The following is a 54634-nucleotide window of genomic DNA, read 5'->3' on the forward strand; positions in this document are numbered from 1 at the left end:
CGGTTGGGCAGTAGTCCTAGCCAAGGGATCGTGTTGCAACAAGTCTATTCTTTAAGAGAAGCATCTATGTGTAGGGCAGGTCAGGTGCCAAGCGTTAAGATACTGTGACATCCTTGCACCAACTTTAGCGTGAAAAGAATGGTGCTTTACCTGCCCCTTGCACCAAGACCCCAAAAAGAGCGAAACGAGGACCGTACTCAGACATGTGCCATTTGGTGCTTGTTTGAGAGAAATCTAAACCCGAGGGAAAAAGATTATGAAAAAGATTCTCTTCGCTTCTACTGCGCTGGTTGCAACCGCAGGCATGGCAGCAGCTGACATCAACTTCGGCGGTTACGGCCGTTTTGGTATTTCGTACAGCGAAAACGCTGGTACCGCAGGTACAGCTACTACTAACGGTACTTCCGACACCATCATCGTAAGCCGTTTCCGTATGAACATCGACGGCGATGCAACCACCGACGGCGGCGTACGCTTCTCGGCTCGTGTTCGTCTGCAGGCTGACGAAGTTTCCGGCGGTACAACTCGCGGCGAAGCCGGCGCAGCTGGCCTGAACGGCGCTCGTTTCTCGGTTGAGTACGAAGGTCTGCGTGTTGACGTAGGTAACGTTGCTGGTGCGATCGACAACCTGCCTAACTACTACGGTGAAGAGCCAGGCCTGGAATACTTCGTAGGTCAGTACGCTGCTGTAGACTATAGCTTCCTGGGCTACTCGTCCGGTGGCGCAGGCTCGAACGGCGTTTACGCTCGTTACGCTGCTGGTGACTTCGCAGTTGCTGCTTCCTACGACCAAGCTGCTGGTGGCACCGCCACTGCAACTACTGGCGACCGTTGGGACATCCACGCTGCTTACACATTCGGCAACATCACAGCTGCTCTGGCATATGGTGAAACTGACACCACAGTTAAAACAGACATGACTGTTCTGACACTGGGCGGTTCCTGGGGTGCATTCACTGGTACTCTGATGGTTGGTGACGAAACTACTGGTTCCGTTGCAACTGGCGACACTTTCTACGGTGTTTCGGGTGCTTACGACGTATCTTCGGCTACAACCATTGGCTTCACCTACGGTGACGGCTCCGGTACAGGCGATGCACAGCAGTACGGCATCGGTGTTAACCACGACCTGGGCGGCGGTGTCTCCCTGCGTGGCGGTATCGGCAACACAAAAGTTGGTGGTGTATCCACAACACGTGCCGACTTCGGTGCTCGCTTCAACTTCTAAGTTGAGCTGAACCACACGGTTCTTTGGGCGGTCTCTTCTGAGGCCGCCCTTTTCTTTTGTGCATAAACAGTGTTTGTCTGCCCCAAACAGATATGAGGGCCGAAATGTCACTGGATGAAATCAAATCCCGCATTGCCAAAGCCGAAGCTGAAGCCGGACGTGAGCCGGGCTCGGTAACACTGATCGCGGTGTCCAAGGTGCAGCCAAACGAGCGGGTCGCGGCGGTACTAGAGCAGGGCTATCGGTGTTTTGGTGAAAACCGGGTGCAAGAGGCGGCGGGCAAGTGGCCTGACTTTATGCAGCAATATGATGGTGTTGATCTGCATCTGATCGGCCCGCTGCAAACCAACAAGGCGCGCCAGGCGATGGAACTGTGTCACGCCATTCACGCGGTTGACCGTCCCAAACTGGCGAAAAATCTGGCACGGCTGGCGCAGGAACTGGGGCATTGCCCGGATCTGTTCATTCAGGTGAATACAGGCGAGGAAGAGCAAAAAGCCGGGATCATGCCAGCCGAGGCCGATGACTTTATCACGGAATGCAGGGCTTTGGATCTGCCGATCAAAGGTTTGATGTGCATCCCGCCGGTTGATGAGGAGGCCGCACTGCATTTTGCCCTGCTTGCCAAGATTGCCAAGCGCAACGGGCTAGAAGGCCTGTCGATGGGAATGAGCAGTGATTTCGAAAAGGCGATTGCGCTGGGAGCGACCCATGTGCGGGTTGGGTCCGCTATTTTTGGGGCACGAGGCTACTAACCTAATTCCGGGACAATAACCCTTGTTCCGGGCTGAACCTGGGTTGCCAGCCAATGCAGGTCTGATCGGCTAAAAGCGATGCAGCCCTCGGTTGGATAACCGGGGCGTCGCCATTGGTGAATGAATATGGCGGATCCCTGGCCCGGCTGCGCGTTGGGCCAGTTCCAATCCAATATCAGAACCAGATCATACAGCGGATCACTACGGCGCAGTTTCTCGTGGCTGAACCCGTAAGGCGCTCGGACATGTTGGTTATAGGCGATGTCTTTTACATCATCCGACCACAGATCACCGGGGCCAATGGGCTCGGCCCAGTCTGCCGGGCAAGGGAGACGGTCGGGGCGATACAGCATCCCGACGATATGATGGATGCCCACAGGCGTGGCCCCGTCACCTTCGCATTTGGCTGCTGAGATCCCACATTTGCCAATCGAACAGGGCAAAAAGCGTCCAGCAAACCGTATCCCACGTGGGGTTAGAACCAGATCAGCTGGGCTCACAGCATGTGCCCCGATTTACGTGCCTTGGTCGCCAGATAGTCACGGTTAAAGGTGTTTTCTCCAACTTGCAGCGGCACCCGCTCAGTTACCTTGATACCTGTATGTTCCATCATGGCGATCTTTTTTGGGTTGTTGGTCAGCAGCCTGACTTGGCCAAAACCCAGTTTGCTCAGGATTTCGGAACCAATGCGAAAATCGCGTTCATCGTCCTCAAAGCCCAGTCGATGATTGGCCTCAACTGTGTCAAACCCTTGATCTTGTAGTGAATAAGCGCGCATTTTATTGGCTAGGCCGATACCGCGACCTTCTTGGTTCAGATAGAGCAACACGCCCGAACCCTCGGCACCCATTTGGGCCAAAGCGCCACGCAGTTGTGGGCCGCAGTCACATTTCAAAGATCCCAGGACATCGCCGGTGAAACAGGCCGAATGCAGCCGCGCAAGCACTGGTGCATTACGGTCAGGGCGGCCAATTTCGATTGCATAATGCTCTTCGTTGCCGTCTTCGGGTCGGAAGATATGCAACCGGCCGATGCCTGCGGCCTCCACTGGCAGGCGCGCAGCCGCAACGGGATGCAATGGTGAACTCTGGTCCAACAAAGGTTCAGCGGCAGTTCGGTCGATCAGGGTCAGACCATGGTCACCAGCGAAAAGCTTTGCCTTATCGATTGAAACCAATAGGGCAGCGGGCAGCAGGCGGGCAGATTTCACCAGTGCAATTGCAAGTCGGTGAAGCTCGGTATCTCCATCGCGTAAACAGTTAAATGGCCCCTTCATGGGGGAATTTAGATCATCCGCTGGATCTGCAAGCGCCTGAACCCATTCAAGGTCTGCACTGCTGGGTAAGGAAATGCGCGCGATGTCACCGTCATAAACCCGAGCTTTGAGCGTTTCAGCTCTGCGAGCGGTTAGCGCCAGTGACACCGCTCCTAAGCCTCGCAGATCTGCCAGCCGCTGAGGGGTCAGGCATTCGGCTGCTATCGCTAGGACGGCACCGCCATCGCCGGTCAGCACCACCGGCAATCCCATACGCAGATCAACTCGGGCTCGGGCCAGCAGCTCGATCATTGAGGGCATCAGACTCATCAGCGTTTCTCGACCTGTGGTGAAACATAAACAGGCTTTACCTATGCCCAATTACAAGGAAAGTGAAACAATTCCCGCGCAGGGTACACGTGCGCGTGAGAGGGTTGCAGCATATCTTGCTGTTTCGGTTTGCGGCACTCATGTGTGAGACAACAGGACAGGAGGGTTTCCCGATGGCACAACTTAAGAAAATACTGCTGGTCGACGATGACGAAGACCTGCGCGAGGCGCTAAGCGAGCAGCTGGTGATGACCGAAGACTTTGACGTGTTCGAGGCGGACAACGGCCAAGGCGCGATGGAGCGTGCCAAGGAAGCGCTGTATGATCTGATCATTCTGGACGTTGGCCTACCGGATACCGATGGCCGTGAGTTGTGCCGCCTGATGCGTAAACAGGGCGTTAAAGCCCCAATTCTGATGCTCACTGGCCATGACAGCGACGCCGATACCATTCTTGGTCTCGACGCTGGTGCCAATGACTATGTCTCTAAGCCGTTCAAGTTCCCAGTTCTGTTAGCCCGGATCCGCGCCCAGTTGCGTCAGCATGAACAGTCGGAAGATGCGGTTTTTGCGCTTGGCCCGTATACTTTCAAACCGGCGATGAAAGTTTTGATGACCGAGGACGATCGCAAGATTCGTCTGACCGAGAAAGAGACCAACATACTCAAGTTCCTGTACCGCTCGAACGATGGTGTGGTGGCGCGCGAGGTGCTGCTGCACGAGGTTTGGGGCTACAACGCGGGTGTCACAACCCACACGCTGGAAACACATATCTATCGTTTGCGGCAGAAAATTGAGCCAGATCCATCAAATGCACGGCTATTGGTAACAGAATCCGGCGGATATCGGCTGGTTGCCTGACAATTTTCGTGTCGAGGTGTTTAAAAAGGCAAATGTAGACATACTTATTAATTAACAGACCCCGCGCATATCCGGGTTACGATATGCACCTCCCTGTTGGACTTGGCCGGGCCTAGTGCCCGGCCTTTTTTTGTTTTGACCTTAGCGATTTAGAACGCGCAGGCGGCTTTCAAACTCACCACGATCTACGTAGCATCCATGCAGGTGACGAAACCCTGTTTGCGGATCAAAGGCCTCGCGCCCGTGCAGAACCCGACGGTTGTCAAAGACTACCATTTCACCAGCTTTGAGCTTGAGTGTCACCAAATAGGCAGGATCACGGGTCATGATCATGAATTGGCGATAGGCACGGTAGTAGCGCACCATTAAAGTTGGCTCCAAATCCAGCACATCAGCAATATGCGCGTTAAAGCAAACTTCGATGACTTGACCATCTTCGTCCAGATTGATCACCTTTTTACGGCTTCGGATGTCGGTATCTTCATCATGAAACCGGAATGGAACTGAGATCGTAGAGAGCAGTTCAAATGCTTCTGGATCCGTCTCTCGCAGGTCATGCGCAATGGCATAGCCGTCACAGAACAGCGAGCCGCCGCCCTGCGCTTCGTTGGCTAGGCAATGTAGAAACTGGAAACCGGGCGGTAATTCCTGATTGGTCAGATCGGTGTGCAGTGGCAGTGCAACCGAGGTATAGGCCAGATTGTTAGGGTTGGGTTTTGACTGCACCTCAAATGTGCGGCCAAAATTGGTTTCGCGCAGGAACCCGATGCGACGTGCGACATCCATGCCTGCCTCTGTGCTGTCAGCGAGACCTTCGACAATGGAAAACCCAATTCTTTGGGTGTCCACCAGCCAATCACGCAGGGCTGCATCCGATTGCAGGACGTCGCTGGCCTCGGCCCGAGGAACTCCAGAAGCTCCAAGTGGGCTACGCCAGATTTCAAAACCGGTATAAGCCGAGTCATGTGCCCGTTGACCGGGGCTGCGCGTGCGTAACCAGTCCATATCGAAGGCGCTGATGGTATCGTCACCAGCCCACAAGATTGTCAGGGTTTTGTCATCAGCTTCGATTTTGACTGGGGCAACATCAAGGGTAAGGGCGGTCAGATCGCCAGTCCGTTCCTGAGTTTGCGGGTGAAAGGCTGCCGGATCGTTGTCGCGCAGCCAGATGTAAGGGAAATCGGCACTGGTGCCGTCCTGCCAGTCAATGTGGACCATAGCAGTATCGTGACGCAAAGATGCGTTGCTCATTTGGATATCTCCAAAGTGGAATGTGTTTAGGGAATCACGGTCAGGGCCTCAGCCCTGCGGTGCGGACTGCGGCGGAGGCCACCAATCAAAGGCCTTTTTATAAGGGTGTCCGGGGCGGCGCCCCAACACAACAGGCATGTGTGAATTCCGATTCTTCTCACCTTGAGACAGGGCCACTTGAGCAGGAATTTGAAAAATCGCAAGAAATTTTCACAGGGTTCGCAAAATACGTCGCCAGACCATTTGAGGCTGGTATCGCGCAGTTCGAATGGGCAGGGTGCACTTGGCAACAAAAGGAAGCGCGATGCTACAGAAATTCTATCAAGTGATTTGGTCCGGTTTGTTGTGCTTCGGCCTGGTCTCGCCAGCGGTGGCTCAGTCCCAGGCCGAGATGGCAGCATACCAATTGGCAGAGCAGAAAATTTCAGAAAATGCGGCCTCGGGGTATCCAAAACTGGACCTAGGGCGAGTAAAAGACCTGCAGTATTTGCCGCCGTCGCTGGCTAACTCAAAGCACCTGCGGGAAATTGTATTGGGATCGCAATATTGTACACCCGGTAGAATTTTTTGCGATCGTGAAGGGCCTGCGCTCAACGATATTTCTGTTCTGGCTCAGTTGCCAAATCTGAAAGTGCTGGACCTGGGATCTGTTGCCGTTCTGGACAAAGAGCTGATTGCAAGCCTGACAGGGCTGCGTGTTCTGTCACTGGCTAATACCTCGGTCAAAGACCTGTCCTTCTTGTCTGAAATGACGCAACTACAAGAGCTGAACCTGTGGTTTAATCCGGTTTCGGACCTGTCACCACTTGCCGGACTGACGGGTCTACGCAAGCTTGGGCTCAATAACACCCAAGTATCTGACATATCACCGCTTTCTGAAATGAAGGGGTTAAAGAAACTCAGTCTTGATGACACCATGGTATCGGATTTGTCACCGCTGGCCGATATGACGGAGCTGCAAACCCTTACTCTGAGTAACACACCGGTCAGCGATATTTCGGCCGTTGCTGGGATGACGCAGTTGCAAAAGCTTGGGTTGGCAGGCACTCAGGTACAAAATGTGGAACCGATTTCAGAACTCCCCAACTTACAAACGCTTTATCTTGGCGGCACACGGGTTACACGAGTTCGTTCGCTTATCCATCTCGATAGTTTAGTCACTCTGGATATCGGCAACACTGCCATCGATTCGATCCTAGCTTTCAAGAACAATACCTCTCTGAATTACTTGGGGTTGCAAAATACGAATGTTTCCTGGTTGAAGCCGGTTGAGTATTTCACCTCTCTTACCGAGTTGCATATTTCTGGTAGCAAGGTGACAGAGATCCCGTGGTTCAGTTCTCTTGTTAGTTTGAAGCGCCTGTATATGGACGGTACGAGCGTGACCGACTTGACGCCGCTTGTGGGTCTGTCCACGCTGGGAATGGTAAGTGCCAGCAATGGGCATAAACCCCTGCAACCCGGTCCAGTTGCCAAATTACGTGAGCAAGGCGTGCGGGTCATAGATGACTAGTTGCAGTTAGGCTGGTTGGCATCGGCGCCAGTCACCAGATAATCAATGCTGGGTGTTCCTGTTTTGTGCAAATCGGGATAGGAACAAAGTCAGCATCATCGCGCAGCCCGGCTGCTTAAGAATTTAGAACAGGAAAGACGCATATGTCCTTTAGCCTAGCCACTTGGAACATCAACTCGGTCCGCCTGCGGGAACCTTTGGTGCTGAAACTCTTGGCTGAACAAGGGCCGGATGTTTTGTGCCTGCAGGAATGCAAAAGCCCAGTGGACAAGATCCCGTTGGATGGTTTTGCTGAGCTGGGTTACCGCCACATGGTTGCCCGTGGTCAAAAGGGCTACAACGGCGTTGCGATTCTGTCGCGACTACCGATCGAGGACGCAGGAAGCCAGCAGTTCGCGGGCTTAGATCATGCCCGTCACGTTGCCGGGCGGCTAGAAAACGGCGTGACCATTCATAATTTCTATGTGCCTGCGGGTGGTGACAAACCTGATCGCGAGATCAACGAGAAGTTTGGCCAGAAGCTCGATTACCTGACCGATATGCGAGATTGGTTCCACAAGGAAACACCGGAAAAGGCCATTCTCGTGGGTGATCTGAACATTGCCCCGCGTGCCGATGACGTCTGGGACCATAAGAAGATGCTCAAGATCGTTAGCCACACGCCGGTTGAGATCGAACACTTGGCGCAGGTGCAGGACGCCGGGAATTGGGTAGATGTGACTCGTCAGGATATTCCGGAGGGATTGCTGTACAGCTGGTGGTCTTACCGCGCCAAGGATTGGGACGCAGCCGACAAAGGCCGCCGCCTTGACCACGTTTGGGCCACATCTGACATCTCGTCGGCCGGCAATTCCAGCCGCGTTCTGCGCGATGCACGCGGTTGGGAAAAACCCAGTGACCACGCCCCGGTTTTCGCCAGCTTCGATCTGTAAAGAGCTTTAACCGGGGGGGCGCCCGCCCGGCGCCGCGCTTTGCGCGGCGCCGGTCCCAAGGCTGCCAAGGTCACTCGGCGTAGCCGAAAGACCTGCAGGCGCGGGAGCGTTTGGGGAGCAGTCCTAGACGTTAACGATGTGTGGTTACAGGTCCGTTCAGCGTTGCCAGTTGCTATAGGCCTGATCGGTGTCTTTCATGTCCTGGTACAACCAAACCATCCGGTCGACAAACCACAGCTTGCCTCCGATCATCAGAGATAGGCCAAAAAACACCACTCCGTAATCGAGCGCCCAGAGCCCATAGATCCACGGAATAGCGCCAACACCAGATACGACCCCTAGGGCGACGGCCCATCGTGTATGATGATCTGGGATCGGGATGTTCTTTCGGTTCAAGAATACCCTTTCCCCAAATGTCCCGTGTGCAGACCAGCTGTCGGTTGTTTTGGGCGGTCCAAAGGCGCGTGGGTTCCACCAGGTCCAGAGAATGACCAGGGCAACTGGTACAAGTGCATACCATCCCAGCCAGATCCGGCTGATCACGGCTAGTGACATCAGCGGCAGGATCGACATGCGGCTGTAAACGCTCAGCGGATTGGCATGCCGGGCCCATGTGGCCTCGTCCATTGCCATCATCCGCTCGGAAAGCGCGAAAATATCCATCCTGGTTCGGGTCAATTGGTCAACTCCTCTCTTGGTTTCTGGTGCTGCAGCTTTCATATAGGGGGCAAGTTCCAAGTGGAGAACAAGGTTATGATGGATATTATTGGTGGCGCCGAAGCTCCGGCAGCAGATTTGATAAAGGACGTTTCAGAAGCGACCTTTATGCAGGATGTGGTTGAGGCATCACAGAATGCCCCGGTGATTGTGGATTTCTGGGCGCCCTGGTGTGGCCCGTGCAAAACACTGGGCCCGGCGCTTGAGGCTGCGGTAACCCGTGCAAAGGGTGCGGTAACGATGGCCAAGGTCAACGTCGATGAAAATCAGATGATTGCCCAGCAGATGCGGGTTCAGTCGATCCCAGCGGTTTTTGCGTTTTATCAGGGACAGCCGATTGACGGATTCCAGGGCGCGCTACCTCCTTCTGAGATTGACGCTTTTGTTGCAAAGGTTGTTGAAGCCGGTGGCGGTTCCGCTGACGGAGGCCTGGGCGAGGCGCTGGAGGCTGCTGAAACCATGTTGGCCGAGGGTGAGGCCGAAGATGCTGCGCAGATTTTTGCGGCGGTTATCGGTGAAGATGACAAAAACGCAGCGGCTTATGCGGGGTTGGCACGTGCGCATCTGGCACAGGATGATGCTGATCAAGCCGAGGCGGTGTTGAATGGTGCCCCGGCTGAGATTGCTGATACCCCAGAAATCGAAGCGGTCAGAGCGCAGATTGAATTGGCACGTCAGGCTGAAAATGCGGGTCCGGTAGCTGAACTGCGCAACGCGGTTGATGCGGACCCGGCCAATCATCAAGCTCGGTTTGACCTAGCCCAGGCGCTCCATGCTGCCGGGGAAGCCGAGGCTGCTGTTGCTGAATTGCTGGAGCTGTTCCGCCGCGACCGTGAATGGAATGACGGTGCAGCCAAAGCTCAGCTGTTTACGGTTTTTGATGCGCTTAAGCCAGAAGATCCGATTGTGCTTAACGGTCGCCGTAAATTGAGTTCGATGATATTTGCCTAATGCTGGCGAAGGGCTAATCTCAATCCAATGATCTTAGCCGCTGACCTACCGGACACGGTCCCCGTGTTCCCACTCCCCGGGGCGCTTTTGTTGCCCCGGTCCAGGCTTCCTTTGCATGTTTTTGAGCCGCGTTATCTGCAGATGCTCGAGGACACGTTGAAAACGCCGCAGCGTTTGATTGGCATGGTGCAGCCTTGCCCGGGGCAAAACAGCGACGAAGAGCTTCACGATGTTGGCTGTGCCGGGCGCGTCACTCAGTTTTCAGAAACTGAGGATGGGCGATATCTGATCACGCTTTCAGGTGTTTCGCGTTTTCGGATTGAACAGGAAACAAACGGTTTCACGCCATATCGCAAATGCGAAGTGTGCTGGGATGGGTTTGACCGAGATCTGGGGAAGGTCGAGGCAGATAACCGATTTGATCGGCCAGAGTTCCTTGATCTGCTTGAGCGATTTTTTATGTCGCGTAGTCTTTCGACCGATTGGGAGGCGTTGAAGGATGCCGATGATGAATTGCTGATCAATTCACTGTCGATGATGCTGGATTTTGAGCCTGAGGACAAACAAGCCTTGCTCGAGGCGCCGGGTCTTGCGACAAGACGCCAAACCCTGACGACCCTGATCGAATTTGCCCTGCTTGGCGGTTCAACCGAGGAAATGCTGCAATGAACGAGCCACAGAAACCTGTTTTTGATCGCCACATGCTCGAGGCGTTGGTTTGCCCACAGACCCAAATGGTTCTGGAATACCACGCGGATGAGCAGGAGCTTGTTTCAAAGGCAGCTGGGCTGGCTTTCCCGATCCGCAATGGTATTCCGGTTATGTTGGTTGATGAAGCCCGCGTACTGGACTGAGCACGCCTGCCGCTGATCGAATTTTAGATTCGCTTGCCCTGTAACAGCTTGGGTAGGTCTCCGGTCAGCCCGGCAGCCTCGCGTACAAACCCGCGTCGCAGGCCGGGCAATGCTCCGACAATTCCCATGCCGATATCCCGTCCCAAACGCAGCACTGGGTTGTCGTTTGAGAACAGTCGATTGAACACATCCGTTGCTGCTGCCAGCGTCGCCGTGTCGAAACGGCGCCATTCCTGATAGCGCCGCAGTACAAGAGACGAGGTGAAATCCTCACCCCGGCGGTTTGCTTCGGTCAGTACCTCTGCTAGCGCGCCCACATCACGCAGTCCGGCGTTCAGACCTTGCCCAGCGATGGGGTGCATTCCGTGTGCAGCATCGCCAACCAGCGCCAAGTGGTCGCCAATGAATGAATTGGCGATGGTCAGGTTTAGCGGATAGGTGAACCGTTTTCCGGCCAGCTTGATATCACCCAGAAAGTCGCCAAACCGGGGGCGTAAAGCTTTGATGTAATCCACATCATCCAGTGCATGGATCGCGGCAGCTGTGTCAGTGCGCTCGCTCCAGACGATGGATGACCGGTTTCCTGGCAGCGGCAGGATCGCTAGTGGTCCGTGTGGCATAAAGAATTGATGTGCGATGCCGTGATGCGGCTTTTCGTGTTCGATTGCGCAGACCAGCGCGGTTTGGCCGTATTCCCAACCACTTCGCTTGATGCCAGCGCGTTGGGCTGTGCCGCTTTTGCGACCATCCGAACCAACCAGCAAACGACCGCGCAGTGTATCGCCGCCGTCCAGAGTCACGGTGACGCCGCTAACATCCACATCCTGTGCTTCGACCCGGCGCTGGTTGATCATGGTGATCTTGGGTTCAGCTCCCATTGCGGTAATCAGGGCGCGGCGCAGATAGCGATCTTCGACCATATATCCCATGGGGCCGTCTTCGATTTCGGCATGGTCAAAATGCATAAAGAACGGGGATGGTCCCTGCCCGGCGTGACCGTCGGTGACCTTGATTTCCAGCATCGGCTGGGCGTTTTCTTCGCCGACATGCTGCCAGACACCAACCTGTTGCAGCAGCCGCTGTGATGCCAGCGCCAATGCATAGCCGCGACCGTCGAATTCTTCGTCCTGCAACTGAGCCTGTGGCAGCGCGTCAATCACGGTGACCGAGAAGCCGGTTTGTGCCAGCGCCAGCGCCAGTGTTGGGCCGTTCAACCCACCGCCAACGATCAGAATATCGGATGTATTTTTCATGCGGTGCACTATGCGCTTGTGTTCGGGATTGTCCATGGGCAGCGGTGTCGCTACCGTCGCTTTAACATCAAGGGGAGCGCATTTGGAATGTCGGATTGGTTGGAAATGAGCGCGGCGGATTTGGGCCGTGGGATTGGTGCGGGTGAGATTGACCCGCTGGAACTGACCAGCACCTATCTGGATGCTATTGATGCCCATCCGATGCGCGATCGAATCTATGCGCGCGTCACCCATGATCGGGCCTTGGCCGAGGCTACGGCGGCGTCTGAGCGCGCCCGCGCTGGCCAACGCCGTTCGTTGTTGGATGGGGTACCAATCAGTTGGAAAGATCTGTTCGACACTGCTGGGACCGGCACCGAGTCGGGGTCGGATCTATTGCTGAATCGGGTGCCAGGTCAGGACGCGCTTGTGCTACGCAATGCCACCGCTATGGGCACCGTTTGTCTGGGCAAAACTCACATGAGCGAACTGGCATTCTCGGGGCTGGGGCTGAACCCTGTGAAAGAGACCCCACCCTGCATCAACGATGCCGAAGCTGTGCCCGGTGGTTCATCATCTGGCGCAGCCACGTCGGTTGCCTTTGGCCTTGCTGCCTGCGGTATTGGGTCAGACACCGGCGGCTCGGTCCGCATTCCGTCGGCCTGGAATGATCTGGTCGGGCTGAAAACCACCTCTGGCCGCGTCAGCCTCGAAGGTGTGGTGCCGTTGTGCTTGAAATTCGACACTGTAGGCCCCCTTGCCCGAACTGTCGAAGATGCAGCTCTATTCCTTGGGGTACTCGAAGGCGATCCAGCCGCAGATCTGCGTGGCGCCAACCTCAAAGGACGCCGGTTTGCGGACCTTCAAACCATTGTTCAGGATGATCTGGATGACACCGTGCGCGCGGCACATGATTCGGCGCTGAATCGTCTGCGAGATGCCGGAGCCGAGATTGTCCCGCTCGAAGTTCTCGAACTAGCCGAGGCGATGGCGCTAAGCGGCGTACTGTTCACGGCCGAGGCCTATGGGCTGTGGAAGGAAGTGATCGAAGCCTCGCCTGATTTGATGTTCCCAGCCATTCTGGAGCGTTTCCGTGCTGGTGGATCAGTGCTGGGCACCGACTACGTGGCGGCATGGGCCAAGCTGGAACAGACCCGGATGATTTGGGATCATGCAACGTCTGGCTTTGATGCGGTACTGTCCCCGACGTCACCTATTCTACCGCCGAACATGCAGCGGTTGCTGACGGACGATGACTATTACGTTCACGCCAATCTGATGGCCCTGCGCAACACACGGGTTGGCAACTTGATGGGGCTGTGCGGATTGTCGCTGCCAACGGGCACGCCAAGCTGCGGATTGCAGGTTTTGGGCCAGCCAGACCGCGAAGAGGCCCTGTTGCGTATCGGTTCAGCAATCGAAAGGGCCTTGGCCTGAAAGCCACATTTATCAACAGCCTGCACGCCAGCGGCTAGACCTATTACCACTGCCCCTGTATCTTTTGGATAACCGGGGCGAAAACGATCCCGAACTTTGAGGCATAGAAGATGAATTTTCCCGAGCGGTTTTCGAACCTTCCGGCTTATGCGTTTCCGCGTTTGCGGGCGCTATTGGACCACCACACGCCAGGCGGCGACGTGGTTCAGCTCACTATTGGTGAGCCAAAACACAAGTTTCCTCAGTGGGTTACGGAAATTATCTCTGAAAATGCCGCTGGATTTAACGTCTATCCACCCAACGAAGGTTCGGACGATCTGCGCGCTGCAATCAGCGATTGGATCCAGCGTCGTTATGGCGTGGCGATGGACAAAGACACGCAAGTGATGAACCTGAACGGCACCCGCGAAGGCCTGTACAACGCGGCCATGGCGCTGTGCCCCGAGCAGAAGAACGGCCAGAAACCCGTCGTTTTGGTCCCTAACCCGTTTTATCAGGTCTACATGGTTGCGGCGATTTCGGTTGCGGCTGAAACTGTTTTTGTTCCGGCAACGGATGAAACTGGCCACCTGCCGGACTATGCCAGCCTGTCTGAGGACGTGCTGAACCGTACCACCGTTGCTTATGTCTGTTCGCCTGCCAACCCTCAGGGCGCGGTCGCAAGCCGTGACTATTGGGTGCAGCTGATCCAGTTGGCCGAGCGCTATGACTTCAAGATTTTCGCCGATGAGTGTTACTCGGAAATCTACCGTGGCGAAGCTCCGGTTGGCGCGCTGACTGTGGCCCAAGAACTTGGTGCTGACCCCGAGCGCGTGGTTCTGTTCAACTCGCTGTCCAAGCGATCGAACCTGCCAGGTCTGCGGTCTGGACTGATCGCTACGGGCCCCAAAAACATGGAGCAGCTCAAGTTGTTGCGCAGCTATTCTGGTGCACCTTTGCCACTGCCCCTGCAGGCCGCTGCCGCCCGCGTTTGGTCGGACGAGGCACATGTGGTAGAAAATCGTGCACTATACATAGAAAAATACGAAGTTGCCGATCAGGTTTTTGCCGGAATGCCGGGCTACAACTCTCCCGAAGCTGGCTTTTTCCTGTGGTTGCCCGTTGACGACGGCGAAGAGGCCACGATGAAGCTGTGGAAGCAAACTGGTGTCCGGGTTCTGCCCGGGGCCTATCTGGCCAATGGCGTTGGCGACCAGAACCCGGGCAAAGGATATATCCGGGTCGCGCTGGTCGCATCCAAAGATGAAACACTGACAGCGCTGACCCAATTGCGCGACTGTCTGTACTAAACAACAGCAAAGCGGCTGCGCAGGCATTTGCAGCCGCTTCGCCAGAACAAAAGACCGGGCACAAGATCTGCACCAATAGCAGGCAACGGCCCAAATGAGGAACCGAGGTAGTCATGGCATTTCAAACACGCAATCGCGATCCGCTGTTAGACAGCAATATGCAGGCAGCTATCGAAAAACGGGGCAAGGAGCTGATTGGCATTTTGCTGATCATTTTTGGTCTGATGACAGCTGCAATGATCGGTTCTTATACGCCGGAAGACCCAAATTGGTGGGTGTCTACTGACGCGCCCGTGCAAAACTGGATGGGACTGTCTGGCGCGACAATAGCTGCTGTTCTGGACACTGTGCTAGGTAAAGCCGCTTGGTGCGTTCCGGCCTTTACGTTGGTATGGGGCATTCGGTTTGCGTTCCATTTGGGTGAAGATCGTGTGTTCTGGCCTTTGCTAATGTTTGTACCTTGGTTGCTGTTGAACTCGCTTCACTTGGAAACTCTAAACGCCACCGCTGAATGGCAGGCAAACCATGTTTCTGGCTATGGAGGCATGGTTGGTTATACCTTCCTTGGTGGACTGCTAACCTTGATGACTGTGGCTCCTGTAGGTTTACAGTTTGCGGTCAAATTGCTGTCCCTTACCACTGCTATAGGACTATTGGCCTTGGGCAGTTTTGCTTTGGGGTTTTCTCGAGAGCAGATGAGAAATGTGCTTCGCTGGGTTTTCGTTGCCATAATAATGACCTATGGCGCGCTTGCTACCCTACTTGGGCGTGGGGCAACCGGCGGTTTGCACGCGGCGATGAACTATCGCGCCCAACGCGCCGAACGTATGGCTGCTTTGCCCGAAGCAGGTGAAGAATCGCAGGTCATCGAAAGCATGGACGGTTACGGCAAGGTTCCAGCCTCTGCGCCCGAAGTAGAGGTGGTTGAAGAGCCCGCCCCCGAACGTGGTGGGTTGCTGTCGCGGATGCCCGCCCTGATCCGTCGTTCCGAGCCTCTGCCGGAACCCGAGCTGGTTGAGCAGCACTCGACTGTGGAGCTGGATGATTTGCCGGGCGATGATCGGATCTCGGCCAAGATTGCCGACGCTGTGCGTGAACGCCGTGCCGCTGACCTTTCCCCTGAACAGGACCCCAACCTTCCTCTGACCAAAGGACGTGGCCGTCGCCCTGATCCGCTGGTGTTTAATCCGCAATCGCCGTTGGACGGGTTGCCTCCTGAACCACCTATGACAGCGCAATCACCTATGGCTGCACCGCAGGCGCCAATGATGGAGCCCTCGCCTGCTGCTATGAAGACTGACGCACCTCAGCCACAGAGCACCATGCCAAGTGCGCCAATGGATCTGCCAATTGCAGAGCCCCGCAAGTCTGTGGTCGAACAGCCGGTTCTAAAACCTGTAATACCGTCGACCCGTGCCATTGCCGAAGCCCAACCAGGGCTGGCTTTTGAAGATAGAGATAATGGGTTCGAACTGCCGCCTCTGAACTTGTTGGCCAGTGCGGATAGCATCGAGCGCCATCACCTGAGCGACGAAGCGCTGGAAGAAAACGCCCGCATGCTGGAGCATGTTCTGGATGACTATGGCGTCAAAGGAGAGATCCTGTCGGTTCGTCCCGGTCCTGTTGTTACCATGTACGAACTGGAGCCCGCGCCGGGTTTGAAAGCCAGCCGCGTGATTGGTCTGGCCGATGACATTGCCCGTTCCATGTCGGCCTTGTCTGCCCGTGTTTCGACCGTGCCCGGTCGTTCGGTCATTGGTATCGAACTGCCAAATGAAAAGCGCGAAAAAGTTGTTCTGCGCGAAATTCTTGCCTCGCGTGATTTCGGCGATAGCACGATGAGCCTGCCTCTGGCGTTGGGTAAGGACATTGGCGGTGACTCGGTTGTGGCCAACTTGGCCAAGATGCCTCACCTGCTGATTGCGGGTACTACCGGTTCCGGTAAATCGGTTGCGATCAACACCATGATCCTGTCGCTGCTGTATAAGCTAACACCGGCCGAATGCCGGATGATCATGATCGACCCCAAAATGCTGGAATTGTCGGTTTACGATGGCATTCCGCATTTGCTGTCGCCCGTTGTGACCGACCCCAAAAAGGCGGTTGTTGCGCTGAAGTGGACCGTCGGAGAGATGGAAGAGCGCTATCGTAAGATGTCCAAGATGGGTGTGCGCAACATCGAAGGCTACAATGGCCGTGTACGCGAAGCTTTGGACAAAGGCGAAATGTTCAGTCGCACCGTGCAAACCGGGTTTGACGATGACACCGGCGAACCAGTGTTCGAAACTGAAGAGTTCGCACCCGAGCTTTTGCCCTATATCGTTGTGATCGTTGACGAGATGGCCGACCTGATGATGGTGGCGGGCAAAGAGATCGAAGCCTGTATTCAACGTTTGGCACAGATGGCGCGGGCCTCTGGGATCCACCTGATCATGGCCACACAGCGTCCATCGGTTGACGTGATCACCGGTACCATCAAGGCCAACTTCCCAACCCGGATTTCGTTCCAGGTGACCTCGAAAATCGATAGCCGCACCATTCTGGGTGAAATGGGTGCTGAACAGCTGCTGGGTATGGGTGACATGCTTTATATGGCGGGTGGTGCCAAGATTACCCGTTGTCATGGTCCGTTCTGTTCAGATGAAGAAGTCGAAGAAGTGGTAAACCACCTCAAGGCCTTTGGTCCGCCGGAATACATGAGCAACGTTCTGGAAGGCCCGGACGAGGATAAAGCAAGCAATATCGACGCTGTGCTTGGCCTGACCGGCGGCAACACCAACGGCGAAGACGCGCTGTATGACTCAGCCGTGCAAGTTGTCATTCAGGATCGCAAGTGTTCGACCTCGTACATCCAGCGGAAACTCGCCATCGGCTATAACAAAGCCGCGAGATTGGTCGAGCAGATGGAAGACGAAGGCCTTGTTTCGCCTGCAAACCATGTTGGTAAAAGGGAAATTCTGATACCAGAGCAGCAATAACACGCCCCTTCACATTCAGCGCACAGGGCTTATGTAGGTTGTATGAAACAAATTGCATTTGCCTTAGCGCTGACTGTATGCGCCCCCGGCGCATGGGCCGCCGAGAAGCTGAGCCTGAACGAAGTTTCGGGTTATTTGAATGGCATTAAAACAGCCAAGGCCAGATTTAGCCAGATCAATGACGATGACAGCGTGTCCACGGGCAATCTGTACATTCACCGACCCGGAAGAATGCGGTTCGAGTATAATCCCCCGGATCAAGGAACTGTTGTTGCAGGTGCCGGGTCAGTGGTGATTTTCGATCCCAAATCAAATCAACCACCCGAGACCTACCCTCTTAAGCGCACGCCCCTGTCGGTGATCCTAGCCAGGAAAGTCGATTTGACTCAGGCCAATATGGTGGTCGGGCACAAGTTTGATGGGACCACAACCATCATCCAGACCCAGGATCCGGAAAACCCCGAGTATGGCAGTATCGAGCTGATGTTCACCAGCGATCCGGTACAGCTCCGAAAATGGGTTGTGCACGATGACGCTGGAGGTCGTACCACGGTAATTCTTGGGGCAATGGAGACCGGTATGAAGCTGCCGTCCAAATTATTCAGCACGTCAGTCAACAACCAATAGCGTCAGATTTGATAGATGCCGATAAGTTAAAGGCCACCAGACCATTGAAAAGGTCAGGCGGCCTTCAGTTTATGAGCAAGCTCAGTTGAACTTGCGGCAGTTGGCCAGTTGGCGCTGGTACATAGCTGCGCGCGCGTCGACTTCGCCAGCTACGCGCACCAACCATGATTTGGAGCGATAGCTACCACGGGAGTACCCGGTGTGACCTTCGTGATAAGCGAGGTACTGGTTGCGGGCATCCGTTAGAGCAATACCATTTCGCTCTTTGGTCTTGTTCATATACCAGCCGATGAAATCACTGGCATGGTTGATCCGGTTGCGCTTAGAGCTGCGACGTCCGGCCTCGCGCTGGTATTCGTCCCAGGTTCCATCCAGTGCTTGGGAATAGCCATAGGCGCTGGAGACACGACCCATTGGAATGATGCCCAAGGCATACTTATGCGGCGTACGTGCGTCTGCCTTGTAGCGGCTTTCCTGATAGATGGTAGCCATCTGCACATGGACCGGCACACCCCAGCGTCGTTCGGCTGCACGAAATGCTTTTAGGTACTCGGGTTTCTGATTGATGATGCTGCATGCATTATCCAAATTGCGCGGGGGGGATTTATGGCCACCGCCACAGGATGCCATGATCAACAACGCGATCAGGGCGCTAACGATTCTGCTCATTTGCCTCTGCCTTCTTATTTTTTGGCAAACTGTACCAGAAATTACTCTGTGGATAAATTCACTTTTACAACAAGACCGCCAACAATAGCGGCAAGGACACCACGGATATCAGGGTTGAGACCATGACCAATCCGGCCACCGCCTCGGAATCGGTTTTGAACTTTTCTGCCAGCAGATAGGAGGAGACCCCTACGGGAGTTGCCAACTGGAGCACCAAGACGCCAAAGGCCACATGGCCTAATCCCCAAAAGATGCCAAGTCCCACTGCAATTGCGGCGCAAGCCAACAGTTTCAGCAGCGACAACACCAGGGCGCGCGCTAATTTGCCCGGAGACATGCGCGCGACAGCAACCCCAAGTGTGATCAACATCAGCGGGATTGCCATCTGACCAACAAGATCCAGCGCATTGGTCAGAAATCGTGGGGTTTGCCAATCTTGCCACAGGAACAGGGCGCCCAGCAGGCTTGCCCAGACAAGCGGTTCCTTGATGACCTTGCTGCCAGCCCCCTTACCGGCGACCAAGTAGATCCCTACGGTAAACGACAAGACAGAAGTCACCGCCAAGACAATGACGGCATAGCCCAGACCGGTCTCGCCAAAGGCAAACAGGGCCAGCGGTAACCCCAGGTTTCCGGTGTTGCCAAAGATGAGCGGAGCCAAATAGGTGCGCTGGTCCAGTCCAGAAAATCGTATCAACAGGAGGCCAGCCAGAGCGATCAGAGCATAGCCGACCACGCTTGCGAGCAGGAATACACCTAATGTGCTTTTGTCCAGATCGGTCTTCATTAGAGCGGTAAAGACCAAGCAGGGAACGGCGAGCGTTATGCCAAGGCGGGTGACAAACTGGAGCCGATATTCAAATCCGAGTTTGACCCAAATAAAGCCAAGGGCCGCAAGCATGAACACCGGTGCTACGATTTCGAGCACTGTCGTAAAAAGGTCCACAGACTGTTTCCCTGAAATTCCTGCCATTCGTTGGACAAAGTCCTACGTTATTGGGTACAAATAAGACATAGGGGCAGCAATACTATGTTACGAACACGCGCGAAATATCATCTGGGACAAGTGGTCCGCCACAAGAAGCATCCGTTTCGAGGTGTGGTGTTCGACGTTGATCCAGAATTCACCAATACAGATGAATGGTATCAGGCCATTCCTGAGGAAAGCCGGCCCTCGAAAGAGCAGCCGTTTTATCACCTGTTGGCTGAGAACGACAAAAGCTACTATGTGGCCTATGTGTCTGAGCAGAATCTGGTAGCTGATTATTCAGGCGAGCCGGTTGACCATCCGGATATTCCAGACATGTTCGGCCCGTTTTCGGACGGAACCTACCCGCTGCATTTTCAACTGAACTGATCCATCACCGCCGCGCGAATGGTGCGTGCAAGCACGCACCCTACACTGCTATCTGGCGTTAGTATCCCAAGGCACAGCCATCCTTGCGCGGATCGCTGGCACCTTCCAAAACACCGTCTTCCCGGATGCGAATAGCTTGTGACCCGCCGATGGCTGTTGGTGGGATTTCGACAGTATGGCCCCAATCGGCAAGCTGCTGACGCACCTCGTTTGAATAGCCGCGTTCGATCTTCAGCACACCATTGTCGCTAAAGGCGCGCGGCGTGTTCATCGCAGTCTGCAGTTCCATGTCAAAATCGGTCAGGTTGGACAGAAAACGCGCATGGCCATTGGGCTGATAAGCCCCGCCCATGACGCCAAAAGGCATCATCACCCGACCGTTCTGACGTAGCATGCCGGGAATGATGGTATGCATTGGACGTTTGCTGCCACCCAACTCATTCGGGTGCCCCTGCTCTAGAGTAAATCCGGATCCGCGGTTTTGCAGCAGAATGCCAAATTTTTCCGACCCGATGCCCGATCCGAAGCCGCGGAAAATGGAATAAATCAGCGACACTGCCATCCGGTTTTTGTCGACGACGGTGATGTAAACCGTGTCCTTGTGCACCGACTCGCTAATTGGCGCTGCGGCTGCCATAGCCCGCGCTGGATCAATCAGCGCTGCCAGTTTGGCAGCGGTTTCTGGTGCCAACATATGTTCAAGCCGTGCCATGTGGTTGGGGTCGGCAATAAAGCGATTACGTGCGTCATATGCCAGCTTGGCGGCCTCGGCCTCGATATGGGCACGCTCTGCACCGACCGGATCCATGGCTGCAATATCGAAATGTTTCAGGATGTTTAGCATCAAAATAGCGGTGGCACCCTGACCGTTTGGTGGATGCTCGACCAGCTCGATACCTTGATAATCGCCGCTGACAGGGGTGGTTGCCAGGCCACAGGTTTGAACAAAATCGTCAGCCGTGTGTAGGCCGCCCCGCGACGTCAACGCGCCCAGCATATCCTCGGCCACTTCTCCGGTGTAAAAGGCATCGCGACCATCGCGCGCAATGCGACGCAAGACCTCGGCTTGACTCGGTGACCGGAACATCTGACCAACTTGTGGGGGGCGGCCATCGAATAAATAGTCACGTCTGGCAGACCCTTGCAGGTGGCTGTCGTCATTGGCCCAATCAAATGCCACACGCGGAGCAACTGGAACCCCGGCATCGGCATAATGAATCGCGGGGGCCAAAATAGCATCCAGACCCAATTTTCCCTCGGTTTCGGACAGGTGGCAGAAGGCATCAATCGCGCCGGGAATAGTCACCGCATGTGGACTTTCTTCAGGAACGGATTGAAGCCCTTGCTCACGCAACACTGCGGCATTTGCAGCCGCTGGCGCGCGGCCTGAACCGTTATAAGCCTGGATCTCGTTGCTGCCAGCACGCGAGTACAGCACAAAGCAGTCACCGCCGATACCGGTCATCTGAGGTTCGCAAATCCCAAGCAGAACTGCCCCGGCAATGGCTGCATCCATTGCATTTCCACCACGTTTCAAAATGTCGATGGCGGCTCCGGCTGCGAGCGGGTGCGAGGTCGCGCAAATACCATTTTCTGCATAAACCGCCGAGCGGCCAGGAATTTGAAAGTCTCGCATACGTCTCTCCAGCTTATGATTGGCCGAAGACTAGAAGCTGAGCAGGGGAAGGCAATCCATAAACCACGCAGTTGCACGTCTTGCGGCAAAACATTTGGTTTAGGGGAGATATCCCCGGCGTCGCGAAAAGGGTGGGGGCTGTTTAACGCGGCGCCGAGGGAAGCTTTGAGCAGCTACATGTAAACATATTGCACAGGCTTTGGGCGTCGGTTGGTCATTTTTGGGGCGGTTTTGTGGCGCCCGAGGAGGTTAAGCAATACCGCCTTCAATTTCAAAACAAAGTGACAGTTGGTTGTTGCCACGTCGGCGTTCGTACTGAATGTCGCTTGTCAGTTCCCGGATAAGAAACCAGCCAAAGCCACCTTCGGGGAGATCCTCGGTAGGGACAGACAGATTGGCGGGCTTGCCTGCGGGCAATCGCTCATCTGGTAATGGCAGCCCGGCGTCATGGATGTTGACCCGCAGCTGGGTGTTGTTCAGGTCGCAGCGTATATGCACATCCCCAGGGGACACGCCAGCATAGGCATGTTCCACCACGTTGTTCACAGCTTCGGAGAGGGCAATCTGAACTTCGTTGGTGCGGGCTTCGGGGAGCCCCATGGTCCGCAACCGCTCCACAACAGAACCGATACCACTGCGGGCATCTAGTTCCGTAGCTAGGAACGTGCAGGCAAAGGAATCGACCATCTGGAACTTACTCCGCGCAACAAGCGCCTACAAATGTATCTATCAAGAGTTATTGGCAGTGGTGGCTTCGTGTAGCGAACCATAAAGGTCAAAAACAGTATCCATGCGGGTCAGGCGAAACACCTTGTCGACCATTGGCGATAGCCCAGCAAGATCCAGCTTACGGCTGTTTCCCAGTTGCTTCATTGCGGCGACGATTGCACCCAGTCCGCTGGAATCGATGAACTTCACTTCTGACAGATCTAAAATCACACGATCCGCGCCGCTTTCGGTTTCGCTGCGCATGTCTTCTTTGAACTGAATTGCAATGGCCGCATCAATGCGTTCGGCGTTAACCGTCACAATCTGTGCACTGTCGGTCATGGTGCTGGTCAGACTCATGGTATTTCCCCGAGTGGTTTTGTTTCACTGCAGACTAGACCGCAATCGTTACCATTTAGTATGCAAGACTTTAACAAGGGAGTGTTAAAGATGAAAAATGTTGTGATTGCAGGCGCGGCGCGGACACCTATGGGCGGTTTCCAGGGCATGTTTGATGGTGTTGCAGCCGTTGAACTAGGCGGTGTTGCGATCCGCGCAGCGCTTGATGGAGCAGGGGCATCGACCGTTGATGAGGTTCTGATGGGCTGTGTGCTGCCAGCCGGGCAGGGACAGGCACCAGCGCGACAGGCCGGGTTTGCGGCGGGCCTGGGCGAGGAGGTTCCTGCTACCACGCTCAACAAAATGTGTGGGTCCGGTATGAAGGCGGCGATGATGGCTTTTGACCAGATCGCGCTGGGCCACGCCGATACGATGATCGCCGGCGGGATGGAGAGCATGACCAATGCCCCCTATCTGTTGCCCAAAATGCGCTGCGGCGCGCGAATCGGCCATAATCAGGTGATCGACCACATGTTCCTCGATGGGCTCGAAGATGCCTATGACAAAGGGCGCCTGATGGGCACCTTTGCTGAAGACTGCGCCGAGACATACCAGTTTACCCGCGAAGAACAGGACGAATTTGCCCTGCGCTCTCTGTCGAATGCGCTTGAAGCACAAGAGAGCAACGCCTTTGACGGTGAAATCGCTGCAGTTACAGTGAAGGCCCGCAAGGGTGATGTTGTGTCCGATTCCGACGAACAGCCAAAGTCGGCCCGTCCAGACAAAATCCCAACCCTCAAACCTGCCTTTCGCAAAGACGGCACAGTGACCGCCGCCAATGCATCGTCGATTTCTGATGGTGCAGCGGCTCTGGTTCTGGCTTCAGCCGAGGCTGCAGAACAGCAAGGTCTTACCGTCCGCGCGCGGGTCCTAGGCCATGCGAGCCACGCTCAGGCACCCGGCTTGTTTACAACCGCTCCGGTTCCGGCGGCAAAAAAACTGCTTGATCAGATCGGCTGGTCCAAGGACGATGTGGACCTGTGGGAAGTGAACGAAGCCTTTGCGGTGGTGCCGATGGCGTTTATGCGGGAAATGGGACTGTCTCGGGATATCGTCAACGTCAACGGCGGTGCCTGTGCGCTGGGTCACCCCATTGGTGCCTCGGGGGCGCGCATCATGGTCACGTTGTTGAACGCATTGGAGAAACGCGGTCTGAAACGCGGGGTTGCTGCCATCTGCATCGGCGGCGGCGAAGGCACCGCAATTGCAATCGAACGGGTCTGATCTTCATCTGGCCAAAAACATCCCGGGGGTGAAGTGGCCCCTGGGCCAAGAGGGGGCTGGCCCCCTTCGTCCCTCCTAAGGTGTTATTATGACTATCGACTACCCAACACTCGCTAAAACCATCTCTTCTCTGACCGAGGGCGAGCACGATACTGTTGCGCTGATGGCCACAGTCGCCTGCGAAGTACATCATTCAGACGATCGTTTCGACTGGACTGGATTCTACCGTGTCACGGAGCCGGAGTTGCTGAAGATTGGTCCTTATCAAGGCGGGCACGGCTGCTTACAAATTCCATTCTCTCGTGGGGTCTGTGGCGCGGCGGCGCGGACCAGAGATGCGCAGCGAGTTGCCGATGTTGATGCCTTCCCTGGCCATATCGCCTGCGCCAGCTCAACCCGCTCGGAACTGGTGCTGCCGGTGTTTGATGGCTCGGGCGAAGTGATTGGAGTGTTCGACATCGACAGCAACTTGCCGGATGCCTTTACTCAGGAAGATGTTGACGCTTTGACAACAATCCTGTCATCCGTATTCGCCAGATAAAACCAACCAGGCAGCCCCTGCCATGACCAGTAGCTGCAAGACAGCAACCCCGTGAAGCAGCTTTGAAAAGGGTTGCTTTCGGGTCTTGTGCCGAAACCTTTTGCGCGCCCAATAGGCTCCCGGGGTGCCGCCGAACAGGGCCGAGAGCAGGAGTGTTTTCTCAGGAATGCGCCATAATTGGGCTTTGGCCCGGTGTTTGTCGAGTGCAAAGAGAAGTACAGACAAGACGTTGATCAAAAGCAGGTAGATAACGGCAATCTGCCATGGGGAACCAAACATCACTATACACTCCTGACTTTGGGTTGGCCCCTAATAGGGTTGAAGCAATTGCTTAGACCATAGCATCTTTTACCCACCTATTCCGCCGGGTTGCGAGAGCGGGCCCCGCCTGTTGTTGTGTGACGGGCCTTGCGGATTTCATCAATGTTGTTCTAGGACTTGCTTCATGACCAGCCCCTCAGATGTCGGCGCAACGCCAGACAACATACAGATCCAGTTCGATATCATCGTGTCAGATGGCTTTGTCCTGCTTGAGGTTGCGGCCATTGTCGACGCCCTGCGCATTGCCAACCGGATTGCGGCCCAGCCACCATTTGCCTGGACCTACCGATCCACCAAGGGCGGTATGATCGAGAGCCGTTGCGAGGCCTTTGTCAACTCCGAGCCCTTTGTGGACAAGCCTACGGCCAATTATGCGTTTGTGATTGGCAACAGCGATCCCGACACCCCGGCACTTTCGCTGCCGGGGCTAATCTCGGCTTATACCTATCGCGGGGCGCAGGTGTTGCTCTTGGCCGAGGCCGCCAGCCGTTACATCCAGGATCGAGGGGACAAGGCGATGCACCTGTCCACCCATTGGGAAAATTCGGCCCTGCTGCGTGAGCGGGGAGGGGTGTTTGAGGCAGGCACTGCACTGGCTAGCGAGGATGGCCAAGTGGTAACCTGTGCGGGGATGGGCGCAACCGTGGACGTGGTGCTGGCGCTGATGGGGCGGCATATCTCAGCTGCGTCGCTGGTGACGGTGGCCAACGTGCTGTTGCATGACAACATCCGCGACTTTTCAACCCGTCAGCCGTTTGGAGGTGCGCGCGGAGCAGCCACGGGTGACCGTGATCTCGACCTGTGCATCCGGCTGATGCAAGAGAACGTCGAAGATCCGCTGCCAATTTCCGATCTGGTGGCGCAGGTTGGCATTTCCGCCCGCTCGCTGGAACGCAAGTTCAAGACCAGTTTTGCTACAACGCCCAATGGGTTCTATCGTGAAATGCGACTGAGCAAGGCCAACAACCTGCTGCTAAACACCAGTCTGAGCGTGCAGGAAATTGGGCTGGCTTGCGGCTTTCCCAGCGGTTTTTCTGGGCAGTACAAAGCGCAGTTTGGCATGACACCGCTGACCGTGCGCAAACGCCGGCGAACTGCGGAAAACGCAAGCGGAGAATAATCGTCAAAATCTGGCGGAAATGATACATTTTCTGTCACGCAGGCATGTCAGGCTGAGGCAAAATTCAGTGTCTGGAGTGACGAAATGAGCGATCTTCCCACCAAGGCCCGTGCGGTCATTGTCGGCGGCGGTGTCATTGGCTGTTCGGTAGCCTATCACCTGGCCAAGTTGGGCTGGAAGGATGTGGTGCTGCTGGAGCGCAAACAACTGACCTCGGGCACCACTTGGCATGCGGCCGGGCTAATTGGCCAGTTGCGCGCCAGTTCCAACATGACCAAGCTGGCCCGCTATTCGGCTGAGTTGTATCTGGGGTTGGAAGAGGAAACCGGTGTGGCCACTGGCTTGCGTCAGGTTGGCTCGGTCTCGGTTGCATTAACCGACGAACGGCACGAGGAGCTGTGCCGCAGCGCCGCCATGGCGCGGGCCTTTGGCGTTCCAGCCGAGGAGCTATCGCCATCTGAGGTCAAACAACGGTACGAGCATCTAAATATCGACGGCGTGACCGGTGGCATCTGGTTGCCAACAGACGGGCAGGCGGACCCTGCTAACATCGCGCTGGCACTAGCCAAGGGCGCGCGCCAAAACGGCGCGCTGATCAAAGAACGGATCAAAGTCACCGGTATGGCCAAACAGGGCCGCCGGGTGACGGGTGTGGACTGGGTCAGCGATGATGGTCAGCAGCAGGGGCATATCGAGGCGGATATGGTGGTGAACTGCGCTGGCATGTGGGGTCACGAGGTTGGCAAGATGGCGGGCACCAATGTGCCGCTACATGCTTGTGAACACTTTTATATCGTGACCGAAGGCATTCAAGGCTTAAGCCAGATGCCGGTGCTGCGGGTGCCGGATGAATGCGCCTATTACAAGGAGGACGCTGGCAAGATCTTGCTGGGTGCATTCGAACCCCATGCCAAGCCTTGGGGTATGGAGGGCATCTCTGACCGGTTTGAGTTTGATCAACTGCCCGAAGACTTTGACCACTTTGAACCGATCCTAGAAGCCGCCTGTGAGCGGATGCCGATGCTGGCCGAGGCCGGGATCCACACCTTTTTTAACGGGCCCGAGAGCTTTACGCCGGATGACGCTTATCATCTGGGTCAAGCTCCCGAGATGGATAATGTTTGGGTCGCGGCCGGGTTCAACTCGATTGGGATCCAGTCGGCTGGTGGCGCAGGTATGGCGCTGGCGCAATGGATGGATGACGGGCAGAAACCGTTTGATTTGGGTGACGTGGATATTTCACGGATGCATCCATTCCAAGGCAACAAGCACTATCTGTTTGAACGCTCCAAAGAGACCCTGGGGTTGCTGTACGCCGATCACTTCCCGTACCGGCAAAAGGCCACCGCGCGTGGCGTGCGTCGCACACCGTTCCATCACCACCTGAAAGAGCAGGGCGCGGTGATGGGCGAGATTGGCGGCTGGGAACGGGCCAATTGGTTTGCCAACGAAGGCCAGGAACGCGAATACAAGTACAGCTGGAAACGCCAGAACTGGTTTGAAAACTCAGCTGCAGAGCACCGGGCCGTGCGCGAAAATGTGGGCATGTATGACATGTCCTCGTTCGGCAAGATCCGGGTCGAAGGGCCCGATGCCGAGGCGTTTCTAAACTATGTCTGCGGCGCCAACATGTCGGTGCCGGTGGGCAAAATCGTCTATACCCAGTTCCTGAACCCGCGTGGCGGGATTGAGGCCGATGTCACCGTGACCCGGTTGTCCGAGACGGCTTATCTGGTGGTAACCCCGGCGATTACCCGTCAGGCCGACCAGACCTGGATGCGGCGACACCAGGGAGACCACCGCGTGGTTCTTACCGATGTGACGGCGGGCGAGGGTGTGTTGGCAGTGATGGGGCCACGGTCGCGAGAACTGCTGCAAAAGGTCTCGCCGAATGATTTCTCAAATGCGGTGAACCCTTTTGGCACGGCACAAAATATCGAGCTGGGTATGGGAATTGCCCGTGTCCACCGTGTCACCTATGTGGGTGAGCTTGGCTGGGAGATTTATGTGGGTGCCGATATGGCGGGCCATGCCTTTGAAACACTGATCGAGGCGGGGCAAGACATGGATCTGAAGCTGTGCGGCATGCACATGATGGACAGCTGTCGGATTGAAAAGGGCTTCCGCCACTTTGGACATGACATCACCTGCGAAGATCACGTGATCGATGCTGGGCTCGGTTTTGCAGTCAAAACGGACAAACCGGATTTCATCGGTCGCGAGTCGGTGTTGAAGCGCAAGGAAACCGGACCTGAAAATCGCATGGTTCAGTTCAAGCTAACCGACCCCGAGCCGCTGCTGTATCACAACGAACCGTTGATCCGTGATGGTGAGATTATCGGCTATCTCAGCTCGGGGAGCTATGGTCATACCTTGGGCGGCGCTATGGGGCTGGGTTACGTTCCGTGCAAAGGTGAGAGTGCTGCCGACGTGTTGGGTTCCACTTATGAAATCGACGTGATGGGCACCCGTGTCCGGGCCGAGGCCTCGTTGAGGCCGATGTATGATCCAAAATCGGAACGGGTGAAGGTCTGATAACTGAACAACTCGTCCGGCGGAAACGCCGGGCAACACCTACGGGCGACCGCTGCCCTCTGACAGTTTGGGTTTCTTGTTGCCTAAGCCGCTGTTTGGTGACAGCCATGCGGCAGTTTAGTCAAACGGGAAACCCAGCCTTATGATGCCCTTCAGCGCCATCCTTGTCGCCGTCCTGCTGCTGCTGATCTCTGCCGTGCACCTGCTTTGGGTCATGGGGAGTACCTGGCCTGCTGTGGACGAGCAAACCCTAGCTAAAACCGTAGTGGGCAGCAAAGACATCGAGCGCATGCCATCTCGTTTGGCCAGCCTGATAGTTGCCATGGTTCTGGCGGCGGCTGCGTATGTGGTTTTGGTTTCGGCCCATTTGATGCCCGGTATTTTGCTGCCGCGCATGTATGAAATCATTTTGGTTGCCATGATCCTGATCTTTTTAGCACGTGGTTTTGCCGCCTATGTGCCAGCCTGGCGGGCGATGGTGCCCGAGCAGCCCTTTGCCAGCTATGATCAAAAATTCTATGCCCCACTGTGCATTGTGATCGCAACACTGCTGTTGGATGTGGCGCTGAGCTAAAGGCTCTGGTTGGTCTCGTGGGGTTTCCTTCGCGCGAAGACCTGCCATAACTGCGCGCAAAGGAGTGTGTTATGAGTTCGTCAAACCCAGACAATACTGACAGCCCGCGCGGGTTGGCCTTTGCCATCTCAGCCTATGTGATGTGGGGGTTGTTGCCATTCTACATGAAGGCCGTGGCGCATATCCCTGCGGCTGAAGTGGTGGCGCACCGGGTGATCTGGGCGGTGCCGATTGCGGGCATCTTGCTGGTGGTTCTGCGCCGCACTGATGATCTGATGGCAGCGCTGCGCAATCCCAGAACCCTGATCATGGGTTGTGTCACGGCGGCGCTGATCTCGGTCAACTGGGGCATCTATGTCTGGTCGATTGCCACCGGCCACGCGCTGGACGCAGCTCTGGGCTATTACATCAATCCGCTGTTCAGCATCTTTTTGGGTGCGGTCCTGTTGGGCGAGCGGCCCACCCGTATGCAGATAGTTGCCATCGCATTGGCCGCTGCCGCGGTAGTGGTACTGACTGTTGCCGCAGGCAAGCTCCCGCTGGTGGCGGTTGGATTGACCCTAAGTTGGGGTTTTTACGCCTTTTTCAAAAAGTCTCTACCTGTGGGACCCAATCAGGGCTTCATGCTCGAGGTTCTGATCCTGCTGCCCGTCGCACTGGGATATGTTGTCTATCTGTCAGCTACTGGAACCGGGCATATCGGTGGAACGGGTATGGATACTGCGCTTTTGTTGGGCTGTGGTCTGGTGACTGCTGTGCCGCTGATCACCTATGCAAACGGGGCCAAGCTGCTGCGACTGTCGACGATCGGTATCCTGCAATACATCGCGCCAACGATGATCTTTGTCATCGCGGTTTTTGTCTTTGGTGAAGAGTTTGACGGAGCACGGATGATTGCCTTTCCGATGATCTGGGCTGCGTTGGTTATCTATTCGATGTCACTGGTCAAACAGATGCGCGCTAAACCAGCCTAGGCGCCCCGAACACCGGGACGCCTGACGTGGTTCAAGCTCGGGGCACGTCAGCCGCAAACCGACTGGCGTTTTCCTTCAGGAAAGTCTCGGCATCTGCGTCCCCCCAGAATGCGGGTACGGATTTGGGGATTTTCAACGCGCGTTGTACTGCCGGGCGAGCATCGATCCGGTCAAACCAGGCCTGAAGATGGTCTAGCCCATCAACCGATACCTTGGCCCAGGGGTAGGCGCGAGCCCAGGGGTAGGTGGCAAAGTCCGCTACCGTAATCTGGTCACCAACCAGATAGTCCCGCCCCTGTAGTCGGGTATCCAGCACTTCAAATAAGCGTCGGGTTTCATCCACATACCGCTTGATGGCAAAGGGGTTGTCTTGACCGTTGGGCGCGGCGATACGCTGGAAATACATTGCCTGCCCCATCATGGGCCCCACGCCACCCATCTGGAACATCAGCCATTGCAAGGTCTCGGACCGCAACTTGGGGTCTTCGGGCAGGAACATCCCGTATTTCTCGGCCAGGTACCACAGGATTGCGCCGCTTTCGAAAACGGCAAAATCATCGTTTGACCGGTCCACGATTGTTGGGATGCGGCCATTGGGGTTTAGCTCCAGATAGGCGGGCACCTTTTGCTCCTTTTTTGAAAAGTCGATGAAAGTCAGGTCATAAGGAATGCCTGCCTCTTCCAGAAACAGCACTGGCTTGTAGCCGTTCATCGTAGCTGCCGTGTACAGATGGATATCTGGCTGGCTCATTCTGCGGGCTCCAGACGCTTGGTAAAGACGTCAGTCAAGTGGCGGTTGTGGCGTGCAAAGTCCGCCTCGATCTGTGGGTTCTTCATCACGTCATAGGAAACAAAGGTCGGCAGCTGCTTTAGCCCAAAGAACTTGGCGTTCTGGTGGGTGGGGTAGAGCAATGTATCAACCGAGGCGCCGGCGAAGAAAGGCTGCGCCGGATCTTCAAAAGACTCTCTTGGCGCGTTGAACGTTACTGACAGCATATAGGTTTTGCCCTGCAGAGCACCGCCCATGCCATAGCCGGCTTTGGGCTCCTCGGCGGTGCGGCCATCACCCAATGTCAGGCGGCCATCCATGCCAGCGGTATAGACTTCGTCTTGGTATTTCTTCAGATTCCACGGGGTTGCCATCCAGTTGACCGGGAATTGCAAGATGATGCTATCTGCCCACTGGTGACTGGCGATTTCGGCCTCAACGTCATAGCCGTCGGCCACAGTTGTTACACGCACCTGATCGCCCCGAGATTCAAAAAACGCCTTGGCGCGGTCAGCAAAGGCGGTGTTCAACCCACCTGGAGCAAATTCGTAAGGCTGATAGCCGTTGATGATGAGAACATTGGACATGCTGGTTTTCCCAAGAAACTAGAGGTTTGTCTTTTCACATCACAGGAGATGGGATATTGGGTTTACTAAAGCAACTAGTATACTTTTGGTAACCTGGTTGGTTGATGGAGATCCGAGATGGACGCACGAGTTATCGAAGACGAACAAGGACGCAGGCGGGCGACTGCGGCCTGTGGCGAGCCTTGCCCGATCGAAGACGGGATGCGGATACTTGGCGGCAAATGGACGGGGTCGATCCTGTGGCACCTGCAGTTCGGCCCGGTTCGGTTCAACGACCTGTCCCGCATGGTGGCTGCAGCCAGCAAGAAGATGATCACCGAGCGTTTGCGCCATCTTGAAGGGAAGGGCTTGGTTGTGCGCGAGGTTGTCGATACGGCTCCGGTTTCGGTGGAATACAGCCTGACCAAGCAGGGAGAGGACGCGCTGGGGTTTCTGGATGAACTTCGCAAATGGGCCGAGGCACTGGAGCCTGAGCAGGTAAGCTAAAACCGGCTTGTTATTTGTGCCGCCAGATTTCCTGCCCAAATCGCATAGGCCTTGGGGCTGGGGTGGAACCCGTCCGATGCGGCCATGTCAGGATGTTGTGGTAGGATCAAGGGCAGGTGGGTGACACCCGTGGTTTGCCTTGCCAGTTCTGCCAGCCCGGCGTCCAGCCGAGCGGCGTGGCGTCCTAAAGTCCAAGCCAGAGGTTGGGGCAACAGTGGGAAGTTCTGCAGTGGTGGCACACCGGTACACAGGATTTGTCGCACTTGGAAACGGGATTTCAACAGGTCGAACAGGGCTGACTGTTGGGCAACAAACCGCGCGTTGGATGTAGCACGGGTGACGTCGTTGACGCCGAGAGCAATAACGGCGCAGTCAAAGGACTCGGGCCGCAGGCTTGTTAGGCGCCGGATGCAGTCTGGCGTTGTGTTGCCGGTTCGAGCCTCTAACCGCCAAGTCACTTGATACCGCTCGGCCAGCCGCGACAGCAATTGCCCACTTAGGGCCTGTTCTTGGTGCTTGGCCCCTATTCCAGCGCCTGAGCTATCCCCGATGATCAGCAGGCGCAGGGTTAGCCCATTCCCGATAGTGCCGGAACGCGGCCCCGGAGGCTCGGGCAATAGCTCTGCCCGCCGCCGCACCCATAATGCTTGCGCCAGTAGCAAGGGCATCAAAGGCAGGCGCAGGATCTGGTCGCTGCCAATCAACTGAGTGCGTCGCGATATTTCAAGAACCGGGGATCCGTCATCACCCGCGCATTCATTGCCTCACGCAGCGCGCCGACGCTTTTATAGGGGCGCATTGCCACCTCGAACTGTTGGATCAAACCGTTATCGTCCAGGGTGATCAGATCAACTCCAACCGCATCCAGTTCCCCGATCTTGCATTCAAATTCCAGCGCCCAGTCGTTGCCGTCCCCCATTAACCGACGATAGCGGAAATCGCTAAAGACCTGACCTACGTGACCCAGTACCGCCGCCACCGGCTCGCGGCCGGTCCAGGTTTTCCAATAGGTCGGCGGCAAAAAGCGAACATCTTCTGCCAGTAGCCCGGCGATCAGGCAGTCGTCGCCTTTGGCCACCACGTCCATCATGTTGCTGATTGTTGGATGCATTTCGTGTCCTCCCGTTTTGCCAATCCTGCGTTGGGTGGGCATTGGCAGCAAGCGCGACGTTGCGGGAGCTTGCCCCCGCAGCCAGCAGGCGTTAGGGCCTGTGCCATGGCCGTATCAAGCGAATATACCCCGCCGCAGGACCCGCTGGAGTTCCTGCATTCCGACGCACAGATTGTGGCGGTGAACAAGCCTGCCGGGTTATTATCGGTTCCGGGCAGGGGAGAGCATCTGGCCGATTGCCTGCTGACACGGGTGCAACTTGCGTTTCCCGAAGCGCTGCTGGTGCATCGGCTGGACCGGGATACATCCGGGGTGATGGTGTTTGGCCTAACTCCGCATGCGCAGCGCAATCTTTCGATGCAGTTTGAACAGCGCACCACGCGTAAGGTTTATGTCGCCCGCGTCGTGGGGCGGGTCGAGCCGCGTTCGGGGACTGTGGATCTGCCGTTGATTGTGGATTGGCCCAACCGGCCACGGCAGATGGTTTGTCACGACACCGGTAAGGCGTCAGTCACAGACTGGAATGTGGTTAAGTACGGCGCGGATGAAACCCGTGTGCGGCTGACACCTAAGACTGGACGAACACATCAGTTGCGGGTGCATATGATGGCGCTGGGGCACCCCATATTGGGCGATCCGCTCTATGCCACCGGCGCCGCAATAGAGCACGACCGGATGATGTTGCATTCGCAAGAGCTGCGGATAAAACACCCCGAAACCAGCCAGTCGATCAAGTTCCGGGCCAAGGCCGATTTCTGACTGCGAATTTCACATAATATGTTTCGCGCGCGAAACATCTTAAGGTTGAGTTAATCGCTGTGTTCAGGTGCGATCTTCATCCAGCCTTCAGGTAGGATGTCCGGATTGCTGAGCTTGGGGTCGCCAAACCAACTGGCTGGCCCGACAATGCGCTTGTCTGGGTTCCGGTTCAGCCAAGCCCCCCACCAAGAAAACGAGCTGTTGCCGATGATGTTGTGGTCACACAGGCTCATCAGCCTCAGGTCCTCAAAGTCGGTCTCGGACCCGTTGAAATCCACCACAACTTTTTCGACGGGCAGGGGCAAGTTGTCCTTGGCCCATTGCGGATCATCGGAAAAGACATAGACCGTTGGGGTCCCGTCCAGCCCCTCCAGCACCCGCGCCAGCGCGGTGTCGTAATAAGCCTGATCACAAAGCACATGAGCCGCAAAGGTCAGGTAGTCCCCGCGACGCACATGCAGGGAGATCGCGGTGCCGCTGGCGATCCGGTCAGCCATCTCGGCATTCTGGGTGTTTGTGTAATCTGGGAAGGTAAAGGCCGCGCAGACTTGGTCCTCAATGTGCGAGAAATAGCGCTCTGACTGCCAGTATCCATGCAGATAACTGCCATCTCCCCAAGTCTCGATCTCGGTATTATATCCCAAGCTCTTTTCGCGACGAAATTTCGGAGCCAGACCTGTGCTGCGCCATAACGCGTAACGTACCGGGCTTTCTTTCTTGAGAGGGGGCAGCGCCGACGGGGCGGTCAGATCCAGATCAAAGACCCGAGTGGGCACACCTTCACCGCGTTGTTCAACCAACCGGGTATCCAGGGCTACGGGAACACCGTGGCGTGCCGCGAGGCCGGCGGCGGCGGCATATTGAAACATCTGGTTTCCCAGTCGGCCATGCAGGCGGGCAGTGATCACGGTGCGGTCCTTTGGCGAAATCGTTCAGCCCTTACTAGGACGTTCAATCCTGCAAGGCTAGCAGCAGGCCGGTTTTCGTATTTCTGTTTATGCGTGCTGTGCAATCCACTGTGAATATGGGCCTACACCAAATTCGGCGTCCGGCGTGTCATCAAGCAGGGAAAGGAATTCCAACGAATGACCGTCGGGGTCCTTCAAATAGATAGAAATCGCAGGCATCCAGCCAATCACCACCGGTTCGCTTACGGGTTCACCGCCAAAGCCAAGCGGTTGCACGCCTGCCTGTTTCAGCTTGTCGGGTAGCTGCCGAACACCTTCTAGATCTGAGCGAAAGGCAAAATGCAGGTGCATTCCCACGGGCGCGGAACCGCTGCCCCATAACCCAAGCATGGCTTGGCTGGGGCCACCGACCCAGAAAAAGGCCACGTTGCGTTCGGGGATTATCCTCGCCAGTCGAAGGCCAAGAGATTCGCGGTAAAAAGCGACGGAACGATCAAGGTCGCGAACGGGAATATGTGTTTCATACAGCCCGTTGATATGCTGACCAATTGGATGTGTGTTATCTTGGTTGTCCATTAAGTGCTCCAAAAATATGAACTTTCGCCCAGTCTGCAAGCTCAACCCTGGTTTAGGTCAAGCATGATTTTTCAGCCCTCTTGACCTGCGGCATTGCTGTTCTTATTTAGCCCTCAGGTTCAGGTCCCTGCCGCTCGCAGCCATTTGGCTATGGTGAAACCTGCTTGATCTACATCTTACGCCCAATCTCATGGTGCGCCGGATGGTAATGCGAGCCCCGTCACTAATTGCGCGCCCGTTTGATAAGACGAGGCAAAGATGATGAATACTCCGAATCTGGCTCCGGTGGTGGAGCTCAAGGCGCAGGCAAAACGTTTGCGCGAGAAATTGCGATCCAGTGGTCATGACATCGGTCACAGCAAGTCGCTTGAACTGCTGGCCCAACAGCACGGCATGCGTGACTGGAATACGCTGACTGCGATGGCTGGCAACAAGCTGCACCTGCGGGTTGGTGATCGTGTCCAGGGACGTTACCTGGGACAACGGTTCACGGCCACGCTGCGTAGTTTGACCCTGCTAGGGGATGGTGAACAACGCCGTGTCACCCTGCATTTCGACGATCCAGTGGATGTGGTGAAGTTCGACAGCTTCTCGGCCCTGCGCCAGCGGGTCAGTGGGACCATCGGATGGGATGGTCGATCGACCAATAAAACCTCGGACGGGGTGCCGCAGTTGATCGTTGAAACGGCGATGCCCTAATAACAGTGGCTGATCCGTTTCTTGCGCTTTGTTTTGCCCTTGGGCCAAGAGCGCAGGAAACGGGTCGCTGCGCATCCTGCGCAATGTTGATGTGCCTCTGTGTCAAAAACATGGAGAACATATTATGGAACTCAAAGACAAAACCATCATCATCACTGGCGCCAGCAGCGGGATTGGTGCTGCTGCGGCACTGTTGTTTGCATCAGAAGGTGCCAATCTGGTGCTGGGCGCTCGCCGCTCTGCTGAGCTAGAGAAAATCTGTGGCCAGATCACCCAGAGTAACGGCTCAGCCATGGCCTTGGCCGGAGATGTCACCGATAGCATCTATGCTCAGGCGCTGGTGGATCTGGCGGTTGAAAGTTATGGAGGTCTGGACGGTGCTTTTAACAACGCTGGCATGATGGGTGACATGGAGCCGGTTTGTGACATGGCAGACCAGAACTGGAACGCGGTAATCGAAACAAACCTGACCAGCGCTTTTTACGCCGCCAAAGCACAGATCCCAGAGATGGTGAACCGCGGCGGTGGTTCGATCTTATTCACCTCGTCTTTTGTTGGATATTCGAATGGTGGAATGCCGGGGATGGCGGCTTATGCTGCGTCCAAGGCAGGTTTGATTGGGTTGGCGCAATCGCTGGCTTCGGATCACGGGGCCGAAGGGGTGCGGGTGAACACATTGCTCCCCGGGGGTACCCTGACCGCCATGGCGGGAGAAGATCCTGATACCCATGAATTCATTTCAAACCTGCACCCGCTGAAACGGATGGCGCAGCCATCAGAGATCGCCCAAGTGGCTTTGTTTCTATTGTCTGACCGGGCTGGTTTTGTCACGGGCAGCCCGGTGACGGCAGATGGTGGTGTATCGGTGCGTTTGGTTTGAACTTTCGCGCACCCTAAGAACGACATTGCCCGGCAAGAAGCCGGGCAATGTTTTTGTTTCGCTGAGTTGTTCCTATTCGGCAGCCCAGCCGCCGACGGCTTTAACCTCCAGGAAGTCCTCGATCCCCCAACTGCCGCCTTCGCGGCCGTTGCCGGACTGCTTCATGCCGCCAAAAGGCGACCCGGCAGAGCGGGACTTGCCGTTCATTTCAACCATACCGGAACGCAGCTGTCGCGCCATTCGGTTGGCACGGGCCATATCTTGGGTCTGGACGTAGTTGGTTAGTCCATAGGGGGTGTCGTTGGCGATTGCTATGGCTTCCTCTTCGGTGTCAAAGGGGATCATCGCCAGAACTGGGCCAAAAATCTCTTCGCGGGCGACAACCATCTGGTTGTTCACATCGACAAAGACAGTGGGTTTGACATAGAAGCCCTTGTCCAGGTCTTCGGGACGACCCGTACCACCGGCAACCAGTTTAGCGCCTTCGTCGATTCCGGCCTGGATCAGGCCCTGGATTTTAGTCCACTGAAGCTCGTTGACGACCGGGCCAATGTGGCGGCCTTCTTCAGAAGCCGGGCCAACGCTGATCTTGTTAGCAACCTCGGCTGCGGTAGCAACCGCTTGATCATAAACACCACGCTGCACCAGCATCCGGCTGGGGGCGTTACAGCTTTGGCCGGTGTTGTTCATCATATGCAGAACGCCACGTTTGACGGCCTTTTCGTCCGCGTCGTCAAAGATCACGTTGGCGCCCTTTCCGCCCAGCTCAAGATGGACCTTTTTCAGAGTGTCAGCTGCGGATTTGGAGATCGCGGTGCCGGCGCGGGTGGAGCCAGTGAACGAGACCATATCAACATCGGGATGCGCTGACAGGGTTGATCCAACACCCACACCGTCGCCATTGACCAGGTTGAAAACGCCAGCCGGGAAGCCTGCTTCGTCCATCATCTCGGCAAAGATCATCGCGTTCAGCGGGCTTTGCTCGGACGGCTTCAGAACCATGGTGCAACCAGCAACCGCTGCGGCGCCAACCTTGAGGGTGATCTGGTTCATCGGCCAGTTCCATGGGGTGATCAGGGCAGCAACGCCCACGGCCTCGTGGATGATACGGTCTTCTGGGGCATGATCGCCCAGCGGTTTTTCAAACTCAAACTTCTTAGCCGCGCGCAGGAAGTTTTGTAGGTGCCAAATACCGGCACCTGCCTGTTGGGTGCGGGCCATGTCGATGGGGGCACCCATTTCGGTGGACATAGCTTGGGCCAAGTCTTCTGTACGGGTTTTGTAAATCTCGACCAGTTTTTCGACCATGGCGATACGTTCCGCCGGTGGGGTGGCGATCCAACCGGGCAGGGCGGCCTTGGCAGCGGCAACAGCGGCGTTTGTATCAGCCTCGGCCCCCAGTGAAATCACGGCACAGGGTTGCTCGGTTGATGGGTCGATGACGTCAAAGTCATTGGCTTGCGACGGGGCGACCCACTGGCCGTTGATGTAAAAATCGCGTTTCTCGATCATGTCCGGTTCTCCCAAAGCAGACTGTGTTCCCGACCGGGCGGTCGGGGAATTGTCGCCACATTGTCACTGTGGTTCTGACTCGGCAAGGGGCCACGATCAATAATTTGATCAAATTATTGAGCTTGAGAGTCGGAAACCGTCTTAGCCCCTTTATTTGTAACGAATGCTTGATGCGTGGATTTCTGCTGGCGTCCCTACCAAGGGGGTGTAACGTTGCGGAACAAGGATTACTTGGGTGTGCATACAACACGCATTTTTTACATAAGAGGAGATCACCATGGGCCTGCGCATTAACGATGTGGTTCCGAATTTCACTGCCGAGACAGATCAGGGAACAGTGACGTTCCATGACTGGATTGGCGATAGCTGGGCAATTCTGTTTTCCCACCCCAAAGATTTCACTCCGGTCTGCACGACCGAGTTTTCAGCCGTGGCGCAGTTGGCAGATGATTGGGCTGCCCGTAATACCAAAGTGATGGGTGTTTCGGTTGATGGTGTCGAAGACCACAAAAAGTGGAAATTGGACATTGAAAAATACGGTGATGCAGCAGCGGGCTTCCCGATCATTGCGGATGACGGTCTGGCTGTGTCCAAGGCTTTTGATATGCTGCCTGCTGAAGCCTATATGCCGGATGGGCGCACCCCTGCTGATAGTGCAACAGTGCGGTCGGTGTTCATTATTGGCCCCGACAAGCAATTGAAGCTGTCGATGACCTATCCAATGACGGTTGGCCGGAATTTTGCCGAGATCCTGCGGGCGCTGGATGGTTTGCAGATGTCATCCAAGGGTGTGGCCACACCAGCGAACTGGACACCGGGAGAGGACGTGATCATTCCACCGGCCGTTTCCAACGAAGATGCCAAGGCCAAGTTTGGTGAGTTTGAGACCATCTTCCCCTATCTGCGCAAAACCAAAGCGCCGCAGTAAGAGATAACGAAGGGGGCAACTTGCCCCCTTCGCATATCAGTTCGCCGTTCGTAATGTTTGGCGAGGTGGCTTGGCTTGTCGGCTTGCTCTGGTGGTTCCGAGATAGACCGAGCCAATGATGATCAGCAGAGCCAGAATTCTCTGAGCAGTCATCGCCTCGCCCAATATTACAACTCCGATGAAGGCCCCACCAACGGGAACCGCAAAGTTGATCTGAGACATCCGTGTTGCGCCAAGACGTGGGACGAGATGAAAGTAGATCAGGTTGGCGCAGGCGGTTGAGAGGAGGCCGAGGTAGAGGATTGCCCCGAGTGAAGAACCGGTGAACGCAAGGCTGCCAAAATCAGCCTGTGTCGTCAGAACAATTGCTCCAACGAATAGTGTACCCACAATCATAGAGCCCGCTGCCATTTCAAGCGGTGGGCGTGTCACGAACCGACGGACATAGACTGTTGATGCGGCGTAACAGAGCGTCGCTGCAATAATCGCGGCTTGTCCCCCTAGCTGCGCGCCCAGTCCTGACAGGGCAGTTGGGCCGACGAGAAGGGCAACACCCCAAAAACCACCCAATGCTCCGATAGCGGTGCGCGGCGTTAGCCGTTCACTGGGGATGGTGACCGAGGCCAGCAGGATGGTTGCAACTGGGGCTATTCCCATAAGGATGGATGCAAGCGCGCTATCTACGGATTGTTCGCCATAGGTGATCAGAAGGAATGGCAGCGCGCTGCCTAGCAGACCTGTTGCTGTGTATGATATCCAGTCGGTTGCTTTGCGTGACAGGGATAGCCTGCGCAATTTTAGCACCACATAGATTATGAGGCTGCCGATCAGCAGGCGACCAAAGACCAGGACCGCGGGGTCGGTGGTCGCGACGCCGATTTTGATGACGGCATATGAGGTGCTCCACATTGCGGCAAGTGCAAGCCAGAGAATGGCATCGGTCCAGGTCGCTTTTGGCATTTTCGAATCCAAGCTTGAATGCTACGTTATTCGTAGCGATAGTTTGCTACGTTTTTAGAAGCAAGGAAAATTTCATGTCTGAGACCAGTCGTCGGGTCGCTAGGTCCGGGGAAGCGGTGCGTGGCTCAAAGAGTGGCCAGCCGATTATGGTGCTTTTTGATCTATTAAGCCGCCGTTGGGCGATGGGCATTTTGTGGAATCTGGCTGACGGGCCAAGAACGTTTCGCGATCTGCAGGCGCGATGTGACTCTGCTTCGCCAAGTGTGCTCAACACGCGCCTAAAGGAACTGCGGGCAGTTGGTCTCGTGGATAAGGCAACAGATGGTTATGTTCTGACCATCAATGGGCGAGAGCTGTTTGAGCGGCTGGAACCTTTGGGAGATTGGGCTGTTGAGTGGGTCCCGAAGATGTAGGCGCTGGGCACCAGTTTCTGATGGCGCTTACCCAGTTGCTGTTTAAGCTAAAAAGCAGGTGCATCTCGAATGGCCATCGGGTAACTCGGAATGCAACCATTTTGCGAATGTGGCTTCAGTCTCTGAAAAAACATCGGGTAAGGAGAATATCATGGCGTCGCTTAAGCGCTGGCTCGATCTCAAACGGCATCCTTGGAAAGCTCCGGCCCACAAGGGCATGAAAGCCTGGAAAGCTGACAATCCGCTCCACTCGCATCTGTATGTTTATGACAACCTACCCGACCAACCCGTTGTTTTGGATGTCGGTGGATTTGAAGGCGGGTGGAGTGACGTCATTCTGGCCAGCCGTCCCAACGCAATCATCCATGTGTTCGAGCCGCACCCGCTTTTTGCAGAAAGCCTGCGCGCCAAGTTCCGTGACACACCAAATGCGCATGTTCATGAATTTGCTATTGGCAGCCAGTCTGGCAAACTGACGCTTAGCGATGCAGGAGATGCGTCGTCCAGTTTTGGTTCAGAGGGCGACGGGTATCACGCAGAAATTCGCCCGGTTGCTGAGTTCTTTGAAACCGAAGGTTTGGCGGTTGTCGATTTGGCGAAGCTCAATATCGAAGCTGGCGAGTATGATCTGTTGCCTGGGCTGATTGATGCGGGATTGATTGGAAAAATCAACCGCTTGCAGGTGCAGTTCCACCTGTTCGATCCTTCAATGGTTGCCGCGCGTGACGCGATCCGCGAGAAACTCTCTGACACCCATACCTGCGCGTGGGACTATCCATTTGTCTGGGAAGAATGGCGCCTAAAATAGATACGGCCAACAAAGGTGTTGTTGCCTGCGTCAAAGCTGCGGTCAGGGCTTGGAGTAGGTCTTGACCATGGCGCGGTACCGGGCTCGTTTCCATTCGCGTCCGAGTTTCTCTAGTAACGGCTTCTTGGCCCCAATCGTGCTGCCACCGGTTTCGGCGGTGCGATCTGTCAGGCAGGCGGGGGCGATGACACCAAGGTGAAACCCAGTGTGCCAGTGCATCTGAAGAAAGGTGTCGACGGGTCGATCAAATGGGGATGAGGCATCTAGCAGGTGTTTCGCGGCAGCGCGACAGACCAGCTGGCCGGATGTCCGCAGTGGCGTGACCTGAGGCTGGATTAGCGTATAACCATCGTGGCTATCGATAACACTGCCCTCACAATCGCGGTTTTGCAGCTGGATATAACCCAACCTGTCGATGTGACGCAGCGCGAGTTCGAAGGCCGTGTCGAAATCCCTGTTCAACTCAACATCATCTTCCAGGATTAGCGCGACATCGGCGTCACTCGCTAATAGTAAAGACCATGCCCTGCGGTGGCTTAGAAAACACCCAATCTCGCCCGGGCGCAAAGAAAACGGGTAGCGCGGTTGGATACGATTGGTTTGATAAGCCGCTGCAAGCTGGGCCTCGGGCAAAGCGGCACCATCAACGGCGTCGACAATTTCAGCATCGGGGCCCAGTTGCGCCAACACCTGCTCGACTTGAGCACGCCGCTGAGTGGCCCTGGCCAGATGAATTACGAGGGGCTTTATCTTCATGCCGAATGGGAACCCGGTTCAGTTGCTGTCGCGTTTGCAGTGTGATGTAGCGTAGCTTTAGCCGTAAAGACAGCGCTGTAATGCATCTGGTGCGGTCATGGCTGGCTTTGAACCAGAGGTTCGGCAAGAAGTTCTTCGATGAAATAGCTCAGCAACTGTAGCCGACCTGTGACCCCTGCCTTGCGGTAGACAGCAGCGCATTGGGCTTTGACCGTGCCTTCTTTGGTTTGGCGCAGGGTGGCAATTTCGGCGACGGGCAGACCTTTGATGGCCAAGAGGGCGACATCCCTTTCGGCGCTGCTGAGCTGCCATTCCGTGAATTGCTGCTCGATAAGTTGGGAAAAAGCGCCCGAGGCAACATCAAGCTGGCGGCGCATTTCTTGCTGGCGGCGCGACAGGGTGCGGATTTGCAGCACAGTGGCGGTGAGACCGCCAACAAGGGCCAGAGACAGCAGTAATTCGAATATGTGGTAACTGGTTGCGTTGACGGGTTCGGGGCGGCCCATCCAATCGCCAACGGCATCGAACACAAAGAAGGTGGCGCAGAGTGCCTGCACCACCAGAAGGAGCCAAAGCCAGAATAAGGCGGATTTCTGCATGTGGCTCCCTGTGGGTTGGTGATCAGTCGTCTTCGACCTCGATTTCTGTCACCTGGCCGGTGGTCATATCAAGGACCAGTTCAGTTTCTACGCCATCGATTAGGACTTCAACCTCGATCTCGTCGTCTTCGATCTCAATTTCCTCGATCACATAGCCCTGCGCTTCGACAACAGAGCGGATCTCTTCTTCGGTGACGCCAATCATATCACCCACCGCGAAGTCAGCCATAGCCAGAACAGGTGTACCAGCGATCAGAGCGGCGAGGGTTAGTGCTTTCAAGTTTTCCATTTTGCATCTCCAAATATGCGTTTCGGTGATGATGATTTGGGGATGCTGGGCGGGATAACGATTGGCTTTGGGTTGGTTCAGGGCGCTATTGGACTCAGGTTTATGGCTGATTTTTAAAGGGGAAATTGCCCTTTCCAGCTTTGACGACTGTTGAGAGCGTGTAAGCTTGGCTAGCAAAGCGTTTAACGAAGCGGTGAACAAGTTGAAAAGAAATGCTGTTTTAGGATTCGCGATGGGTGTGGCGGTTGCCTTGCCTGCCAGCGCGCAACAAAAGCCAAAAACAACTTCGGTGCCGCCAATTCCGCAAGAGGCCTCAAATTCTTGTACGGCCCGAATTGGTGATCTGGCAGTGCCGGTTGATCGCTTGCTAGAGGGACCGACGCTGCATGCCAAGCCACGCATGAACTCAGCTGTGACGGGGGTGCTGCCGATTACGGCGACGGGGATTGTAAAAGGCAAATGTAAAACCCGGCTGCACAATCGGTGGTGTCAGGTGACTTGGGGCTGTCTGAGCGGCTATGCCAGAATGGTCCATATGACCGGAGAAGCCACAAACCCAACGTTACGAACCGCGAAAGTGACAGGATTACCGGTTGATGGGGCGTTGATGCTATACGCTGCTCCGACAGGGCATTCAGAAAAAGTGACCGCGATTTCGCCAACGGCCAAGGTGACAGTACATGAATGTGTTGTGGGCGACGGTACCGCAGTAGCGGAGTGGTGCGCAATTTCGGCCGGTTCGAAATCTGGGTGGGCTCTGAAGCCCTTCTTGCAATTCTAGATACATCGGCAGACTGAATGGGCGATCGGCTGATGTCATCCCGCATGCGCCTTGCGTAATCTGACGAGATTTGAGAAGAGTGAGTTCTTATTTTGTTCTAACGTTTGAGGTGCGGCTTGAGTATTCGCAATATTATCTTTGACTGGGACGGAACGCTGGCAAAGACGCTGGATCTGTGGCTGGAAGGGTACCAGATCTCGTTTAGCCGTCGCGCGCATGATTTTGAGCCCAGTGAAATCGTTCGTGTGTTTTTCCATAACCACAAGGATGTGCCTGTGCGGTATCCGGATATGGATTTTCCGGTGATTGCCAAGGAAACGCGGCAGTACGTTGGGCGGGGACTTTCCACGGTTGATCTATACGACGGCGTGCAAGAGACACTTGCGGCGCTAAGGGACACAGATGTGACGATGAGCCTGGTGACATCAAGCGCGCGGCATCTGTTGGAAGCTGGGCTGAATGCGCATAGTCTTGGCGGAAGCTTCGTGTCCAACTTGGCTGGCGATGATGGATACGGACATAAGCCGTCTCCTATACCGTTCAAGGAAACGCTGGAGAGGCTTGGGGCCAGTGCCAGCGAAACTCTGATCATCGGGGATTCGCATGTTGATGTTCTGGCAGGACAGGCGATTGGTTGCCGTACCTGTTGGTTTGCGCCGCATCAGAACCAGATTTTTCATGATTACGAGCAGATCAGAGAGTTGGGCGCAGATCATGAGATTGGTGAGATGCGCGCGCTGTTGGGAATTGTTTAGCCGCTATTGGAACCGGTCCATTTGCCAGCACGTCCCGAGGTCTTAGAAACGATGGCGCAAAAAAAAAGGCCCCGCCGTTGCCAGCGGGGCCTTTCTGAATTCAATGGGAAACAGGCTTAGTCAGCCTTTTTCTCTTCTGGCTTGATCTCTTCACCAGTTTCCTGGTCAACGATCTTCATCGACAGGCGAACCTTGCCGCGGTCGTCAAAGCCCAGCAGTTTGACTTTGACTTCCTGGCCTTCCTTCAGAACATCCGAAGGGTGGTTCAGGCGGCGGTTTTCGATCTGGGATACGTGCACCAGACCATCGCGCTTGCCAAAGAAGTTCACAAACGCGCCGAAGTCGACGATTTTGACAACTTTACCAGTGTAGATGGCACCTTCTTCAGGCTCGGCAACGATCGAATAGATCATGTCGTAGGCCTTCTTGATCGAGTCGCCGTTTGGCGATGCGATCTTGATGATGCCGTCGTCGTTGATGTCGACTTTAGCGCCGGACACTTCAACGATTTCGCGGATCACTTTACCACCCGAACCGATCACTTCACGGATCTTGTCGGTTGGAACCTGCATGGTTTCGATGCGAGGCGCGTGAACCGAGAAATCAGAAGCTTCGGTCAGTGCGTTTGCCATCTCACCCAGGATGTGGACACGGCCAGCTTTGGCCTGAGCCAATGCTTTTTCCATGATTTCAGGTGTGATGCCTGCAATCTTGATGTCCATCTGCAGCGAAGTGATACCTTTTTCGGTACCGGCCACTTTGAAGTCCATGTCGCCGAGGTGGTCTTCGTCACCCAGGATGTCGGACAGGATCGCATAGGAACCGTCTTCTTCCAGGATCAGACCCATTGCAACGCCAGCAACTGGGGCTTTCAGAGGTACACCAGCGTCCATCATCGACAGCGAGCCGCCGCAGACAGAAGCCATCGAGGACGAACCGTTTGATTCGGTGATCTCCGACACCAAACGAATGGTGTATGGGAAATCAGTCGAAGCAGGCAGAACAGCCTGAAGCGCGCGCCATGCCAGTTTACCGTGACCGATTTCACGACGGCCCGGACCACCAACGCGACCAACTTCACCAACCGAGTAGGGAGGGAAGTTATAGTGCAGCAGGAAGTTCGATTTGAAGTTGCCGTGCAGGGCGTCGATGAACTGCTCGTCGTCTCCGGTACCCAGAGTGGTGACAACCAGACCCTGAGTTTCGCCACGGGTGAACAGTGCCGAACCGTGGGTCCGTGGCAGCAGGCCAGTTTCCGAAACGATTGGGCGGATCTCGTCAGTCTTACGACCGTCGATACGAACACCAGTTTTAACAACGTCACCGCGCAGGATGCCAGCTTCGAGCTTTTTCAGAGCGGAACCAAGGTTCGCGTCGTCAAGTTGCTCTTCGGTCAGGGCAGCTTTGATGGTGTCACGTGCAGCGGCAACAGCGGAAGTGCGCTCTTGCTTGTCGCTGATCGCAAATGCAGCGCGCATGTCAGCGTCGCCAGCGGCCTTAACGGCTTCGAACAGGTCCGAGTAGTCAGGTGCCGCAAAGTCGAACGGCTCTTTGGCGCAATCTTCGGCCAGATCAATGATCAGGTCGATAACCGGCTGGATCTGCTCGTGAGCAAAGTTCACCGCACCCAGCATTTCTGCTTCGGTCAGTTCGTATGCTTCCGATTCCACCATCATCACTGCGTCTTTGGTACCGGCAACAACCAGGTCCAAACGCTGTTCTGGGTTCAGGCGCAGGTCCTGCATGTCGTCAACAGTTGGGTTCAGAACATAGTCACCATCTTCAAAGCCGACGCGGCAGCTGGCGATTGGGCCCATGAACGGAGCACCGGAGATGGTCAGAGCAGCCGAAGCAGCGATCATTGCAACCATGTCTGGGTCGTTGACCAGATCGTGGGACAGCACGGTGCACATCACCAGAACTTCGTTTTTGAAGCCAGGAACGAACAGCGGACGGATCGGACGGTCGATCAGACGTGCAGTCAGTGTTTCTTTCTCGGTGGGGCGAGCCTCACGCTTGAAGAAGCCACCCGGTACTTTACCGGCGGCATAGTATTTTTCTTGGTAGTGCACGGTCAGGGGAAAGAAGTCCTGGCCGGGTTTTTGCTTGCGGGCAAAAGTTACGTTGGCCATGACCGAGGTTTCGCCCAGAGTGGCGATAACCGAGCCGTCTGCCTGACGGGCAACTTTGCCGGTTTCCAGTGTCAGCGTCTCTTCGCCCCACTGGATCGATTTCTTTGTTACGTTAAACATCAACGTTTCCTACGTAGGCCGCTGGGGCGTATCCCCTTTGGCCGGAAAAATGCGAGCCCTTGCTCGCGACCCTATCCTTCGTATCTGGGGCTCGGGTCTCGGGTGCCCCATTCCAGATTTCCTCGCGTTATAGGGTTTTTGGGCAAAAAGAAAGGTTCAATGCGGTAAAGCCTGTGTGCAGGGCCAATTTTGACGGTTTGCCGCCGATGCAAAGGATAGGTCCGATTAGGCTTCGCGGCGGCGCGGGTGTTTCGCAACACCGTAGGCTTTGCGCGCCGTAACCAAACGCAGATCGTCGGGATCCATGCCCATCGAGAGGATGGTTTCCCGGTCAAATCGGTTACGTGCGGTATCGCGATCGTATTTGGTGCCAAACAGCCGGTCGATCCACCCCATGCCAAAGCTGACATGGAAAGTGGCATCGTGATCGTTGAAGTGGTGGCGCAGGTGGGTGCGCGTGACCCTTTCGCCAAACCAGCCCTTGGGCACATCTAGATGCGCCAGCGTGTGGCAATACTCATAGAAGGTATAAGCACTCACCGATCCAACGGTCAGCGCAACCGCCGGGAACAGTAGAGCCATCTGCCATCCGAGGAAGGGCCAGAGTAGCACGAAGTGAATGGCCAGCGACTTCAGCGCGAACTTCACCGGATACCAATATTGATCACCGGTGAAGAACTCCGGGTCATTGGGAAACTCATGATGACCGATATGGCTGCGGTACAGCTCATTGAACGGGCTTTGTTCAGTGGGGGGCTCGCGGTGCAGCAGGAACCGGTGCATTGCATACTCCACAAAGAACTGGATCACCGCGCCATAGACCAGGGCTAGGACAAACCAGGGTGTCCAGAAAACCACCATGGCGAGGATACCGGCAATCCACAGCGGAAAAAGCCGGTGCAAAGTGGCCATGTGAAGCAAAACGCGCAAAGTTGGTATCATGATGTCCTCCCGTGCGGAAAACCTAGCATGGGTATGGATACTGTCACCGGGGACTTGGCGTCAACTTGCGGCGTTTTCCTTTTGGGCAAACCCTTGGGATAGGCTTTGCAGCTGGGTCAGTTGGGCCTTGTAGAAGACCCAATTTTTGATCTTTTTCGAATTCACCAGCCCAGCCGCTTCTAGTGCTTTCATATGACTGGTGACTGTGGGCTGGCTCAGCCCGCATTTATCTGTGATGAGCCCCACACAGATGCCATCCTTGACCCGACTCCCGTCGCGCTGCGGCGGGAAATGCTCGGTTGGGGCCAGTAACCAATCCATTATTTGTGCCCGATGGGGATTGGCCAGTGCCCGCATGGCAGGCAGCATGTCGACAAGCGCGTTGCTCATATAGGGAATTCTCTATATAGAAGTTTTGCAATGTAGATTCGCATAACGGGACAATGCCATGAAAGAGCTTGAGTTGCTAGAAGAAGCCGATGCACGGGCACGGGAGTATGTTGCAGGTATCGAGGGCCGGCGGGTGTTTCCGAGTGATGCAGATCAGGCGGCGCTAAGTGGTTTCGATGAGGATCTGCCCGATACCGGACGGCCCGCAAGCGAGACCATTTCGATGATGGATACTTTGGGCTCTCCTGCAACGGTGGCCTCGAACGGGCCGAACTACTTTGGGTTTGTCATTGGCGCTAGCCTGCCTGCGGCATCAGCGGCCGAACGGTTGGCCCTGGCCTGGGATCAATGTGCCTCGACAAGTGATGGCAGCCCGGCTGCCGATATACTGGAGAAACAGGCCGGGAGCTGGTTGCTGGATATTCTGGACTTGCCGCGTGAAAGCGCTGTTGCATTTGGCACTTCGGCCACGGCCTGCGGACTCAGCTGTCTGGCGGCGGCGCGGGCGGCGTTGCTGGATCGCTTGGGCTGGGATGTGGTGAATGACGGCTTGATGGGCGCACCTGAAATCAAGGTGATTGTACCCGCATCTACCCATGTCACAGTGCGCAAGGCGCTTCAGATCCTTGGATTTGGCTGGGCGCGAGTGCAACAGGCACCGGTAGATGGGCAGGGGCGGATCATTCCAGATCAGCTGCCCGAGATCGACAGCCAAACCATTCTGATCTTGCAGGCAGGGGAGGTGAACACCGGCGAGTTTGACGATTTTGCCGAGATCATCCCGCGCGCCAAGGCGGCCGGGGCTTGGGTACATGTGGATGGGGCTTTTGGCCTGTGGGCGCGGGCCGCGCCCAAGTTGCGAGCGCTGACCGACGGAGTGGATGGTGCTGATAGCTGGACAACGGATGGCCACAAGTGGCTGAACACACCTTATGACGGGGCCATGGCGATCTGCCGAGATCCACAGGCTTTGGCGCGGGTGATGAACAGCGACGCGGCCTATTCCACCGCCTCGGCGGATGCGCAGAAAAACCTGACACTAGAGTTTTCACGCCGTGCGCGGGGTATTCCGATCTGGGCAGCGCTGCGAACTCTTGGCCGTGAAGGTGTTGCGGAGATGGTTGAGACCCATCACGCGCAGGCACAGCGGATTGGTGACGCCTTGCGCGATGCCGGTTTTGAGGTGCTGAACCGGGTGGTGTTGAACCAGGTGCTAGTGCGCGGTGTTGATGATGCGGCAACACAGTCGATCCTGAAACAGGCGCAAGAAAGTGGTACATCTTGGTTTGGCGGCTCTGTTTGGCAGGACCGCCCAGCATTTCGGATCAGCTTATCTTCGTTCCGCACCAAGGATGAACATGTAGATCGGCTGATTGATCTGCTGCTCCGAATTGGACCGGCGGGTTAGACCATGGCAAAAGTTTGGGCGGCTGGTTGTCGCCTTCTCAAGCAAGCGTGAGCGCAAGGGCCGTGTGCCGTTTCGGCCTTTGTGGTATAAAGGAAGCTTACGAGTTTCGTGAGCGGGGGCGGCGATGTTTCATAGTGGTCTGAAGCTGCTTGTTGCAGCGCTCATTGGCTTGGCCGGGGTCCTGTCATCGCCACTGCTGGCAGCCCCTTTAAATGAATGGAAAACGTCGTGCAGCGTTGATCGGGGGACAATCAAACGGCGCGGCGATGTTTGGACATTCCGAACCAGTGACAACAGATGCCCAAATGGAAGCTGGCAGCAACGCGCCGAGATTCGTTCAAGAGATGTCTCACCCGAGACCCGTGGCGCTTACCTGTTTCAGACCACGATCTCGATGACCGCCCGCCGCCGTGAGAAATTCGACATTTTCCAGATCCATGATGGCCGAAACGGCTGTGCCCCACCTTTGAAAATCACCGTTCTCGAGAGTGGTCGCATTGAATTGGTCAGTGACGTCAAAAAGAAATCGGGCAAGGGGTGCCGCAGGGGCAAACTGTCAAGGCGACCGTCGCGAGGGAAAATCATGCGGGATGGCACCGAACAGGAGTTGAAGGTGCTGATCGAATTTAACGGGCGTGGTGGGTTTGACGCGACTGTCTGGATTGATGGGGTACAACAAACACGAGGGCGCTATCGCAGGCCCAAGGCACCATGGGCTTATCGTTCTAATAAGTTCTATTTCAAACATGGCGTCTATTCGCGCAATGTCTTTGACTATGAACTGGTGTCGCGCGGGATGAGCGTGCGCAGGGTCAACGTGAGCAGGTAAAACTGCTCACAATGTATTTTAGATCGTCGGCATCACTGATTTTGCCAGCGTTGCAGTCTCAATGTGGTCAAGCTGGGCCAGTGCCTGTGGAATATCCAAGCCTCTCGCACGCGCCTTGCGCCACGTTGACAGACAGGAGCGTGGCGACCATGGCAATTTGACCTGCCCAATCCACTTGCGTAGTTCTGGCGGCAGTTTGTCAAAGGCCTCCATCGGGTCTTGTTTGCTGCGGCGGGTCGGGAGGCCAGTGGCCCCCCCGGTTTGCGTTTCGTTTAATTCGTGCCACGTCAGGCAGCCTCAGGCGTGCTTCGCCACTGGGGGAAGGGGTCTTGGATGTCAGTAAAGTCAGCCAGATTTTGCAGGGTTGCATCCTGAAGTAGGCAGGCATCGAGCTTGGTTTTCAGCGCTGCCCAGTCAATGCCGCTGCCGATAAAGACCAGTTCTTGCCGACGGTCGCCAAAGGGTTCGACCCAGTGCTGAGTTAGATAGCTGCGGGCCTGAGTATACTGCGGCCAGTTATTCTCGGGCACCGAGGCCCACCAGGTACCCAACGGCGCCACGCTGGATAGGGCCCCGGCTAAGGAAAACTCGGCCACCCAGTCTGGCCGGTTGGCAAGCCAGAAATGGCCTTTGGCGCGGATCACGCCGGGCAAGTCTCCATTCAACACACCATGGATCTTTTGCGGGTCAAACGGCGCGCGGGCGCGATAGACGTAGGAGGTGATGCCGTATTCTTCGGTCTCAGGCGTATGATCAGCAAACCCATATAGCTCCTTGGCCCACATGGGATGTTCGTGCGCGTGCTCAAAGTTAAACAACCCGGTATTTAGAATAGCGCTGGGCACGACCTGGCCGTGGTTTGTTTCGATAATCTTGGCGTCTGCGTTAAGGCTGCGAATAATCTTGCGCGCGGCATCCGTTTTATCAGGCCCCGCGTCGCTGACTTTGTTCAACACAATCACATCAGCAAATTCCATCTGGTCGGTCAGTAGGTGAATGAGGGTGCGTTCATCCTGGTCGCCAAGGGTCTCGCCCCGGTCAGACAGAAGGTCATGGCTGGCAAAATCCCGCAACAGATTCACGGCATCCACTACCGTGACCATGGTATCGAGCCGGGCAACGTCTGACAGGCTGTGGCCTTCTTCGTCGCGGAACTCAAAGGTGGTGGCAACGGGGAGGGGTTCCGAGATGCCGGTGGATTCGATCAGCAGGTAGTCAAACCGGTTTTCCTCGGACAGGCGGCGGACCTCGTCCAGCAGGTCGTCACGCAGGGTGCAGCAGATGCAGCCATTGGACATTTCTACCAGTGTTTCGTCTGTGTGGCTTAGCTTGGCACCGCCGTCTCGAACCAGATCGGCATCTATGTTCACTTCGGACATGTCATTGACAATAACCGCAACGCGCAGGCCGTCGCGGTTGTTCAGCACGCGGTTCAACAAAGTGGTTTTTCCAGCACCCAGAAAGCCAGACAAGACAGTAACGGGTAGGCGGGGATCAGACATTTCACTCTCCATGCTATGTTATATCGTAACAATCACGATGGAGCGGAAAGCGCAAGACAGCGGAACAAAAAAACCGCGCCCAAGTGGACGCGGTTTAACAAATGAGACTGAGCTCTTTTGCTTAGCGGCGGATGCCCAGACGTTTGATCAGGTCCTGGTAACGGGCCTCATCTTTGCCTTTGGTGTAGTCCAGCAGCTTACGACGCAGAGCAACCATCTTCAAAAGACCACGACGACCGTGGTTGTCTTTTTTGTGGGTCTTGAAGTGCTCGGTCAGGGTGGTGATGCGCGATGTCAGGATAGCAATCTGGACTTCTGGCGAACCGGTGTCGCCTTCCTTAATTGCGAATTCTTTCATCAGGCGTGTTTTTTCTTCAGCTGTAATCGACATCGGGGTCTCCTATAGGGTTTGTGTGAATGGCGCAGGCCGGGATGTCGTCCAGCTCAGGCCCATGGAGTAGTCCCCACTATGAGTGCCGCATATGCGAATCCACAGTGGACGCGCCGATATAGGCGGTTCTGATGAAAATGGCAAAGGTATTATGCGCCGGGCAAAGGCAGGTTAGTTCAATGGCAAACCGGTGAGTGAGCTGCTGGCTTGATCCAGTAGGACAATGTCAGCTCCAGTAAGCCCGGCAGAACTGTTAACTTGCAGGATAGCGACCCCATCAACGAAGACAACGTTTTCGTCCGGAAAATCAGGGTCTGGCTGAACCTCTACATGTGGGTAGGGTTGGTTTTGTAAATCCCACAGCAAAACAAGCTGATCCTGGGAGGGATCAAAATCCAAAATCTCGGCTGTCGTGCCTTCGTCAATCCAGCTCCCGGCTATGACTTGGTCTAACCCATCTCCCAATGTCAGAACGTCATTGGCCCCTGCTACCAAGGTGTCATCCCCTTCGCCGCCATTGACATAGTCGCGGTCAGCACCATCATCGCCTCCGGAAATCAGGTCGTCGCCAACCCCGCCAAACAGGGTGTCCTGACCATCACCCCCGGATAGCCTGTCGTTACCATAGTTTCCGTGGAGCGCATCATTGCCGCTGCCCCCGAATAGGCTGTCGTCATCCTGCCCGCCATGGGCAATGTCATCCCCTTCGCCACCATTCAAATGATCGTTGCCAAAATGGCCAAACAGGCTGTCGTGCCCTTCACCACCCTCCAGCAGATCAGCGTCAGCTTCGCCATGCAACAAATCATCCCCACTCCCCCCGACGACAGTGTCGGCCCCCTCGCCACCATAAAGGTAGTCACCGTCACTGCCGCCCTCCAACAGGTCGTCGCCGCCATAGCCATTGATCTGGTCTATGCCATCGCCGCCAGAGAGGGTGTCGTTACCAGAGCTGCCAGGCAGGATTTCGTCATCCTCAGATGCCGTGTCTGAGGGCAACAAGTCAGACAGGGGAAGGACGGGAACTGTGGGCATCTCATTTTGTGGATTTTGTGACCCGTCGACATCGCCGCCGTCCGCTTCACCGGCGTCGTCGTCAATAAACATCGTTCCACCCAAAGCCATCAGGCCAAGGAGGCTAGCCAACCAGATCATACTCTACCCCACACCCTGGGAAACTCATCAACACGGGGGCAGTGTTACATTTGCCGGGGTGTTCGGCAAAACAAAGCGGGAACAAGGGTTAATGGCGCAGGCGTCAAAAAAGGACTAGTCCCAGGGTTGGGGCACCTGACTATAGGAGATGTAAAGTGGGTGCTTAGGGTGGCCCGCCTTGCTAAGCCCAAGCTGGAAAAGAGTTTTCCCACGCGCCCGCAACAGCGCTTCGATACGCGGCCCCTGGTTTAGGTGCTCACCGTTTGTGCCCCAGGCGCAAATTACCTGATCAGCCCAGTCCATCCCTTCAAGGATTGCAGTCTCGTTGTCCGGCCCCGCTGGATCCGCAGCCGCCCGCATATCGCGTGGATCGGTGGCGCGATAGGCAAAGATATTGGTGGCGCGGAAGCCTCCAAAACCCAAGGCGCGTGCCCGCCGTTCGCAACGTTCAATGGTGGGGTCGTTCTGTACCTCGGTTGCCGTTGACGGGTTCAGCATCACAAACATCACCTTATCCCCGGCATCATCCCAGACGCGGGTCAGGCTATAGCGATAGGTTTCGCAATCGGAGTAAACTGCGGTTGAGGGTGCGTCGCCCTTGGTATGCGAACGGGTGATCATGGGTCTAATCTGTTGCTGTGCCTGTATTGCGGGATGCCTGAAAGCAGGGAGTTCCTTCCCTAAGTCATAGGCATTGTATGATCTGGCATAAACACCGAATGTCCGGTGTGTTGCGCAGATTATTGTAAAGTGACCGGACCCAAGATACACTCTTGCGAATACTTTAGAAATTTCAAGCTACTATTAGGAACATGCCATGTTGGGAATATTTGCATTGCTCGGGATGGTGTCGGTCGGGTTTGCGGTGTCATCGATTGCGGACGACGATGATACGTCACAAGAATCTGATCCAATTGAACAG

61 protein-coding genes (1 of these 61 cut by a window edge) are annotated in these 54634 nt (G+C 55.7%); 31 read left to right on the top strand and 30 right to left on the bottom strand.

What is annotated here, in order from left to right:
• Positions 1-256: 256 nt before the first annotated feature.
• Both AC2T28_RS05130 and AC2T28_RS05135 read left to right on the top strand, forming a co-directional pair.
• Complete coding sequence (locus tag AC2T28_RS05130) at positions 257-1228, top strand: porin (RefSeq protein ID WP_486747862.1); 972 nt, start codon at positions 257-259, stop codon at positions 1226-1228.
• Between the two features lie 104 nt (positions 1229-1332).
• Positions 1333-1983 (top strand): YggS family pyridoxal phosphate-dependent enzyme, encoded by a 651-nt coding sequence (locus tag AC2T28_RS05135; protein WP_486747863.1) that lies wholly within the window; start codon positions 1333-1335, stop codon positions 1981-1983.
• Here AC2T28_RS05135 and AC2T28_RS05140 read toward each other — a convergent pair.
• Together AC2T28_RS05140 and ribA are read right to left on the bottom strand one after the other, a co-directional pair.
• On the bottom strand, positions 1980-2483 hold the full coding sequence (locus AC2T28_RS05140) for a L,D-transpeptidase family protein (RefSeq protein ID WP_486747864.1): 504 nt from the start codon (positions 2481-2483) through the stop codon (positions 1980-1982). The genes AC2T28_RS05135 and AC2T28_RS05140 overlap by 4 nt on opposite strands.
• The gene (gene ribA, locus AC2T28_RS05145; protein WP_486747865.1) at positions 2480-3568 is read right to left on the bottom strand and encodes a GTP cyclohydrolase II; all 1089 of its coding nucleotides are present in this window, start codon (positions 3566-3568) and stop codon (positions 2480-2482) included. The genes AC2T28_RS05140 and ribA overlap by 4 nt, the downstream gene beginning before the upstream one ends.
• A 173-nt stretch (positions 3569-3741) precedes the next feature.
• Between ribA and AC2T28_RS05150 the strand changes: the two genes are divergently transcribed.
• Positions 3742-4428, top strand: coding sequence for a response regulator transcription factor (locus AC2T28_RS05150; RefSeq protein WP_486747866.1), 687 nt, complete (start codon positions 3742-3744; stop codon positions 4426-4428).
• A 141-nt stretch (positions 4429-4569) separates the two neighbouring features.
• Here AC2T28_RS05150 and AC2T28_RS05155 read toward each other — a convergent pair whose 3' ends face one another.
• A complete protein-coding gene (locus tag AC2T28_RS05155) occupies positions 4570-5679 on the bottom strand; it encodes a TauD/TfdA family dioxygenase (protein WP_486747867.1) in 1110 nt (369 codons plus the stop codon).
• 283 nt (positions 5680-5962) lie between these two features.
• On the opposite strand from AC2T28_RS05155, the gene AC2T28_RS05160 reads away from it, so the two are divergent.
• A complete protein-coding gene (locus AC2T28_RS05160; protein WP_486747868.1) occupies positions 5963-7192 on the top strand; it encodes a leucine-rich repeat domain-containing protein in 1230 nt (409 codons plus the stop codon).
• A gap of 143 nt (positions 7193-7335) precedes the next feature.
• Positions 7336-8124 (top strand): exodeoxyribonuclease III, encoded by a 789-nt coding sequence (locus AC2T28_RS05165; protein ID WP_486747869.1) that lies wholly within the window; start codon positions 7336-7338, stop codon positions 8122-8124.
• A gap of 156 nt (positions 8125-8280) precedes the next feature.
• Here the strand turns inward: AC2T28_RS05165 and AC2T28_RS05170 are convergent, their stop codons facing one another.
• Positions 8281-8787, bottom strand: a complete 507-nt coding sequence (locus tag AC2T28_RS05170; RefSeq protein WP_486747870.1) for a DUF6653 family protein — start codon at positions 8785-8787, stop codon at positions 8281-8283.
• A 90-nt stretch (positions 8788-8877) separates the two neighbouring features.
• On the opposite strand from AC2T28_RS05170, the gene AC2T28_RS05175 reads away from it, so the two are divergent.
• The 3 genes from AC2T28_RS05175 to AC2T28_RS05185 are packed head-to-tail and all read left to right on the top strand — an operon-like array spanning position 8878 to position 10646.
• Positions 8878-9792, top strand: a complete 915-nt coding sequence (locus AC2T28_RS05175; protein ID WP_486747871.1) for a tetratricopeptide repeat protein — start codon at positions 8878-8880, stop codon at positions 9790-9792.
• Positions 9793-9819: 27 nt separating this feature from the next.
• Positions 9820-10461 (top strand): LON peptidase substrate-binding domain-containing protein, encoded by a 642-nt coding sequence (locus AC2T28_RS05180; protein ID WP_486747872.1) that lies wholly within the window; start codon positions 9820-9822, stop codon positions 10459-10461.
• Positions 10458-10646 (top strand): Trm112 family protein, encoded by a 189-nt coding sequence (locus AC2T28_RS05185; protein ID WP_486747873.1) that lies wholly within the window; start codon positions 10458-10460, stop codon positions 10644-10646. Before AC2T28_RS05180 ends, AC2T28_RS05185 begins: the two co-directional genes overlap by 4 nt.
• Positions 10647-10669: 23 nt before the next feature.
• Here the strand turns inward: AC2T28_RS05185 and AC2T28_RS05190 are convergent, their stop codons facing one another.
• Positions 10670-11899 carry an FAD-dependent monooxygenase gene (locus tag AC2T28_RS05190; RefSeq protein WP_486747874.1) on the bottom strand — a complete coding sequence of 410 codons (1230 nt, stop codon included), beginning with the start codon at positions 11897-11899 and terminating at the stop codon, positions 10670-10672.
• Between the two features lie 87 nt (positions 11900-11986).
• On the opposite strand from AC2T28_RS05190, the gene AC2T28_RS05195 reads away from it, so the two are divergent.
• The 4 genes from AC2T28_RS05195 to AC2T28_RS05210 all read left to right on the top strand — a co-directional run bounded on the left by AC2T28_RS05195 (position 11987) and on the right by AC2T28_RS05210 (position 18209).
• A complete protein-coding gene (locus AC2T28_RS05195) occupies positions 11987-13315 on the top strand; it encodes an amidase (RefSeq protein WP_486747875.1) in 1329 nt (442 codons plus the stop codon).
• A 110-nt stretch (positions 13316-13425) separates the two neighbouring features.
• Positions 13426-14604 carry an aminotransferase class I/II-fold pyridoxal phosphate-dependent enzyme gene (locus AC2T28_RS05200; protein ID WP_486747876.1) on the top strand — a complete coding sequence of 393 codons (1179 nt, stop codon included), beginning with the start codon at positions 13426-13428 and terminating at the stop codon, positions 14602-14604.
• A 113-nt stretch (positions 14605-14717) separates the two neighbouring features.
• Positions 14718-17582 (top strand): DNA translocase FtsK, encoded by a 2865-nt coding sequence (locus tag AC2T28_RS05205; RefSeq protein WP_486747877.1) that lies wholly within the window; start codon positions 14718-14720, stop codon positions 17580-17582.
• Positions 17583-17624: 42 nt separating this feature from the next.
• Positions 17625-18209, top strand: coding sequence for a LolA family protein (locus tag AC2T28_RS05210; RefSeq protein WP_486747878.1), 585 nt, complete (start codon positions 17625-17627; stop codon positions 18207-18209).
• Between the two features lie 81 nt (positions 18210-18290).
• Here AC2T28_RS05210 and AC2T28_RS05215 read toward each other — a convergent pair whose 3' ends face one another.
• Entirely contained in the window at positions 18291-18878 is a 588-nt protein-coding gene (locus AC2T28_RS05215; protein WP_486747879.1) for a transglycosylase SLT domain-containing protein, read from the bottom strand.
• A gap of 64 nt (positions 18879-18942) precedes the next feature.
• Positions 18943-19824, bottom strand: a complete 882-nt coding sequence (locus AC2T28_RS05220) for an AEC family transporter (RefSeq protein WP_486747880.1) — start codon at positions 19822-19824, stop codon at positions 18943-18945.
• Between the two features lie 84 nt (positions 19825-19908).
• Between AC2T28_RS05220 and hspQ the strand changes: the two genes are divergently transcribed.
• Positions 19909-20235, top strand: a complete 327-nt coding sequence (hspQ, locus tag AC2T28_RS05225; RefSeq protein ID WP_486747881.1) for a heat shock protein HspQ — start codon at positions 19909-19911, stop codon at positions 20233-20235.
• Between the two features lie 58 nt (positions 20236-20293).
• On the opposite strand, the gene AC2T28_RS05230 is transcribed toward hspQ, so the two are convergent.
• From AC2T28_RS05230 to AC2T28_RS05240, 3 genes are all read right to left on the bottom strand, one after another.
• Entirely contained in the window at positions 20294-21871 is a 1578-nt protein-coding gene (locus tag AC2T28_RS05230; protein WP_486747882.1) for a gamma-glutamyltransferase family protein, read from the bottom strand.
• 249 nt (positions 21872-22120) lie between these two features.
• The gene (locus tag AC2T28_RS05235; RefSeq protein WP_486747883.1) at positions 22121-22558 is read right to left on the bottom strand and encodes an ATP-binding protein; all 438 of its coding nucleotides are present in this window, start codon (positions 22556-22558) and stop codon (positions 22121-22123) included.
• A gap of 42 nt (positions 22559-22600) precedes the next feature.
• Entirely contained in the window at positions 22601-22939 is a 339-nt protein-coding gene (locus AC2T28_RS05240; RefSeq protein ID WP_486747884.1) for an STAS domain-containing protein, read from the bottom strand.
• Between the two features lie 90 nt (positions 22940-23029).
• Between AC2T28_RS05240 and AC2T28_RS05245 the strand changes: the two genes are divergently transcribed.
• Both AC2T28_RS05245 and AC2T28_RS05250 read left to right on the top strand, forming a co-directional pair.
• Complete coding sequence (locus AC2T28_RS05245) at positions 23030-24202, top strand: thiolase family protein (protein ID WP_486747885.1); 1173 nt, start codon at positions 23030-23032, stop codon at positions 24200-24202.
• Positions 24203-24290: 88 nt separating this feature from the next.
• Positions 24291-24743, top strand: coding sequence for a GAF domain-containing protein (locus AC2T28_RS05250; RefSeq protein ID WP_486747886.1), 453 nt, complete (start codon positions 24291-24293; stop codon positions 24741-24743).
• Here the strand turns inward: AC2T28_RS05250 and AC2T28_RS05255 are convergent.
• The gene (locus AC2T28_RS05255; RefSeq protein ID WP_486747887.1) at positions 24723-25022 is read right to left on the bottom strand and encodes a DUF1294 domain-containing protein; all 300 of its coding nucleotides are present in this window, start codon (positions 25020-25022) and stop codon (positions 24723-24725) included. The two genes, AC2T28_RS05250 and AC2T28_RS05255, sit on opposite strands and share 21 nt — an antisense overlap.
• A gap of 166 nt (positions 25023-25188) precedes the next feature.
• Here AC2T28_RS05255 and AC2T28_RS05260 point away from each other — a divergent pair, with 166 nt between their 5' ends.
• From AC2T28_RS05260 to rarD, 4 genes are all read left to right on the top strand, one after another.
• Positions 25189-26184 (top strand): GlxA family transcriptional regulator, encoded by a 996-nt coding sequence (locus AC2T28_RS05260; protein WP_486747888.1) that lies wholly within the window; start codon positions 25189-25191, stop codon positions 26182-26184.
• 84 nt (positions 26185-26268) lie between these two features.
• Entirely contained in the window at positions 26269-28719 is a 2451-nt protein-coding gene (locus AC2T28_RS05265) for a GcvT family protein (RefSeq protein ID WP_486747889.1), read from the top strand.
• Positions 28720-28864: 145 nt separating this feature from the next.
• Positions 28865-29293 (top strand): DUF3995 domain-containing protein, encoded by a 429-nt coding sequence (locus AC2T28_RS05270; protein ID WP_486747890.1) that lies wholly within the window; start codon positions 28865-28867, stop codon positions 29291-29293.
• Between the two features lie 71 nt (positions 29294-29364).
• Entirely contained in the window at positions 29365-30267 is a 903-nt protein-coding gene (rarD, locus tag AC2T28_RS05275) for an EamA family transporter RarD (protein ID WP_486747891.1), read from the top strand.
• A gap of 31 nt (positions 30268-30298) precedes the next feature.
• Here the strand turns inward: rarD and AC2T28_RS05280 are convergent, their stop codons facing one another.
• Complete coding sequence (locus tag AC2T28_RS05280; protein ID WP_486747892.1) at positions 30299-31018, bottom strand: glutathione S-transferase family protein; 720 nt, start codon at positions 31016-31018, stop codon at positions 30299-30301.
• The gene (locus AC2T28_RS05285) at positions 31015-31623 is read right to left on the bottom strand and encodes an NAD(P)H-dependent oxidoreductase (RefSeq protein ID WP_486747893.1); all 609 of its coding nucleotides are present in this window, start codon (positions 31621-31623) and stop codon (positions 31015-31017) included. Before AC2T28_RS05285 ends, AC2T28_RS05280 begins: the two co-directional genes overlap by 4 nt.
• A gap of 117 nt (positions 31624-31740) precedes the next feature.
• Here AC2T28_RS05285 and AC2T28_RS05290 point away from each other — a divergent pair, with 117 nt between their 5' ends.
• The gene (locus tag AC2T28_RS05290) at positions 31741-32109 is read left to right on the top strand and encodes a winged helix-turn-helix transcriptional regulator (protein ID WP_486747894.1); all 369 of its coding nucleotides are present in this window, start codon (positions 31741-31743) and stop codon (positions 32107-32109) included.
• Here AC2T28_RS05290 and AC2T28_RS05295 read toward each other — a convergent pair.
• Together AC2T28_RS05295 and AC2T28_RS05300 are read right to left on the bottom strand one after the other, a co-directional pair.
• Positions 32106-32813 carry an SGNH/GDSL hydrolase family protein gene (locus AC2T28_RS05295; RefSeq protein ID WP_486747895.1) on the bottom strand — a complete coding sequence of 236 codons (708 nt, stop codon included), beginning with the start codon at positions 32811-32813 and terminating at the stop codon, positions 32106-32108. The genes AC2T28_RS05290 and AC2T28_RS05295 overlap by 4 nt on opposite strands.
• Positions 32810-33220 carry a nuclear transport factor 2 family protein gene (locus AC2T28_RS05300; RefSeq protein ID WP_486747896.1) on the bottom strand — a complete coding sequence of 137 codons (411 nt, stop codon included), beginning with the start codon at positions 33218-33220 and terminating at the stop codon, positions 32810-32812. Before AC2T28_RS05300 ends, AC2T28_RS05295 begins: the two co-directional genes overlap by 4 nt.
• A gap of 105 nt (positions 33221-33325) precedes the next feature.
• Between AC2T28_RS05300 and AC2T28_RS05305 the strand changes: the two genes are divergently transcribed.
• A complete protein-coding gene (locus AC2T28_RS05305) occupies positions 33326-33979 on the top strand; it encodes an RluA family pseudouridine synthase (RefSeq protein ID WP_486747897.1) in 654 nt (217 codons plus the stop codon).
• 50 nt (positions 33980-34029) lie between these two features.
• Here the strand turns inward: AC2T28_RS05305 and AC2T28_RS05310 are convergent, their stop codons facing one another.
• Both AC2T28_RS05310 and AC2T28_RS05315 read right to left on the bottom strand, forming a co-directional pair.
• Positions 34030-34887, bottom strand: coding sequence for an alpha-1,2-fucosyltransferase (locus AC2T28_RS05310; RefSeq protein WP_486747898.1), 858 nt, complete (start codon positions 34885-34887; stop codon positions 34030-34032).
• Positions 34888-34974: 87 nt separating this feature from the next.
• Positions 34975-35463: a VOC family protein gene (locus tag AC2T28_RS05315; protein ID WP_486747899.1), complete on the bottom strand. Its 489-nt coding sequence runs from the start codon at positions 35461-35463 to the stop codon at positions 34975-34977.
• A 258-nt stretch (positions 35464-35721) separates the two neighbouring features.
• Between AC2T28_RS05315 and AC2T28_RS05320 the strand changes: the two genes are divergently transcribed.
• Both AC2T28_RS05320 and AC2T28_RS05325 read left to right on the top strand, forming a co-directional pair.
• Positions 35722-36162, top strand: a complete 441-nt coding sequence (locus AC2T28_RS05320; protein WP_486747900.1) for a glyoxalase superfamily protein — start codon at positions 35722-35724, stop codon at positions 36160-36162.
• 124 nt (positions 36163-36286) lie between these two features.
• On the top strand, positions 36287-37042 hold the full coding sequence (locus AC2T28_RS05325) for an SDR family oxidoreductase (protein ID WP_486747901.1): 756 nt from the start codon (positions 36287-36289) through the stop codon (positions 37040-37042).
• A gap of 72 nt (positions 37043-37114) precedes the next feature.
• Here AC2T28_RS05325 and AC2T28_RS05330 read toward each other — a convergent pair whose 3' ends face one another.
• A complete protein-coding gene (locus tag AC2T28_RS05330; RefSeq protein WP_486747902.1) occupies positions 37115-38554 on the bottom strand; it encodes an aldehyde dehydrogenase family protein in 1440 nt (479 codons plus the stop codon).
• A 277-nt stretch (positions 38555-38831) separates the two neighbouring features.
• Here AC2T28_RS05330 and AC2T28_RS05335 point away from each other — a divergent pair, with 277 nt between their 5' ends.
• Complete coding sequence (locus AC2T28_RS05335) at positions 38832-39482, top strand: peroxiredoxin (RefSeq protein ID WP_486747903.1); 651 nt, start codon at positions 38832-38834, stop codon at positions 39480-39482.
• A 36-nt stretch (positions 39483-39518) separates the two neighbouring features.
• Here AC2T28_RS05335 and AC2T28_RS05340 read toward each other — a convergent pair whose 3' ends face one another.
• Positions 39519-40442: a DMT family transporter gene (locus AC2T28_RS05340; RefSeq protein ID WP_486747904.1), complete on the bottom strand. Its 924-nt coding sequence runs from the start codon at positions 40440-40442 to the stop codon at positions 39519-39521.
• Between the two features lie 74 nt (positions 40443-40516).
• Between AC2T28_RS05340 and AC2T28_RS05345 the strand changes: the two genes are divergently transcribed.
• Positions 40517-40855: a winged helix-turn-helix transcriptional regulator gene (locus tag AC2T28_RS05345; RefSeq protein WP_486747905.1), complete on the top strand. Its 339-nt coding sequence runs from the start codon at positions 40517-40519 to the stop codon at positions 40853-40855.
• 151 nt (positions 40856-41006) lie between these two features.
• Positions 41007-41663, top strand: coding sequence for an FkbM family methyltransferase (locus AC2T28_RS05350; RefSeq protein ID WP_486747906.1), 657 nt, complete (start codon positions 41007-41009; stop codon positions 41661-41663).
• 42 nt (positions 41664-41705) lie between these two features.
• Here the strand turns inward: AC2T28_RS05350 and AC2T28_RS05355 are convergent, their stop codons facing one another.
• The 3 genes from AC2T28_RS05355 to AC2T28_RS05365 form a co-directional block, all read right to left on the bottom strand.
• Complete coding sequence (locus AC2T28_RS05355; RefSeq protein ID WP_486747907.1) at positions 41706-42419, bottom strand: glycosyltransferase family 25 protein; 714 nt, start codon at positions 42417-42419, stop codon at positions 41706-41708.
• Between the two features lie 95 nt (positions 42420-42514).
• Positions 42515-43018 (bottom strand): helix-turn-helix transcriptional regulator, encoded by a 504-nt coding sequence (locus tag AC2T28_RS05360; RefSeq protein ID WP_486747908.1) that lies wholly within the window; start codon positions 43016-43018, stop codon positions 42515-42517.
• Between the two features lie 22 nt (positions 43019-43040).
• Positions 43041-43307 carry a PepSY domain-containing protein gene (locus AC2T28_RS05365; RefSeq protein ID WP_486747909.1) on the bottom strand — a complete coding sequence of 89 codons (267 nt, stop codon included), beginning with the start codon at positions 43305-43307 and terminating at the stop codon, positions 43041-43043.
• Positions 43308-43539: 232 nt separating this feature from the next.
• Between AC2T28_RS05365 and AC2T28_RS05370 the strand changes: the two genes are divergently transcribed.
• Both AC2T28_RS05370 and AC2T28_RS05375 read left to right on the top strand, forming a co-directional pair.
• A complete protein-coding gene (locus AC2T28_RS05370; RefSeq protein WP_486747910.1) occupies positions 43540-44088 on the top strand; it encodes an SH3 domain-containing protein in 549 nt (182 codons plus the stop codon).
• Between the two features lie 116 nt (positions 44089-44204).
• Entirely contained in the window at positions 44205-44843 is a 639-nt protein-coding gene (locus AC2T28_RS05375; RefSeq protein ID WP_486747911.1) for an HAD family hydrolase, read from the top strand.
• 116 nt (positions 44844-44959) lie between these two features.
• Here AC2T28_RS05375 and pnp read toward each other — a convergent pair whose 3' ends face one another.
• From pnp to AC2T28_RS05390, 3 genes are all read right to left on the bottom strand, one after another.
• Positions 44960-47095 (bottom strand): polyribonucleotide nucleotidyltransferase, encoded by a 2136-nt coding sequence (gene pnp / locus AC2T28_RS05380; protein ID WP_486747912.1) that lies wholly within the window; start codon positions 47093-47095, stop codon positions 44960-44962.
• Positions 47096-47320: 225 nt separating this feature from the next.
• Positions 47321-48037 (bottom strand): sterol desaturase family protein, encoded by a 717-nt coding sequence (locus AC2T28_RS05385; protein ID WP_486747913.1) that lies wholly within the window; start codon positions 48035-48037, stop codon positions 47321-47323.
• Between the two features lie 60 nt (positions 48038-48097).
• A complete protein-coding gene (locus tag AC2T28_RS05390) occupies positions 48098-48427 on the bottom strand; it encodes an ArsR/SmtB family transcription factor (RefSeq protein WP_486747914.1) in 330 nt (109 codons plus the stop codon).
• Positions 48428-48485: 58 nt separating this feature from the next.
• Here AC2T28_RS05390 and AC2T28_RS05395 point away from each other — a divergent pair, with 58 nt between their 5' ends.
• Positions 48486-49835, top strand: coding sequence for a pyridoxal phosphate-dependent decarboxylase family protein (locus tag AC2T28_RS05395; RefSeq protein ID WP_486747915.1), 1350 nt, complete (start codon positions 48486-48488; stop codon positions 49833-49835).
• 124 nt (positions 49836-49959) lie between these two features.
• Positions 49960-50664: a hypothetical protein gene (locus AC2T28_RS05400; protein ID WP_486747916.1), complete on the top strand. Its 705-nt coding sequence runs from the start codon at positions 49960-49962 to the stop codon at positions 50662-50664.
• Positions 50665-50682: 18 nt separating this feature from the next.
• On the opposite strand, the gene AC2T28_RS05405 is transcribed toward AC2T28_RS05400, so the two are convergent.
• The 5 genes from AC2T28_RS05405 to AC2T28_RS05425 form a co-directional block, all read right to left on the bottom strand.
• Positions 50683-50955 (bottom strand): DUF6525 family protein, encoded by a 273-nt coding sequence (locus AC2T28_RS05405; protein WP_486748025.1) that lies wholly within the window; start codon positions 50953-50955, stop codon positions 50683-50685.
• Positions 50952-52166: a GTP-binding protein gene (locus tag AC2T28_RS05410; RefSeq protein ID WP_486747917.1), complete on the bottom strand. Its 1215-nt coding sequence runs from the start codon at positions 52164-52166 to the stop codon at positions 50952-50954. The genes AC2T28_RS05405 and AC2T28_RS05410 overlap by 4 nt, the downstream gene beginning before the upstream one ends.
• Positions 52167-52287: 121 nt before the next feature.
• Positions 52288-52557 (bottom strand): 30S ribosomal protein S15, encoded by a 270-nt coding sequence (gene rpsO / locus AC2T28_RS05415; RefSeq protein ID WP_486747918.1) that lies wholly within the window; start codon positions 52555-52557, stop codon positions 52288-52290.
• A 171-nt stretch (positions 52558-52728) separates the two neighbouring features.
• Positions 52729-53712, bottom strand: a complete 984-nt coding sequence (locus tag AC2T28_RS05420; RefSeq protein WP_486747919.1) for a calcium-binding protein — start codon at positions 53710-53712, stop codon at positions 52729-52731.
• Positions 53713-53826: 114 nt separating this feature from the next.
• Positions 53827-54333 (bottom strand): DUF1643 domain-containing protein, encoded by a 507-nt coding sequence (locus AC2T28_RS05425; RefSeq protein ID WP_486747920.1) that lies wholly within the window; start codon positions 54331-54333, stop codon positions 53827-53829.
• Positions 54334-54529: 196 nt separating this feature from the next.
• Here AC2T28_RS05425 and AC2T28_RS05430 point away from each other — a divergent pair, with 196 nt between their 5' ends.
• Positions 54530-54634, top strand: the 5' end (the start) of a protein-coding gene (locus tag AC2T28_RS05430) for a calcium-binding protein (RefSeq protein WP_486747921.1). 1575 nt of this gene lie beyond the right edge of the window; the window shows 105 of its 1680 coding nt (coding positions 1-105); the start codon lies at positions 54530-54532; the stop codon falls past the right edge of the window.

The organism is Parasedimentitalea nitratireducens (assembly GCF_057444295.1).

Excerpts from the sequence above, each read along its gene's own strand:
- AC2T28_RS05130 (WP_486747862.1), top strand. The coding sequence starts at position 257 with ATGAAAAAGATTCTCTTCGCTTCTACTGCGCTGGTTGCAACCGCAGGC.
- AC2T28_RS05135 (WP_486747863.1), top strand. The coding sequence starts at position 1,333 with ATGTCACTGGATGAAATCAAATCCCGCATTGCCAAAGCCGAAGCTGAA.
- ribA (WP_486747865.1), bottom strand. The coding sequence starts at position 3,568 with ATGAGTCTGATGCCCTCAATGATCGAGCTGCTGGCCCGAGCCCGAGTT.
- AC2T28_RS05150 (WP_486747866.1), top strand. The coding sequence starts at position 3,742 with ATGGCACAACTTAAGAAAATACTGCTGGTCGACGATGACGAAGACCTG.
- AC2T28_RS05155 (WP_486747867.1), bottom strand. The coding sequence starts at position 5,679 with ATGAGCAACGCATCTTTGCGTCACGATACTGCTATGGTCCACATTGAC.
- AC2T28_RS05165 (WP_486747869.1), top strand. The coding sequence starts at position 7,336 with ATGTCCTTTAGCCTAGCCACTTGGAACATCAACTCGGTCCGCCTGCGG.
- AC2T28_RS05170 (WP_486747870.1), bottom strand. The coding sequence starts at position 8,787 with ATGGATATTTTCGCGCTTTCCGAGCGGATGATGGCAATGGACGAGGCC.
- AC2T28_RS05175 (WP_486747871.1), top strand. The coding sequence starts at position 8,878 with ATGATGGATATTATTGGTGGCGCCGAAGCTCCGGCAGCAGATTTGATA.
- AC2T28_RS05180 (WP_486747872.1), top strand. The coding sequence starts at position 9,820 with ATGATCTTAGCCGCTGACCTACCGGACACGGTCCCCGTGTTCCCACTC.
- AC2T28_RS05185 (WP_486747873.1), top strand. The coding sequence starts at position 10,458 with ATGAACGAGCCACAGAAACCTGTTTTTGATCGCCACATGCTCGAGGCG.
- AC2T28_RS05190 (WP_486747874.1), bottom strand. The coding sequence starts at position 11,899 with ATGAAAAATACATCCGATATTCTGATCGTTGGCGGTGGGTTGAACGGC.
- AC2T28_RS05195 (WP_486747875.1), top strand. The coding sequence starts at position 11,987 with ATGTCGGATTGGTTGGAAATGAGCGCGGCGGATTTGGGCCGTGGGATT.
- AC2T28_RS05200 (WP_486747876.1), top strand. The coding sequence starts at position 13,426 with ATGAATTTTCCCGAGCGGTTTTCGAACCTTCCGGCTTATGCGTTTCCG.
- AC2T28_RS05205 (WP_486747877.1), top strand. The coding sequence starts at position 14,718 with ATGGCATTTCAAACACGCAATCGCGATCCGCTGTTAGACAGCAATATG.
- AC2T28_RS05210 (WP_486747878.1), top strand. The coding sequence starts at position 17,625 with ATGAAACAAATTGCATTTGCCTTAGCGCTGACTGTATGCGCCCCCGGC.
- AC2T28_RS05215 (WP_486747879.1), bottom strand. The coding sequence starts at position 18,878 with ATGAGCAGAATCGTTAGCGCCCTGATCGCGTTGTTGATCATGGCATCC.
- hspQ (WP_486747881.1), top strand. The coding sequence starts at position 19,909 with ATGTTACGAACACGCGCGAAATATCATCTGGGACAAGTGGTCCGCCAC.
- AC2T28_RS05230 (WP_486747882.1), bottom strand. The coding sequence starts at position 21,871 with ATGCGAGACTTTCAAATTCCTGGCCGCTCGGCGGTTTATGCAGAAAAT.
- AC2T28_RS05235 (WP_486747883.1), bottom strand. The coding sequence starts at position 22,558 with ATGGTCGATTCCTTTGCCTGCACGTTCCTAGCTACGGAACTAGATGCC.
- AC2T28_RS05240 (WP_486747884.1), bottom strand. The coding sequence starts at position 22,939 with ATGAGTCTGACCAGCACCATGACCGACAGTGCACAGATTGTGACGGTT.
- AC2T28_RS05245 (WP_486747885.1), top strand. The coding sequence starts at position 23,030 with ATGAAAAATGTTGTGATTGCAGGCGCGGCGCGGACACCTATGGGCGGT.
- AC2T28_RS05250 (WP_486747886.1), top strand. The coding sequence starts at position 24,291 with ATGACTATCGACTACCCAACACTCGCTAAAACCATCTCTTCTCTGACC.
- AC2T28_RS05255 (WP_486747887.1), bottom strand. The coding sequence starts at position 25,022 with ATGTTTGGTTCCCCATGGCAGATTGCCGTTATCTACCTGCTTTTGATC.
- AC2T28_RS05260 (WP_486747888.1), top strand. The coding sequence starts at position 25,189 with ATGACCAGCCCCTCAGATGTCGGCGCAACGCCAGACAACATACAGATC.
- AC2T28_RS05265 (WP_486747889.1), top strand. The coding sequence starts at position 26,269 with ATGAGCGATCTTCCCACCAAGGCCCGTGCGGTCATTGTCGGCGGCGGT.
- AC2T28_RS05270 (WP_486747890.1), top strand. The coding sequence starts at position 28,865 with ATGCCCTTCAGCGCCATCCTTGTCGCCGTCCTGCTGCTGCTGATCTCT.
- rarD (WP_486747891.1), top strand. The coding sequence starts at position 29,365 with ATGAGTTCGTCAAACCCAGACAATACTGACAGCCCGCGCGGGTTGGCC.
- AC2T28_RS05280 (WP_486747892.1), bottom strand. The coding sequence starts at position 31,018 with ATGAGCCAGCCAGATATCCATCTGTACACGGCAGCTACGATGAACGGC.
- AC2T28_RS05285 (WP_486747893.1), bottom strand. The coding sequence starts at position 31,623 with ATGTCCAATGTTCTCATCATCAACGGCTATCAGCCTTACGAATTTGCT.
- AC2T28_RS05290 (WP_486747894.1), top strand. The coding sequence starts at position 31,741 with ATGGACGCACGAGTTATCGAAGACGAACAAGGACGCAGGCGGGCGACT.
- AC2T28_RS05300 (WP_486747896.1), bottom strand. The coding sequence starts at position 33,220 with ATGCATCCAACAATCAGCAACATGATGGACGTGGTGGCCAAAGGCGAC.
- AC2T28_RS05305 (WP_486747897.1), top strand. The coding sequence starts at position 33,326 with ATGGCCGTATCAAGCGAATATACCCCGCCGCAGGACCCGCTGGAGTTC.
- AC2T28_RS05315 (WP_486747899.1), bottom strand. The coding sequence starts at position 35,463 with ATGGACAACCAAGATAACACACATCCAATTGGTCAGCATATCAACGGG.
- AC2T28_RS05320 (WP_486747900.1), top strand. The coding sequence starts at position 35,722 with ATGATGAATACTCCGAATCTGGCTCCGGTGGTGGAGCTCAAGGCGCAG.
- AC2T28_RS05325 (WP_486747901.1), top strand. The coding sequence starts at position 36,287 with ATGGAACTCAAAGACAAAACCATCATCATCACTGGCGCCAGCAGCGGG.
- AC2T28_RS05330 (WP_486747902.1), bottom strand. The coding sequence starts at position 38,554 with ATGATCGAGAAACGCGATTTTTACATCAACGGCCAGTGGGTCGCCCCG.
- AC2T28_RS05335 (WP_486747903.1), top strand. The coding sequence starts at position 38,832 with ATGGGCCTGCGCATTAACGATGTGGTTCCGAATTTCACTGCCGAGACA.
- AC2T28_RS05340 (WP_486747904.1), bottom strand. The coding sequence starts at position 40,442 with ATGCCAAAAGCGACCTGGACCGATGCCATTCTCTGGCTTGCACTTGCC.
- AC2T28_RS05345 (WP_486747905.1), top strand. The coding sequence starts at position 40,517 with ATGTCTGAGACCAGTCGTCGGGTCGCTAGGTCCGGGGAAGCGGTGCGT.
- AC2T28_RS05350 (WP_486747906.1), top strand. The coding sequence starts at position 41,007 with ATGGCGTCGCTTAAGCGCTGGCTCGATCTCAAACGGCATCCTTGGAAA.
- AC2T28_RS05355 (WP_486747907.1), bottom strand. The coding sequence starts at position 42,419 with ATGAAGATAAAGCCCCTCGTAATTCATCTGGCCAGGGCCACTCAGCGG.
- AC2T28_RS05360 (WP_486747908.1), bottom strand. The coding sequence starts at position 43,018 with ATGCAGAAATCCGCCTTATTCTGGCTTTGGCTCCTTCTGGTGGTGCAG.
- AC2T28_RS05365 (WP_486747909.1), bottom strand. The coding sequence starts at position 43,307 with ATGGAAAACTTGAAAGCACTAACCCTCGCCGCTCTGATCGCTGGTACA.
- AC2T28_RS05370 (WP_486747910.1), top strand. The coding sequence starts at position 43,540 with ATGGGTGTGGCGGTTGCCTTGCCTGCCAGCGCGCAACAAAAGCCAAAA.
- pnp (WP_486747912.1), bottom strand. The coding sequence starts at position 47,095 with ATGTTTAACGTAACAAAGAAATCGATCCAGTGGGGCGAAGAGACGCTG.
- AC2T28_RS05385 (WP_486747913.1), bottom strand. The coding sequence starts at position 48,037 with ATGATACCAACTTTGCGCGTTTTGCTTCACATGGCCACTTTGCACCGG.
- AC2T28_RS05390 (WP_486747914.1), bottom strand. The coding sequence starts at position 48,427 with ATGAGCAACGCGCTTGTCGACATGCTGCCTGCCATGCGGGCACTGGCC.
- AC2T28_RS05395 (WP_486747915.1), top strand. The coding sequence starts at position 48,486 with ATGAAAGAGCTTGAGTTGCTAGAAGAAGCCGATGCACGGGCACGGGAG.
- AC2T28_RS05400 (WP_486747916.1), top strand. The coding sequence starts at position 49,960 with ATGTTTCATAGTGGTCTGAAGCTGCTTGTTGCAGCGCTCATTGGCTTG.
- AC2T28_RS05410 (WP_486747917.1), bottom strand. The coding sequence starts at position 52,166 with ATGTCTGATCCCCGCCTACCCGTTACTGTCTTGTCTGGCTTTCTGGGT.
- rpsO (WP_486747918.1), bottom strand. The coding sequence starts at position 52,557 with ATGTCGATTACAGCTGAAGAAAAAACACGCCTGATGAAAGAATTCGCA.
- AC2T28_RS05420 (WP_486747919.1), bottom strand. The coding sequence starts at position 53,712 with ATGATCTGGTTGGCTAGCCTCCTTGGCCTGATGGCTTTGGGTGGAACG.
- AC2T28_RS05425 (WP_486747920.1), bottom strand. The coding sequence starts at position 54,333 with ATGATCACCCGTTCGCATACCAAGGGCGACGCACCCTCAACCGCAGTT.